Source organism: Micromonospora sp. NPDC047644, assembly GCF_040704315.1.
In the GTDB taxonomy this organism is placed as follows: domain Bacteria; phylum Actinomycetota; class Actinomycetes; order Mycobacteriales; family Micromonosporaceae; genus Micromonospora.
Genome location: NZ_JBEYSY010000012.1, coordinates 169440 through 217129 on the forward strand (window position 1 = coordinate 169440; position 47690 = coordinate 217129).

Annotated in this window: 40 protein-coding genes, 1 pseudogene and 1 riboswitch (1 of these 42 only partly in view); of the genes and pseudogenes, 20 read left to right on the top strand and 21 right to left on the bottom strand. The window is 72.6% G+C overall.

Features of this window, described 5'->3' with window-relative positions:
• Nucleotides 1-1104 carry the 5' portion of a phenylacetic acid degradation protein PaaN gene (gene paaN / locus AB0877_RS21125; protein WP_366610816.1) on the bottom strand. It extends 570 nt beyond the left edge of the window, so 1104 of the gene's 1674 nt are visible here — the first part of the coding sequence; the start codon lies at nucleotides 1102-1104; the stop codon falls past the left edge of the window.
• A gap of 113 nt (nucleotides 1105-1217) precedes the next feature.
• Here paaN and AB0877_RS21130 point away from each other — a divergent pair, with 113 nt between their 5' ends.
• Nucleotides 1218-3455: a hypothetical protein gene (locus AB0877_RS21130; protein WP_366610818.1), complete on the top strand. Its 2238-nt coding sequence runs from the start codon at nucleotides 1218-1220 to the stop codon at nucleotides 3453-3455.
• Here AB0877_RS21130 and AB0877_RS21135 read toward each other — a convergent pair.
• From AB0877_RS21135 to AB0877_RS21145, 3 genes are all read right to left on the bottom strand, one after another.
• The gene (locus AB0877_RS21135) at nucleotides 3445-4464 is read right to left on the bottom strand and encodes a GNAT family N-acetyltransferase (RefSeq protein ID WP_366610820.1); all 1020 of its coding nucleotides are present in this window, start codon (nucleotides 4462-4464) and stop codon (nucleotides 3445-3447) included. The two genes, AB0877_RS21130 and AB0877_RS21135, sit on opposite strands and share 11 nt — an antisense overlap.
• Nucleotides 4465-4729: 265 nt before the next feature.
• The gene (thrC, locus tag AB0877_RS21140) at nucleotides 4730-6016 is read right to left on the bottom strand and encodes a threonine synthase (RefSeq protein WP_366610821.1); all 1287 of its coding nucleotides are present in this window, start codon (nucleotides 6014-6016) and stop codon (nucleotides 4730-4732) included.
• Between the two features lie 10 nt (nucleotides 6017-6026).
• Nucleotides 6027-6162, bottom strand: a riboswitch (SAM riboswitch).
• A 68-nt stretch (nucleotides 6163-6230) separates the two neighbouring features.
• Nucleotides 6231-7190, bottom strand: coding sequence for a DMT family transporter (locus AB0877_RS21145; RefSeq protein ID WP_366610823.1), 960 nt, complete (start codon nucleotides 7188-7190; stop codon nucleotides 6231-6233).
• 91 nt (nucleotides 7191-7281) lie between these two features.
• Here AB0877_RS21145 and AB0877_RS21150 point away from each other — a divergent pair, with 91 nt between their 5' ends.
• The gene (locus AB0877_RS21150) at nucleotides 7282-7587 is read left to right on the top strand and encodes a metalloregulator ArsR/SmtB family transcription factor (protein ID WP_366610825.1); all 306 of its coding nucleotides are present in this window, start codon (nucleotides 7282-7284) and stop codon (nucleotides 7585-7587) included.
• A gap of 435 nt (nucleotides 7588-8022) precedes the next feature.
• On the opposite strand, the gene AB0877_RS21155 is transcribed toward AB0877_RS21150, so the two are convergent.
• Complete coding sequence (locus AB0877_RS21155; protein ID WP_366610826.1) at nucleotides 8023-8478, bottom strand: DoxX family protein; 456 nt, start codon at nucleotides 8476-8478, stop codon at nucleotides 8023-8025.
• Nucleotides 8479-8833: 355 nt separating this feature from the next.
• Between AB0877_RS21155 and AB0877_RS21160 the strand changes: the two genes are divergently transcribed.
• Nucleotides 8834-9439, top strand: a complete 606-nt coding sequence (locus AB0877_RS21160; RefSeq protein ID WP_366610828.1) for a DUF4232 domain-containing protein — start codon at nucleotides 8834-8836, stop codon at nucleotides 9437-9439.
• Here the strand turns inward: AB0877_RS21160 and AB0877_RS21165 are convergent.
• Both AB0877_RS21165 and AB0877_RS21170 read right to left on the bottom strand, forming a co-directional pair.
• A complete protein-coding gene (locus tag AB0877_RS21165; RefSeq protein ID WP_366610830.1) occupies nucleotides 9429-10295 on the bottom strand; it encodes an ABC transporter permease subunit in 867 nt (288 codons plus the stop codon). The genes AB0877_RS21160 and AB0877_RS21165 overlap by 11 nt on opposite strands.
• Nucleotides 10295-13159, bottom strand: a complete 2865-nt coding sequence (locus AB0877_RS21170; RefSeq protein ID WP_366610831.1) for an alpha/beta fold hydrolase — start codon at nucleotides 13157-13159, stop codon at nucleotides 10295-10297. Before AB0877_RS21170 ends, AB0877_RS21165 begins: the two co-directional genes overlap by 1 nt.
• A 372-nt stretch (nucleotides 13160-13531) precedes the next feature.
• On the opposite strand from AB0877_RS21170, the gene AB0877_RS21175 reads away from it, so the two are divergent.
• From AB0877_RS21175 to AB0877_RS21210, 8 genes are all read left to right on the top strand, one after another.
• A complete protein-coding gene (locus AB0877_RS21175) occupies nucleotides 13532-14710 on the top strand; it encodes a hypothetical protein (RefSeq protein WP_366610832.1) in 1179 nt (392 codons plus the stop codon).
• Nucleotides 14697-17312, top strand: coding sequence for a nitrate- and nitrite sensing domain-containing protein (locus tag AB0877_RS21180; protein ID WP_366610833.1), 2616 nt, complete (start codon nucleotides 14697-14699; stop codon nucleotides 17310-17312). The genes AB0877_RS21175 and AB0877_RS21180 overlap by 14 nt, the downstream gene beginning before the upstream one ends.
• Entirely contained in the window at nucleotides 17309-17782 is a 474-nt protein-coding gene (locus AB0877_RS21185; protein ID WP_091402960.1) for a roadblock/LC7 domain-containing protein, read from the top strand. Before AB0877_RS21180 ends, AB0877_RS21185 begins: the two co-directional genes overlap by 4 nt.
• Nucleotides 17779-18261 (top strand): DUF742 domain-containing protein, encoded by a 483-nt coding sequence (locus AB0877_RS21190; protein ID WP_366610835.1) that lies wholly within the window; start codon nucleotides 17779-17781, stop codon nucleotides 18259-18261. The genes AB0877_RS21185 and AB0877_RS21190 overlap by 4 nt, the downstream gene beginning before the upstream one ends.
• The gene (locus AB0877_RS21195; RefSeq protein ID WP_366610837.1) at nucleotides 18239-18994 is read left to right on the top strand and encodes an ATP/GTP-binding protein; all 756 of its coding nucleotides are present in this window, start codon (nucleotides 18239-18241) and stop codon (nucleotides 18992-18994) included. The genes AB0877_RS21190 and AB0877_RS21195 overlap by 23 nt, the downstream gene beginning before the upstream one ends.
• A gap of 37 nt (nucleotides 18995-19031) precedes the next feature.
• Nucleotides 19032-19544 (top strand): hypothetical protein, encoded by a 513-nt coding sequence (locus tag AB0877_RS21200; RefSeq protein WP_366610838.1) that lies wholly within the window; start codon nucleotides 19032-19034, stop codon nucleotides 19542-19544.
• A gap of 36 nt (nucleotides 19545-19580) precedes the next feature.
• On the top strand, nucleotides 19581-21794 hold the full coding sequence (locus AB0877_RS21205) for an AAA family ATPase (protein ID WP_366610840.1): 2214 nt from the start codon (nucleotides 19581-19583) through the stop codon (nucleotides 21792-21794).
• A gap of 93 nt (nucleotides 21795-21887) precedes the next feature.
• Entirely contained in the window at nucleotides 21888-22820 is a 933-nt protein-coding gene (locus AB0877_RS21210; RefSeq protein WP_366610841.1) for a superoxide dismutase, read from the top strand.
• 53 nt (nucleotides 22821-22873) lie between these two features.
• Here the strand turns inward: AB0877_RS21210 and AB0877_RS21215 are convergent, their stop codons facing one another.
• From AB0877_RS21215 to AB0877_RS21240, 6 genes are all read right to left on the bottom strand, one after another.
• Nucleotides 22874-23383, bottom strand: coding sequence for a GNAT family N-acetyltransferase (locus AB0877_RS21215; protein ID WP_366610842.1), 510 nt, complete (start codon nucleotides 23381-23383; stop codon nucleotides 22874-22876).
• Nucleotides 23384-23532: 149 nt separating this feature from the next.
• On the bottom strand, nucleotides 23533-24414 hold the full coding sequence (locus AB0877_RS21220) for a hypothetical protein (RefSeq protein ID WP_366610844.1): 882 nt from the start codon (nucleotides 24412-24414) through the stop codon (nucleotides 23533-23535).
• A 321-nt stretch (nucleotides 24415-24735) separates the two neighbouring features.
• Nucleotides 24736-25131, bottom strand: a complete 396-nt coding sequence (locus AB0877_RS21225; protein ID WP_366610846.1) for a DUF3263 domain-containing protein — start codon at nucleotides 25129-25131, stop codon at nucleotides 24736-24738.
• Nucleotides 25132-25241: 110 nt separating this feature from the next.
• Nucleotides 25242-26258, bottom strand: a complete 1017-nt coding sequence (locus tag AB0877_RS21230) for an ABC transporter permease subunit (RefSeq protein WP_366610847.1) — start codon at nucleotides 26256-26258, stop codon at nucleotides 25242-25244.
• Nucleotides 26255-27265, bottom strand: coding sequence for an ATP-binding cassette domain-containing protein (locus AB0877_RS21235; protein WP_366610849.1), 1011 nt, complete (start codon nucleotides 27263-27265; stop codon nucleotides 26255-26257). Before AB0877_RS21235 ends, AB0877_RS21230 begins: the two co-directional genes overlap by 4 nt.
• Before the next feature lie 120 nt (nucleotides 27266-27385).
• The gene (locus AB0877_RS21240; RefSeq protein WP_091403015.1) at nucleotides 27386-28171 is read right to left on the bottom strand and encodes a DeoR/GlpR family DNA-binding transcription regulator; all 786 of its coding nucleotides are present in this window, start codon (nucleotides 28169-28171) and stop codon (nucleotides 27386-27388) included.
• Between the two features lie 200 nt (nucleotides 28172-28371).
• Between AB0877_RS21240 and AB0877_RS21245 the strand changes: the two genes are divergently transcribed.
• From AB0877_RS21245 to nagA, 3 genes are read left to right on the top strand one after another with little or no spacing between them, the layout of a single operon-like run.
• Complete coding sequence (locus tag AB0877_RS21245) at nucleotides 28372-29301, top strand: SIS domain-containing protein (protein WP_366610851.1); 930 nt, start codon at nucleotides 28372-28374, stop codon at nucleotides 29299-29301.
• Between the two features lie 8 nt (nucleotides 29302-29309).
• Nucleotides 29310-30293, top strand: a complete 984-nt coding sequence (locus AB0877_RS21250; RefSeq protein WP_366610853.1) for an ROK family protein — start codon at nucleotides 29310-29312, stop codon at nucleotides 30291-30293.
• A complete protein-coding gene (nagA, locus tag AB0877_RS21255) occupies nucleotides 30290-31399 on the top strand; it encodes an N-acetylglucosamine-6-phosphate deacetylase (RefSeq protein WP_366610854.1) in 1110 nt (369 codons plus the stop codon). Before AB0877_RS21250 ends, nagA begins: the two co-directional genes overlap by 4 nt.
• Nucleotides 31400-31829: 430 nt before the next feature.
• Here the strand turns inward: nagA and AB0877_RS21260 are convergent, their stop codons facing one another.
• A complete protein-coding gene (locus AB0877_RS21260) occupies nucleotides 31830-33053 on the bottom strand; it encodes a DUF4032 domain-containing protein (protein WP_366610856.1) in 1224 nt (407 codons plus the stop codon).
• A gap of 120 nt (nucleotides 33054-33173) precedes the next feature.
• Here AB0877_RS21260 and AB0877_RS21265 point away from each other — a divergent pair, with 120 nt between their 5' ends.
• Together AB0877_RS21265 and AB0877_RS21270 are read left to right on the top strand one after the other, a co-directional pair.
• The gene (locus AB0877_RS21265) at nucleotides 33174-33911 is read left to right on the top strand and encodes a phosphatase PAP2 family protein (protein WP_366610985.1); all 738 of its coding nucleotides are present in this window, start codon (nucleotides 33174-33176) and stop codon (nucleotides 33909-33911) included.
• A gap of 10 nt (nucleotides 33912-33921) precedes the next feature.
• Nucleotides 33922-35157 (top strand): APC family permease, encoded by a 1236-nt coding sequence (locus tag AB0877_RS21270; RefSeq protein WP_366610858.1) that lies wholly within the window; start codon nucleotides 33922-33924, stop codon nucleotides 35155-35157.
• Nucleotides 35158-35176: 19 nt separating this feature from the next.
• On the opposite strand, the gene AB0877_RS21275 is transcribed toward AB0877_RS21270, so the two are convergent.
• From AB0877_RS21275 to AB0877_RS21300, 6 genes are all read right to left on the bottom strand, one after another.
• Entirely contained in the window at nucleotides 35177-35962 is a 786-nt protein-coding gene (locus AB0877_RS21275; RefSeq protein WP_366610859.1) for an ABC transporter permease, read from the bottom strand.
• Complete coding sequence (locus AB0877_RS21280) at nucleotides 35959-36948, bottom strand: ATP-binding cassette domain-containing protein (protein WP_366610861.1); 990 nt, start codon at nucleotides 36946-36948, stop codon at nucleotides 35959-35961. Before AB0877_RS21280 ends, AB0877_RS21275 begins: the two co-directional genes overlap by 4 nt.
• 31 nt (nucleotides 36949-36979) lie before the next feature.
• Nucleotides 36980-39832, bottom strand: a complete 2853-nt coding sequence (locus AB0877_RS21285; RefSeq protein ID WP_366610863.1) for a BTAD domain-containing putative transcriptional regulator — start codon at nucleotides 39830-39832, stop codon at nucleotides 36980-36982.
• 43 nt (nucleotides 39833-39875) lie between these two features.
• The gene (locus tag AB0877_RS21290) at nucleotides 39876-40397 is read right to left on the bottom strand and encodes a GNAT family N-acetyltransferase (RefSeq protein ID WP_366610865.1); all 522 of its coding nucleotides are present in this window, start codon (nucleotides 40395-40397) and stop codon (nucleotides 39876-39878) included.
• Nucleotides 40394-40684, bottom strand: coding sequence for a DUF1778 domain-containing protein (locus AB0877_RS21295; RefSeq protein WP_366610867.1), 291 nt, complete (start codon nucleotides 40682-40684; stop codon nucleotides 40394-40396). The genes AB0877_RS21290 and AB0877_RS21295 overlap by 4 nt, the downstream gene beginning before the upstream one ends.
• Nucleotides 40685-40793: 109 nt before the next feature.
• Complete coding sequence (locus AB0877_RS21300) at nucleotides 40794-42764, bottom strand: NAD-binding protein (protein WP_366610869.1); 1971 nt, start codon at nucleotides 42762-42764, stop codon at nucleotides 40794-40796.
• A gap of 95 nt (nucleotides 42765-42859) precedes the next feature.
• Between AB0877_RS21300 and AB0877_RS21305 the strand changes: the two genes are divergently transcribed.
• The 4 genes from AB0877_RS21305 to AB0877_RS21320 all read left to right on the top strand — a co-directional run bounded on the left by AB0877_RS21305 (nucleotide 42860) and on the right by AB0877_RS21320 (nucleotide 46859).
• Entirely contained in the window at nucleotides 42860-43348 is a 489-nt protein-coding gene (locus tag AB0877_RS21305) for an MSMEG_6728 family protein (RefSeq protein WP_366610870.1), read from the top strand.
• Between the two features lie 24 nt (nucleotides 43349-43372).
• Entirely contained in the window at nucleotides 43373-44926 is a 1554-nt protein-coding gene (locus tag AB0877_RS21310) for an FAD-dependent oxidoreductase (protein WP_366610872.1), read from the top strand.
• 67 nt (nucleotides 44927-44993) lie between these two features.
• The gene (locus tag AB0877_RS21315) at nucleotides 44994-46202 is read left to right on the top strand and encodes a hypothetical protein (protein ID WP_366610873.1); all 1209 of its coding nucleotides are present in this window, start codon (nucleotides 44994-44996) and stop codon (nucleotides 46200-46202) included.
• A 213-nt stretch (nucleotides 46203-46415) separates the two neighbouring features.
• Nucleotides 46416-46859, top strand: a complete 444-nt coding sequence (locus tag AB0877_RS21320; RefSeq protein ID WP_366610874.1) for an HNH endonuclease — start codon at nucleotides 46416-46418, stop codon at nucleotides 46857-46859.
• A gap of 70 nt (nucleotides 46860-46929) precedes the next feature.
• On the opposite strand, the pseudogene AB0877_RS21325 reads toward AB0877_RS21320, so the two are convergent.
• A pseudogene (locus tag AB0877_RS21325) lies at nucleotides 46930-47690 on the bottom strand (hypothetical protein); the annotation flags it as partial.

The window sequence follows — 47690 nt, forward strand, 5'->3', positions numbered from 1 at the left end:
GTCGAAGCTCTTGTGCCCCTGGTCGGTCTCGATGCCCCCGGCCGGGATGAGGATGTTCTGTGAGGTGGTGCACATCTGCCCGCTGTAGAGGGTCAGCGTGAACCCGAGGTTGCGGCACATGCCGGCGAAGTCGTCGGTGGAGTCGACGACGACGGTGTTCAGGCCGGCCTTCTCGGTGTAGACCGATGCCTGCCGGGCGTGCGTCTCCAGCCAGTCGCCGTACTCGGTGGAGCCGGTGAAGTCGACGATCCGGACGGCCCGGTGCAGGGCCAGGTCACTGGCGAGCTTCTCACCGGGCGCCTCGGCCGCCAGCATGATGAGGTTCGGGTCGAACCCGGCCTCGGCGAGCACCTCCCGGGCGTACTTCACGGTGATGGCCAGCGGCAGCACCGCGCGCGGGTGCGGCTTGACGATCACCGGGTTGCCGGTGACCAGCGAGGCGAACAGCCCGGGGTACGAGTTCCAGGTCGGGAAGGTGTTGCAGCCGATCACCAGCGCCACCCCACGCGGCACCACGTGGAACGTCTTGGTCATCCGCAGCGGGTCGCCCTTGCCGGCGGCCTTCTCCCAGCCCGCCGCGCCCGGGTGCCGGGTCATCTCGGCGTACGCGTACGCCAGCGCCTCCAGCGCCCGGTCCAGCGCGTGCGCGCCACCGGCCTGGAAGGCCATCACGAACGCCTGCCCGCTGGTGAACTGCACAGCGTTGGCCAGCTCGAAGATGTGCTTGTGCAGCCGGTCGAGGATCTCCAGGCAGACGCCCACCCGGGCCTGCGGGCCGGCGTCGCGCCACGCCGGCAGCGCGGCGGAGGCGGCGTCGACCAGCTCACCGGGCCGGGCGTGCGGGTACCGCACCGCCAACTCCACCCCGAACGGGCTCGTCTCGGTGGCGACCCGATCGCCCGTGCCGGGCTGGTCGAGCGGAAAATCACCGCCGAGGTACGCCTCGAAGGCGGCCTTACCGTCGGCGGCGGCGGTCTCGCCGTACACCCGAGGGCTGGGGGATTCGGGATAGGCGGACCAGTAGCCCCGCTCCGTGATCGCGGTCAGCGCACGGTTGAGGGTGTCGGCGTGCCTGTCGTACAGGGGATGCGGGGTCTCCGTCATGCCCGCCATCATGCAACAACCGGGCCCGCGAGCAGTAGGGCCGGTGCCGACCGGCGATTGGTCCGGCGGAGGGCGGGTAAGCGCCCGCCCTCGGGCCACGGAAGGACGGCGGGGTGGGGGTCACTGAGATCCGCGTGCACGGGGTCGCCGACAAGGGTCCGGAGGTGATTCTCGATCGACCGGCGGTGGTGCGGGTCGCTGGGGACGACGACGCCGGCTTCTTCCGGCCCCGGCCTGGTTTCGGCGACCCAGCCGAGGCGGACGGGGCGACGTTGGAGGCGTATCGCTGGAGCGGACTGACCGGCGGTACCGCGACCCGCACCTTCTCACTGGTGCTGTTGCTGCCCTTCATGCTCAGCAACATCGTGATCTGGATGCTCCCAGTCATCGGCGGCCGTTCGGGTACCGCCGGCCGGGCGGTGTGTCGACTGCTGGCGGCGTCCCTGACCGCCATGTACGTCCTCTCGACGGCCGGCGTCTCGCTGGACCTGATCGCCTGGCAGTGTGCGTCGTACCCACGATGCCTCGAGGACCGCCGGGAGCTCTCCTGGCTGGGCGGGGTGACGCCGGGGCTGCGGCTGGCCATCCTCGCCATCCTGCCGATCCTGGCGATCGCGCTGATCTGGCGGCTCGGGGCGCGAACCTGGCAACTTCCCGAGGACAGCGCGGCGACACCGCAGGGGGTGGGTGCCGACCGCCTGGACACCCCGGCGTTCTGGGACAACCGCGCGTTGCTGCGACGGCTGCGGTCGGTGCACGTCGCGGTGGCGCTCGGCACCCTGGACGCGACGCTGTTGCTGCCGCTGGCCAGCCACGATGCCACCCTGACCGGTTACGTGCTGCTCGGCTTCGACGTGGCCCTGCTGGTGGGGACCGCCGTTCTGCTCTGCCGGCCGGCCATCGAACGGCACGGCGGGCCGGGCACCGGCCGCTCCCCCACCCAGGCCGTGCGCCGCCTGGCCGTGGTGCTGACGGTGCTGACGGTGGCGTACGCGTCAGCACCCCGTCCACCGTGGGTGGCCACCGGAACGTTGCCCTGGTACGACGTGCTGGTCGCCGGGCTCTTCGCCGCGCAGTTGGTGCTGCTGCTGGCGCTGGGGATGCTGGTGCTCACCCGCCACCGGCGGACCGGACGGACCTTCGTCGCCTGCCTCGGCGCGCCGGTGCTGGCATCGGTGGCGATCGGACTGGCAGTGGCCTTCTCATCCGGCGTCACCTACGCGGTCGCCGAATACCTGGACCGCGGCTCCAGCCCCACCCCGGCCCGACCGTTGCCTCCGGGCGCGCCGCCGCTGTCCCCGCCGGTGGCGTACCGGTGGGCGGCGCTGGGCTTCTCGGTGGCGATCGTCGTGGTGTGGGTGGTGACGGTGGTCGGGGCACGGATCCGACGGGCCCGGCACCGCCGGCAGGCGGAGGAACTGGTCCGCCGGGACTTCCCGGAGGCGTCCCGGGTGCCGCCGGAGCGCGTCCAGGCGGTGCGGGACGCGATCGTCCGGGCTCAGGTCGCGGACCGGCTCGGCCCGCTCGCGCCAATCGCGTACGCGGTGCTGGCGCTGCTCACCCTCGGTGCCGCCGGGCTCTCCATCCTGCACCAGGGACCCGGCGCGCTCGCGCTGCGGCTGGGCGGGCAGACGCTGGCCCGGCCGGTGATCTTCGTGACCGACCTCGGTGGGGCGCTCACCGGCGTGTTCGCCCTGGTGCTGGCGGCGGCCGGACTCTTCGCCTACCGGTCGACAGGCGTCCGGTCGGTCGGGGTGCTCTGGGACCTGGCGACGTTCTGGCCGCGCGGGGCGCACCCACTCGCGCCGCCCTGCTACGCGGAGCGGGCGGTGCCCGAGCTCACCCGCCGGATCGGGCAACTCGTCGCGAGCGGCGAGCAGGTGGTCCTCTCCGGGCAGAGCCACGGCAGCGTACTGGCCGTGGCCACGGTGCTTCAGTTACCGACGACGTGCCAGCGGCAGATCGCGCTGCTGACCTACGCGAGCCCGCTGGGCAACCTCTACCGGCGGTTCTTCCCGGCGTACGTGAACGATTCGATGCTCAATGAGGTGGGCGAGTTACTCGACTGGCGATGGATCAACCTCTGGCGTTACACCGACCCGGTCGGCGGGTGGATCTTCACCGGTGACCCCTCGGCCCGGCCCGGCCACCCATCGGCCGAGTTCAGTGGTCAGGCGGCCGAGGTGGACCGCCGGGTCCGGGACCCGGCCGGGTTGACCGTCGCGCCGACCGACACCGTGCCGCCACCGGTGCGCGGGCACCACTTCACCTCCGACGAGGACTTCCACAGCGCGGTCCGTGAGCTGACCCGGCGGTTGGAGGAGGGTGAGCCGCCACCGGTCAGAAGGTGAGCTGCCAGTCGGTCCAGGCGTCCACCGGGCGGAAGCCGAGCTGCTCGTTGATCGCCACCATGTGGCTGTTGCTCGCCGCGTTGAAAGTGTCGATCACCTGTACCGCCGGCTCGTGGGTGAGCAGATGGTGCAGGTTCTCCGCCTTGGCGATGAGGCCGAGCCGGTGCCCACGGTGGGCGGGGTCGACGATGGTGATCTGCTGGAACGCGTGCCAGTCGGCGGCGGCACCCACGTCCAGCAACGTCCAGGCGACAATCCGGCCGGTCTCTTCGTGCCGCATCCCGAGGTGGTAGCGCCGCCGGCCCCGGGCGTCCAGCGCTCGTTCGTTGCCGCGGATCCGCTCAGCGTCCACCTGCTCCGGTTCCCACTGCACGTCGCCCATGGGGGCGTCCATCAACAACCGGCCGTCCAGGTAGGCGATGTCGGCGACGTACTCCTGCGGGGTGGAGCCCTGCCAGCAGACGGCGTGGTAGCCCTCGGCGTGCGGTCGGGCCTCGGCGAGCGCCGCCCGCAACGCGACCCGGTCGATCTCGCCGACATCGAGCCGGCGGCGTACCTCGGCGAGAGCGGGCTGGGCTCCGGTCGCGGCGGCGAACGCGTCGCCCGCCCCGCTCCGGGCCGGCCCGCCGGGCAGTGCGGAGACAGCCATCCCCACCACCCGCTTGCGGCCGTGCTCGCGGAGCAGGCGCAGCCCGTACTCGTGCAGGGCCCGGCCGACGCCCCGGCACCGCAGCCGCGGATGCACCAGCAGATCGACGGTGGCGTTGTCGGTGTTGTCGAGCTGCGGCAGGTCCAGTTGCAGGTAGCCGGCCGGCTCGCCGTCCAGACGGGCCAGCGCCCAGAGCGACCGGGTGCCGGGCATCGGCGTGCGGAACAACGCGTCGAAGCGACGCCGGCAGGAGGGCGGAAAGTCCGGCAGGTCGGCGTCGTTGGCCGCCGACCCGATCCGGTACGCCTCGTCGACCGACGTCCGGTCGGCGTCGTCGAACGACGCGATGGTGATGCTCATGCCGGTGAGCGTGCACCGCACAAAAGCGATCGGGCCAGCGAATTATCGCTGGCCCGATCGAACGTTGGTCGGGAGGGACACTCGCACAACGCCTCCGGCGTTGGGTCGCAAGAACTTCAAAAGTCTTCGGCGAAATGCCCTCCCGCACGGAGCATCTTGCGCCGTCCGGTTCCTGCCGTCAAGTCCGTAGGGGCGGGTTTTCCACACTCACAGCGAAAACCCAGTTACCGACTGATCCACTCGGCCCGGTGCCGGGCGGGGCCGTTCAGCCCAGGAGGCCGGCGTCGCGGGCGGCGCGCAGCGAGGGCTTGATGTGGTGGGTCGGCCCGACCTGGCCGGCCACCGCGTCGATGGTCTTCAGACCCTCGCCGGTGTTGAACACGACGGTCTCGGCCGTCGGGTCGAGCCGGCCGGACTCGACCAGCTTGCGCAGCACCGCCACGGTGACTCCGCCGGCGGTCTCCGCGAAGACCCCGGTGGTACGGGCCAGATCGCGGATGCCCGCGCGGATCTCGTCGTCGTCCACGTACTCCATCCAGCCGCCGGTGCGGCGGACCGCCTCCAGGGCGTAGAGACCGGCCGCCGGGTCGCCGATGTTGAGTGACTTGGCGATGCCGGTGGGCTTGACCGGGACGATCGTGTCGGTCTCACCGTGCAGCGCGACGGCGATCGGGTTGCAGCCGGCGGACTGCGCCCCGAAGACCTTCCAGCCGTCGGCGGGCGCCTCGACCAGGCCGATCTCCACCAGTTCGGAGAACGCCTTGTCAATCTTGGTGAGCAGCTCGCCGCTGGCCATCGGGATGACCACCTGCGCCGGGATCCGCCAGCCGAGCTGCTCGGCCACCTCGTAGCCGAGGGTCTTGGAGCCCTCCGCGTAGTACGGCCGGACGTTCACGTTGACGAACGCCGTGTCCTCGAACTCGTCGGTCTCCACCAGCTCACCGCAGAGCCGGTTGACGTCGTCGTACGAACCGTCGATGGCGACCAGTTCGCCGCCGTAGACCGCGGTGGTGATGACCTTGCCCTGCTCCAGGTCGCTCGGGATGAAGACCACCGAGGGCACCCCGGCGCGGGCCGCGTGGGCGGCCACCGAGTTGGCCAGGTTGCCGGTCGACGCGCAGGCGAACCGGCTGAAGCCGAGGGCCTTGGCGGCGGTGAGCGCCACCGAGACGACCCGGTCCTTGAACGAGTGGGTCGGGTTGGCACTGTCGTCCTTGACCCAGAGCGGCGCGGTGATGCCCAGCTCGGCGGCGAGGTGCGGGGCCGCCACCAGTGGGGTGAGGCCCGGGTCGAGGGTGACCCGGCTGGCCGGGTCCTGACCGGCGGGGAGCAGGGCGGCGTACCGCCAGATGTTGTTCGGGCCGGCCTCGATCTGCTCGCGGGTGACGGTGGCCAGCGCGGCGGTGTCGTAGTCGACCTCCAGCGGGCCGAAACACTCGTAACAGGCGTGCTGGGCGGCGAGCGGGTAGCGGGCCGAACAGGCACGGCAGACCAGGGCGCGGGCGGGGCTGGCAGCGGTGTCGATGCCGGAGGCGACGAGCGTCGACGTCATGTCGAGAGTCCTCTCATCTTTCCCCGCATCGCACGGTGCGGCGGGGACGGAATTGGCACCTGCCCCACGGGTCGCTCAGCGGTGAGCGCGCGGGGTGGTTGCCGGGGCGTCGTCGGGCCGTATCCCTCAGCCCCTCTGGATGAGGTATTCAGTTGTGCCGTCGAGTCTAGGACAACGCTGTCGGCCGCTGCTACCACTGATCCCAGGTATTGGGTCAGCGGGTGCTCACCGCAACGGGGTCGGTCACCGCGATCGGGTCCGTCACCGCGCTCGGTCCGGGTAGGGACGTGGCCCGGGGCCGGGCGGCGAGGTTCGCGGCGATCAGGGCGGCGATCGTGATGGCGGCCCCGACCAGTTCGACGGGCTCCGGGCGGTAGCCGCGGGCGATCTGCACCGCGAAGGTCGTCACCGGAACCAGGTTCATGAACAGCGCGGCGTTGGCGGCGCCGAGTCGCTGCACGCCGGTGTTCCAGGCCAGGACCGCGATCACGGCACCCACCAGCACGGCGTACGCCAGTTGGGGGGCGACCGCCACGAGGTCGGCGGCACCGGGCGCGTGCTGCCAGCCGACGGCGTCGGCGCCGATGCTCAGGACGAGCATGGCGGCCGTGCCGGCGAGCGCGGTCAGTGTGGTGAAGCGCAGCGGCGACCACTCGCCGAACCGGCTGGCACCGTGGGTGTAGATGCCCCAACCCAGCACCGCGCCGATCATCATGAGCCCACCCAGGCCGAACTGGCCGAGCCCGGCCAGGCTCCCGCGCGTGATCACCAGACCGACGCCGAGGAGCGCCACCAGGGAGAGGGCCAGCAGGAGCGGCTTCGGGCGTACGCCGTCGCGAGCCCAGCGGACCAGTTGGGTGATCACCGGGGTGGTCGCCACGAAGAGGGAGATCTGCTGCGGGGCGGCGTGTTCCAGCGCCAGGTTGGTGAGCAGGTTGAAGCCCGCGAAGCCGACCACTCCGAGCACCACCACCTCCAGCGCCCGGCCACCGTGGCGTAGCGCGCCGGCACCCTCGCGTAGCAGCAGGATGGCGACCAGGACGACGGCGGCCAGCAGGTAGCGCGCGGTGGTCAGGTTGAGCGGGTCGACCCGGTGAAGCGCGCTGGCCAGGATCGGGAACATCACGCCCCAACCGAGCACGGCGACCAGTGGGTACGCGGCGCGGGATCGCATCGGCAACTCCAATGTTCGAGTATCGTCGAACCAACGACACCGACCATAGGACGATGTTCGATAGTTGTCGAACAAGGGTTACACTGGTCACATGGAGCCGCACGAGCCCGACCTGACCGCCGTACCGGTCACCACCGTGTTGGCCGCACTCGCCGACGACGTGCGGCTACAGATCGTCCGGGCGCTCGCCGAGGGCGGCGAGTCCGCCTGCGGCAGTTTCGACTTCGGCGTCTCCAAGGCCACTCGCAGCCACCACCTCAAGGTGCTGCGCGAGGCGGGGCTGACCCGGACCCGGGCGGCCGGCACCAGCAGGCTGGTCCGACTCCGCCGCGACGAGGTGGACAAGCTCTACCCCGGCCTGCTGGACGCGGTCCTCAGCCAGCGTCCGCCGGCCTGACCCGCCCCGCCTCCGCTCGCCGGCCGCGTGCGGTCCGCGTGGCCGCAGCAACCGGTAGGCGGCGCCTGACCTCGGCAACCGGTAGGCGGCGGCCCGTGACCTCGGCAACCGGTAGGCGGCGGACCGTGACCTCGGCAGCCCGGGAGATGCCTCCGACGCTCGCTGTGGAGCTGAATCGTCTACGGCACCAGCGAGAAGTAGCACCACGACCGCGGAGTGTCGGCCGGTCCCGGGCGGGGCCCGTCGGCCAGTCCCGGCCCCGGGGCACATCGGCCGACCCTGACCGGGCGCGCCGGCCGGCCCCGGGCACATCGGCCAACCCCTGACCGGGCGCGCCGGCCGGCCCCGGCCCCCAGGCACATCGGCCAACCCCTGACCGGGCGCGCCGCCGAAGCCGCCTCGTCGAGGCTTCGGCGGCGCGCGGTTCGGGTCTGGTCAGACGGACACCGTGCCGGGCTCGGCCGCCGAAGCCGATGCCGAGGGGGCGTCGCCGCGACGCCGGGCGAGCAGCGAGTCGAGTGCCCAGGCACCCGGGCCGAGAGCCGCGACCAGCAGGAACGCCCAGCAGAAGAGCGCCGCCAGCTCGCCTCCGTTGTGCAGCGGGAGCAGGGCATCCGGCTGGTGCACCACGAAGTAGGCGTACGCCATCGAGCCAGAGGCGAGCAGCGCGGCGGGTCGGGCGAAGAGCCCGACCAGCACCAGTACGCCGCAGACCAACTGGATCAGGGCGGCCCACCAACCCGGCCAGGTGCCGAACGGTACCGCCTTGCCAGTCATCGGGTTGCCGCCGAACAACCCGAACACCGAGGACAGGCCGTGCAACGTGAACAGCAGACCGATCACGATGCGGAACAGGGACAGGATCGGCCCGCCGAGCCGAGAGACGTTCATCAGACCTCCATCGAGGAAATTGAATGGGTCTCCACGATCCTGAGGCACGCGGGCATCGAAAATCATAATTTCCTTGCTGGTGGGAAAATCCTCCCCGAAAATGGTCCGACGTTTCCTCACCCCGCCCCGCCCCTACTCCGCGATCTTGCGCTTTCTGTCCCGACAGAAGGGGCGCATCCCTTCATACCGACAGCGGAAACTGCAAGATCGACGCAGAAGCGCACTCGAGCGCGCGGGGGCATGCCTGCGGCCCGCCGACCACGACGGACCCTGCCTGGCCTCGTGACGCGGGCTGCGGGCGGGTCGGGGCGACGCCGGACGCCAGCGAGGCGCCTCCATGGGCGAGGATCAACGGATGATCTCCCGTGACACGGCAGCACTGCGACGCATCGCCGCGACAGTCGCGGCGACTCTCGTGCTCGGCGGCTGCACTCGTGACCATGAAGGCCAGGGTGGGGACCCGAGCGGACCGCCGCCCGCCGCGTCGAGGCCGGAAGCGGGCCCGACCGCCAGCACCGAGCCGCCGGCCGAGTGCCCGGCCAGCGGCGTCCGGATCCGGTCGACCGGTGGGGACGCCGCGATGGGCCTGCGCGCCCTCGGTCTGGAACTGGTCAACTGCGGCGAGCACCCCTACCAGCTCAACGGGTACCCGGTGCTGCACGTCTTCGACGAGGAGCGCGAGCCGGTCATGCTGCGCGTGGTCAACGGCGCCAAGGAGATCACCTCGGGCTTCGACCAACCACCCCGGCCGGTCACCCTCCTCGCCGGGGAGCGGGCCACCGCAGTGGTGCTCTGGCGCAACCTGGTCACCGACTCGACAGTGGTCGCCACCAACGGCGAGTTCCTGACGGTGGCGCCCGCCGCCGCGCAGCCGGCCGACGAGGTCGACCCGGACGGGCCGATCGACCTCGGCAACACCGGCCGGATCGGCGTCAGCGCCTGGAAGAAGGCTACGACGTGATGTCCTTGCGGGTGAAACGCCAGAACGCCAACCCCCAGAACAGCGTCGCGTAGCTGACCGCCGATATGCAGCCGCGCACCACGTCGTCGGTCTGCACCGGAGTCGACAGCAGCCCCAGCCAGGCGGTGCTGAAGTGGGTCGGCAGGAAGTCACGCAGCGCGCCCAGGGCGGTGATCTGGTCCAGGATGCTGGACAGGATCCAGAGCAGAACCGCACCACCCACCGCGCCCAGCGCCGCGTCCGTGATCACCGACAGCAGGAACGCCAGGCCGGCCACCACCAGCAGGACGACCGCCAGGTAACCCAGCACGGCCAGCAACCGGAGCAACCCCTCGGTGGGTTCCAGCTCGGCGGCGACGGTGCTGCGCAGCGGCGACCAGCCGTAGCGCAGGGTGCCGGCCAGCAACGCGGTGCCGGCCAACAGCAGCAGGGCCAGTCCCGAGTACGCGAGCGCGACCACCAGCTTCACCGTCAACAACCGCGCCCGGGGCACCGGGACCGCCAACAGATACCGCAGGCTGCCCCAGCTCGCCTCACTGGCCACCGTGTCGCCGCAGAACAGCGCGACGACCACCACCAACAGGAACGACGCCGACACGAAGATCGAGAACAGGGTGAAGTTGAGCCCACCCGAGGTGGCCAGCTCGACCAGGCTGGCGAACTCGTTGCGGCCGTTGTCGTCGTCACCGCCCGAGTCGAACTGGAACGCGATCAGGATGATCAGCGGCAGCACCACCATGAACCCCAGCGCCAACTGGGTCCGCCGCCGGGACGCCTGCCGACGGAACTCCGCCATCAACGGCAGGGTGGCCGACGGCCGGTAACCACGGGCCTCACCCGCGTCAGTAACAGCCATCACCGGTCACCGCTTCCCCGAGAGTTCTCGCCCACCAGGGCGAGGAACGCGTCCTCCAGGCGCCGCCGGGGCACCACCCGGTCCACCCCGATGCCGGCGCGCACCAGCTCCGCCACCACCTCGCTGCGGGCCGTGCCGTTGGTGTCGACCACCAGTTGGCCGTCGCTCTCCGGCAACACGCGGACCCCGTGCAGCCGGTCCAGCACCGCCCGCGCCGCCACCGGGTCGGTGACGTCGAAGAGCACGCTCGGCGACTCGCCCACGATCTCCTCCACCGGCCCGGACGCCACGATCCGACCCTTGTTCACCACCACCGCGTGCGTGCACGTCTGCTCCACCTCGGCCAGCAGGTGACTGGAGACCAGCACCGCCCGGCCGTCCGTGGCGTACCGCTGGAGCACCCGGCGCATCTCGGCGATCTGCGGCGGGTCGAGCCCGTCGGTCGGCTCGTCCAACACCAGCAGTTCGGGCAGACCGAGCATGGCCTGGGCGATGGCGAGCCGCTGACGCATACCGTGGCTGTAGTTCTTGATCCTCCGGTGCACCGAGTCACCCAACCCGGCGATCTCCAGCGCCGCGTCGAACTGCGCGTCCTCCCACGGCCGCCCGGTGGCCCGCCAGTACGCCTTCAGGTTGTCCAGGCCCGACAGGTACGGCAGGAAGCCCGGCCCCTCCACCAGCGCCCCGATCCGGGACAGCACCGGCGAGCCGGGCACCAGCCGACGACCGAAGACGTAGATCTCCCCGGCGGTCGGCTGGGTCAGCCCCATCAGCACCCGCAGGGTGGTGGTCTTACCGGCACCGTTCGGCCCGAGTAGACCGACGACCTGACCCGGGTGCACCTCGAAGTCCACGTTCGACACGGCGACGAAGCCGTCCGCGTACTCCTTGCGCAGCGCGCGCACGGCCAGCGGGGTGTCCGCGTACTCCGGGTGGACCGACCGGTCCTGGCGGCGGTGCCGGCGGCGGACCAGAGCGACGACCACGACGAGCCCGATCACGATGGCGGCGAGCAGGCCGGCCAGTACCCAGCGCCAGATGGTCGCCGCGGTGGGGATCGGCTCACCGCTGACCGTCGGCAGGCTGACCACGCCGTCCGCGGCCACCGTGTAGACGGTCGGCGCGGCCGGCGTGGTGTACGCCTGGTCGGAGGTGGCCACCACCAGCCGCAGCCGGTGCCCGGCCTCCACCCGGCGGACGATGCCGGGCAGCGTCACGGTGACCGGGCGGGCGTCCTGCACCTGCTGCGGCAGGCCGGTGAGCCGGATCGGGGCGACCAGGCCGTTCGGCAGGGTGGCCGCCCCGTCCTTGTCGACGTCGTAGAGCTTGACGAAGAGCACCGCCTCGCCGGTCGGCGACGCGGCCCGCAGGGTGACGGTGGGCGCACCGGCCACGTCCACGGCCTCGGTCAGCGGGGTGGACTCGAACTGGGCGTGCTGGCCGGGCACGTCACCGGCCACGCCGTCGAGCAGCGAGGCGAGCCCGCCCGCGAACGGAATCGAGGAGATGGCGGCCGGGTTGCCGTTCGGCGGGTTCGCGATCGGCTGCGCCGGGCCGGCGACCGTCACCTCCCGGCGGGCGTTGCCGGCGAGGCCCGGGTAGTCGGCGCGGCGGAAACCGGTGGCGACGAGACCCCGGTCGAGCGCGTCGAAGCCGGCGATCCGCGACCAGGTGAAGTCGTCGCCGGGCGCGTTCCCCTCGCCCTTGACGTAGTGGTCGAGCCACTGGACGGTCAGGAACTTCACCCGGTCGGAGTCCGAACGGGGCCCACTGCCACCGTCGTGCCCGCCGGTGAACCAGGCGACCCGTACCGGGGTGCCGGCGGCGGCGATGCCCCGCGCGTTGGCGTCCGCCTCACCGAGCGGGAAGAGGGTGTCCGCCTCGCCCTGCACCAGCAGGGTGGGGGCCTTGATCCGGTCCAGCACACCGGCCGGGCTGGAGCGCCGCAGCAGGTCCACGGCGGCCTGGTCGGCGCGGCCGGTGGTGGCGATCCGGAGGTACGCGGCGCAGACGTCGGCGGCGAACCGACCGCAGGACGGGTCGGCGGCAACCGCCGGGGCGCCACCGGGACCGGTGCCGGGGCCGGCACCCGGCCCGGGGCTGGGCGGGCCGGCCGACGCCGGTGCGCCCTGCGGCTGGGCGGCGACCGCTCCGGAGAGCCCGGCCGGGCCGGAGCCCACGTTGCCGCCGCCGCCGAAGAACAGGCCGGCCCAGCCCTTCTTGAACACGCCCTCGGTCGGCGCTGCGCCGGTGCTCTCCGGTAGGAACGCGCGGGACAGGTCGTTCCAAGTGATCATGGGCACGATCGCGTCGACCCGGCGGTCCTGGGCGGCCAACAGCAACGCCAACCCACCGCCGTACGACCCGCCGACCACACCGACCAACGGGTCGCCGGCCGCGTCGGTGCGCACCTCCGGCCGGGCGGCCAGCCAGTCCAGCAGCCGCTCGGCGTCGCGCACCTCGTAATCCGGGTTGTCCAGGTGGATCTCACCGCCGCTGCGGCCGAAACCCCGCGCGGTCCAGGTGAGCACCGCGTAGCCGCGTCCGGCGAACTCCTCGGCGTCGGAGCGCACCGACTCCTTCGTGCCGCCGAACCCGTGCGCCAGCAGCACCGCCGGCACCTTCCGGCCGGACGAGGCGTCGTCCGGCAGGTAGAGGGTGGTGTCGAGGTTCACCGGCTCGTCACCGGATGGTCCGGAGCGGACGGTGAGCATCGCGCTCTCGGTGCGTACGCCCGGTCCCTGTGGCCACACCGTCCAGGTCACGGCGGCGGCCAACAGCACGACGACGACTGCGGCGGCGATCGCCCGGCGGCGGGTGGGCAGGGCACGCCGGAACCACGCGGCCGGCGACGGCGATGTCATGCGGCACACGGTACGGCCCACAGCCTGAGCGTTGGCTGAGATCCGCCGTACGTCCGTCCGGTTGCCCCGATCGGTGCCCGGCGGGGTGCGAGCGCGCATCGTCCGACGCGGCACAGTGAGTTGAGTTCGGATCCCGTGAATTCCGATCTTAAGTAGATATCCACCTCGATCCCTCCATGTCACACCCACAGCGGACACGGAGCGTGGTGGTAACGCGGACAAATGGTGACATGACTCGAAGTGACGCGAACCTGACTCCCCGAGTGAGGTCTGACCTGGCGGCGGTTCGATTAGTTTTCCGGTCCGGTGCACGGGACTTGTCGGCCAGCCCGACGCCGCGCCGATCAGCGCCCCACGCCGGAGGAGACACACATGACAGTCCCCGCGCCGCGGGCCCGTCGACGGCCGTCCACGCTGGGCCGGCTGCTGCCCCTGCTGCTCATCGGAGCACTACTGGCACCGTTGGGCCTGCTCGTCACGTCGAACTGGCGGCAGATCACCGACGACCGGGACCTCGCCGCCCGGGAACGGCTCGGCGTGCAGTACCTCACCGCGCTGGCGGCGGTCACCGACGCCCTGGTGGAGGCCCAGTCCAACGCGGTGAACGGTCGCCCCGTCGCCCGCGAGGCGTTGAACGAGGCCGTCGAGAAGGCCGCCGCGGTGGACGCCCGCATCGGCGGCGAGCTGCTCAGCCAGGAACGCTGGGCCGGCGTACGGGCCAAGCTGGAGGCGTTGCGCGGTCGCAGCGCCACCGACCCCGAGGCGGCCTACACCGCGTACGGTGAGGTCTCCGACCTGCTGCTGGCCCTGCACCGGAAGGTCCGGGAGAGTTCCGGCTTGGTCCGCGACCCGGAGGCCGACTCGTTCTTCCTCCAGGACAGCGCCGGCCAGGAGCTTCCCGAGGCGGTGATCGGCGCCGGTCGGCTGGCCGACCTGTCCACGCTCGTCGCCCGCCGGCCCGCCGCCGAGCGACCGCGCGGCCTGCTGGAGCTGACCGGCCTGCGGGTGTCCGCCCTGACCCCCGCCGCGGACCTCGTCGACAACCTCCGCTCGGCAGTGGACGGTTCGGAGAGCACCGACCTCGGTGCCAACGTGCTGACCCCACTGGACACCTACCAGCGTTCGGTGGAGGCGCTCGCCGGGTACTCCCTGCCGGCCAAGGACACCGGCGTGGTCGACCCGGGCCAGTTGAGTGCCGCCGCGCTCAGCTCGCACCGCTCCGCCCGCCAGCTTCAACCGGTCATCCTCACCGAACTGGACTCCCTGCTGGCCGAGCGCATCGACCGGCTCGACCGGGACCGCTGGTTGACCGCCGGGGCGGGTGTCGTCGCCGTCCTGCTGCTGGGCTGGCTCGCCGCGTTGCTGGTCGCCGCCGCTCGTCGGGCGCAACGGCGGGCCGCCCTGGCCGCCACCCACTCGGAGAGTCCCGACACCCCGCCGCTGCGCGACCCGTGGCAACCGCCCGCCGACGAGGCCCATGCGCTGCAACCGGTCGGCGCGGCCCGTGACCCGGAGACCGCACAGTGGGGGGCGTTCGATGCTGCTCGGTAGGCTCCGGATCCGCGGCAAGCTCGCGCTGCTCGTGGTGATTCCGCTGCTCAGCATGGTCGGCCTGGCCGTGCCGGTGATGCTCGACCGGGTCGCCGCGGCTCAGCGGGCCGGCGACACCGCCGAACGGGTCCGGCTCGCCAGCCGGGTCGGGAGCCTGGTCCAGGACCTCCAGCAGGAACGCATCCTCTCCGTCGGCTTCCTGCTCGGCCGGGTCGAACGCAGTGAGCTGGTCCGTAAGTCCGCGGACGTGGACGACCGGGTGGCCGACCTGCGGGCGGCGCGGAGCGACGCGCTGACCGAGCAGGTCGACCGCGCCCTCGACGGCGTGTCCAGCCTCGTCGAGTTGCGCACGGCCGTCCTGGCCGGGGCCGCCAAGCCGACCCAGGTGATGGACGCGTTCGGCCCGGTCAACAAGGGCATCATCGAGTCGCTGCGGCTGGTGGTCGGGGTGGACACCGACACGTTGCCGGGCCGTCAGGTGCTCGCCCTCGACGGGCTGCTCCGCTCCGACGAGGGCCTGGGCACCTGCGCCACCCTGAGCCTGTTGGTCAAGGCGATCGGCACCCCGGACACCACTGCCGGGTACGTGGCGTGCATCGCCGCGCTCATGGTCGACAACTCGCGCTTCCGCAGCCTGATCACGCCCGAGCAGCTCAAGGTGGCCCAGCTCAACGACGCCGCCGTGGCCGCGCGTACCAGCCCCGACTTCCTGGTCAGGAGCGCCCGGGATCCGGCCGCCGCGGTCCGTCCCGTACCGATGGAGGCGCTCTTCCCGGCCGTCCGCACGATGATCCGGCTGGGCCAGTTCGTCGAGAAGAAGCTGATCGCCGACGTGCTCGCCGAGGTGACGGCCGAGCAGCGGCGCGCGCTGACCGCCGCGTACCTGGTCGGTGCCGCGGCGGCGTTGATCCTGACGCTGGTGGTGCTGCTCAGCGTGGCCGTGGCGCGGACCGTGGCCCGACCACTGACCCGACTCACCCGCTCGGCCGACCGGGTCGCCCGGGTCGCCGAGGCGGAACTGGTCCGGGTCACCGACGACGAGGTGGAGAGACACCAGGCGGTTCGGCTGGAGCCGGTGGACATCCGCGCCAACGACGAGATCGGCGACCTGGCGCGCGCCTTCGACCGGGTGCAGAACACCGCGGCGCAGCTGGTCGAGCGGCAGGTCGCCGGCCGACGCAACGTGGCGCAGATGTTCGGCCACGTCGGACGGCGTACCCAGAACCTGGTGGGTCGGCAGATCGCGCTGATCGACCGGCTGGAGCAGCAGGAGGCCGACCCGGGCCGCCTGGAGCACCTGTACCGGCTCGACCACATCTCCAGCCGGTTGCGGCGCAACGCCGGCAGCCTCGTGGTGCTCTCCGGCTCGGCCGGGGCCGACGCGCACACCGCGCCGGTGCCGCTGGCCGACGTGGTCCGGTTGGCGCTCGGCGAGATCGAGGACTACACCCGGGTGGAGGTGCAGGTCCCGGCGGGCGTCTCGGCCGCGCCGGCGGTGGTCGGTGACCTCGTCCTGACGCTGGCCGAGCTGATGGAGAACGCCACCGTCTTCTCCCCGCCGCACACCCGGGTGCTGGTGGCCGCCGAGACGTCCGGCCTCGGCGTACGTCTCACGGTGGTGGACCACGGCATCGGTATGAGCCAGCAACGCCTGGCCGAGGAGAACGCCCGGTTGACCCGCCGGGAACGTCTCGACCTGGCCCCGACCGAGGTGCTCGGCCTCTTCGTGGTGGGCCGGCTGGCCCGCCGGCACGGCTGGCAGGTCGCCCTGGCTGCCACCGGCGGCGGAGGCGTGACCGCACAACTGGAGATCCCGTCGACGTCGCTGGTGCGGCGCCGCGCCGACCGCGCCGGGGCCACTGTGGCCCGCGCCGCGGTGCCGGATCGGGACCGGCGTACGACGGCGACGCCCGAGCACGAAGCACGGCCCAGCTCGGTGGCCGTCGCCGCCGCGCCGGCCCGCTTCGACTCGGACCTGCTGAGCCGGGCCACCCTCAGCCTGGACGCCGGCCCGTCCTGGAACGCGTTCGGTCGGGGCGAGCCGGAGCAGGCCGCTCCGGAAACCCCGGAACCGGAGCCGGTGAGCAAGCCGGGCGGGCCACGGGTGCGGCAGCGGGTGCCCGGGGCCACGCTGCACGCCACCGCCCCGGCGACCCGGCCGGTGGACGCCACCGGCGCGGACCCCGCCGCCGCCCGCGCCCTGGTCGAGGCCTTCCAAGCCGGCGTACGCCGCGCCGAGCTGCACGGGGCACCGGGCCTCGACCGCGCCTCGGCGCGGACGGTCGGCGACCCGTCGGCCGCTGCCGGGGCGGCCGTGGTGGACTTGGGCTCGACCGTCGACCTGCCCAGCACCCCGGGAGGCGCCGGCCCCACGGTGCCGCGTGGTGGTGGCTCGACCGATGCCTCGCCGGAGCGGCCCCGGTTGAGCCGACGGGTGCCGGGAGCGAACCTCACCGCCATTCCGGTCTGCCAGCCGCCCAGCACCGACCTCGGTGACCCGGCCGAGGTCCGCGACCTCATCAGCGAGTTCGAGGCGGGCGTCGCCCGCGCTCTCCGCGAAGTCAGCCCCGACCACCGGAACGAAGAAGGATCATCACGGTGACCAGCCCCTTCCTGCACGACAACGTCGACCAGAGCCAGCCCAGCGCCAATGGGGACCTCAGCCCGGAGGCCCGTACGTTCAACTGGCTGCTGGACTCCTTCACCTCCAGCACCGCCGGAGTCCTGGAGGCGATCGCGGTCTCCTCGGACGGCCTGCTGATGGCCATGTCGGCGATCAAGGATCGGTCCAACGCGGAGCGGTTGGCCGCCGTCGTGTCCGGAATGACCAGCCTCGCCGGTGGGGCCGCCAGTTGGTACGCCCTCGGCGGCCTGAACCGGGTGATCGTCGACATGGCCGACGGCTACCTGCTGATCAGCGCGATCAGCAGTGGTTCCGTGCTCGGGGTGGTCGCCGACCGTTCGGCGAACCTGGGCACCGTCGCGTACGAGATGACGCTCTTCGCCGGGCGGGCCGGTGGCGCCCTGACCCCGCGACTGATCGTCGAGTTGAAGAACGCCGTTCAGCAGTGACCCCCGACGTCGCCGGTGAGGATCCGGATCCGAGAGTTCGGATCCGGCCGTACCTGCGCACGTCACCCCCGACCGGGGTGGGCGCGGCGGCGACACCGGCGCTGCCCGAGCCGGAGCCGGACGGGGACCAACCGAGCGGTCCCCGTCCGTTCGTGCTCACCTCCGGGCGGGTCGCGGGTGTCGACCCGGCGATCGGGTTGGAGACCCAGGTGACCGCCCGCATGGACAGCGGCTGGTGGGCCGGACCACCGGGCGCGCTGCTGGCACCGGAACTTCAGACCATCATCGGGCTCTGCGCCGAGCCGATCTCGGTGGCCGAGATCTCGGCCCGCGCCCGACTGCACTTCGGCGTGGTGCGGGTCCTCGTCGGCGATCTACGCGCCGCCGGGCACCTGGACGTGCATGTGACGAACACCGACGACGCTGTCGACCCCGATCTCATCCTGCGAGTGATTGATGGACTCCGTGCGATCTCCTGAATGGCCGGTCGCCCCGCTCGGCGGGGTCGCCGCGAACAGCGCCGCCGCCCGTTACGGCATGTCCCCGGGCACCGGGCCGATAGTCGGGCGGGCCGGCCCACCGCCGACCGCACCGCCGCCGTACCGGCCCCCGTCCGGTGCGGGGTCCGGCCCCCCGACAGGTAAGCCGGCCGCACCGCCGATCCCGGTCAAGATCCTGGTGGCCGGTGGGTTCGGGGTGGGCAAGACCACCACGGTGGGTGCCATCTCCGAGATCGCGCCCCTGACCACCGAGGCCGAGATGACCACCGCCGGGATCGGGGTGGACGACCCGGGTGCCCGGTCCACGAAGACCACCACCACTGTGGCGATGGATTTCGGCTGCGTGACGATCGACCGCAGCCTGAAGCTCTACCTGTTCGGCACGCCGGGGCAGACCCGGTTCGGCTTCATGTGGGACGACCTGGCCCGAGGGGCGCTCGGCGCGCTGGTGGTGGTGGACAGCGCCCGGCTGGACGACTGCTTCCCGGCCATCGACTTCTTCGAGCGGGCCGGGCTGCCGTTCGTCGTCGGGGTCAACGCCTTCGACGGGCGACTGGCCCTGGAACTCGGCGAGATCCGTTGGGCGCTGGCCATCGGTGATCATGTACCCCTGGTGCAGTTCGATGCCCGCGACCGGCTCTCGGTGCGGGACGCACTACTGGTCGTCCTGGACCGCGCGCTGGACCGCGCCACCCGGGACAGGAGGGCCTGAGCCGACCAGCTCCGGCCGTGGCGGGAAGAGGTGATCTGTGAGGGGCGACCTGGACGAGACGCTGGCCCGGCTGGCCCGACGTGAGGAGGCGTCGCGCCGTCGGGCCGCCGACCGTGACGACACCACCGCACCGTCGGGACCGCCCGGCCTCGGCGGCGACACCCGCAACGCCCGGCCGGGCCGGCACGATCCACGGCACGCGGGGGTGGAGACGCCGAGCGAGGTGGCCGGGTGGGGGCCGGTCGAGGAGGTGGCCGAGGCGGTCCGCCAGGTCGTCGGGGCCTACCCCGGGGTAGCGGTGACAGTGCAGGTGGAGCACGGCGGTCGGACGTACCCGATGCGGGTTTCCTGGGACGGCCCTGACGTCACCGTCGGGCCGGTCCCCCCGCCGACGCCGGTGGAACCCCCGCCGGCCTGGCCGCTCTCCGGCCGGACGGTGCCGGCCTGGGCGCCCGGTCCGGACGGGTTGACGCCGGACCCGGCGGCCCGGTTGGCCGAGCTGATCCGAAGCGACCCGACGCTGCTGGACGGGCTGGATCCGCGGCGCTGACCGGCGGGGCTGGCTGCCGGCGGCTACGGTCGGGCAGTGGCGCAACCCGACCTGACCTTGACGGCGAGCCTGCGGCCGGCGGCGCTGGACGCCCGACGGGGCATCGTGCGCCTGCACCCGGAGGCGATGACAGCGCTGGGGCTGCGCCCCGGCGACCCGGTCCGCCTCGTCGGCCGCCGGGAGACGGCCGGGATCGCGGTGGCGGCCGGGCCGGGCGCGAGCAGCGCCCTGCTGTACGCCGACGACCTGACGTTGGGCAACCTGGGTCTGCGTGACGGGGGTCAGGTGCGGGTGAGCCCGCTGCCGTTGGTCCCGGCGGGCCGGGTCGTCCTGGCCGGGCCGGTGGGGGTCGTCGCGGCGGTCAGCCCGGAGATGCTCCGCCTCGCCCTGCTGGGCAAGGTGCTCACCGCCGGGGACGACGTGTCGCTGCTGCCGCAGGACGTGCTGCCGGACGCCTCGGTCCGCAGTCTGGTCGAGGCGGCGCGACGCAGCCTCGCCAACACCGTCGGCTTCGCCTGGACCAGCACGCTGCTCCGCGTGGTCGAGGTGGAGCCGGCGGCCGGCACGCTGGTCACCATGGGCACAGCGGTCGCCTGGGAACACGGTGCGACGACCCACGGCGGGCCCGCCCCGGCCGGCGCCGCGACGACCCGGCCGGTTGCGAGCGCCGACGCCGTTGCGGCGGACGACGCGCCCGACGTCGACGAACTGCCCGGACTGCGGGCCCAGGCCGAGGAACTGACCGAGCTGCTGGACCTCGGCTTCCACCACCGGGAGGTGCTGGGCCGGCTCGGCACCACCATCTCGTTGGGGGTGTTGCTCGTGGGTCCGGCGGGCTCCGGGAAGTCGGCGCTGGTCCGGGCCGTGGCCGCCCGGGTCGGTGCCCGTGTCCACCCGCTCTGGGCGCCGGAGGTGGCGGCGTTGGCCGGTCAGGCCGCCGCCGAGCGGTTGCGCGCCGCGGCATCGGCGGCCCGAGCCGAAGGGCCGGCGGTGCTGTTGGTCACCGACGTCGAGGCGCTCGCGCCCGCCGACGATCCGGGTGCGGTGGCGACGGTGTTCCGGCAGGTGCTCGCGGAGAGCATCCGCGCCGGCGTCGCGGTGGTCTGCACCACCGGCCGACCGGAGGCGGTCGACCCCGCACTGCGCGCGCCCGACCTGCTGTCGCTGCGGATCAGCGTCCCGCTCCCGGATCAGGCGTTGCGCCGCGAACAGCTCACCGTGCTGACCCGGCAGGTGCCGCTGGCCGACGACGTCCGGCTGGACGAGGTGGCCGCGGGTACCCCCGGGTTCGTCGCGGCGGACCTGGCCGCGCTGGTCCGGGAGGCCGGGGTACGCGCGGCGCTGCGGCAGAAGTCCGCCGAGACGCCGACGGTGTCGATGGGCGACTTCACCGCCGCTCGGGAGGTGGTCCGGCCCACCACGATGGCGGCTTCCACACTGGATCTGGCCTCGGTGACCCTCGACGACGTGGGCGGCCTGGACGAGGTCAAGCAGACGCTGACCGAGTCGGTGCTGTGGCCGCTGACCTACCCGGACACCTTCGCCCGGCTCGGCGTTCAGCCACCGCGCGGTGTGCTGCTCTACGGGCCACCGGGCTGCGGCAAGACCTACCTCGTCACCGCGCTGGCCGGGTCGGGGCGGGCCAACGTGCTGTCGGTCAAGGGGGCCGAACTGCTCTCCAAGTGGGTCGGTGAGAGCGAACGCGCGGTCCGCGAGCTGTTCCGTCGGGCCCGGGAGGCGGCCCCCACGCTGATCTTCCTGGACGAGGTGGACGCGCTGGCCCCGGTACGCGGCCAGGCCACCGACGGGGGCACCACGGACCGGGTGGTCGCCGCCCTGCTCACCGAGTTGGACGGGGTGGAGGCGCTGCGCAACGTGGTGGTGGTCGGTGCGACGAACCGGCCGGACCTGGTCGACCCGGCGCTGCTGCGGCCGGGCCGGTTGGAGCGGCTGGTCTACGTGCCACCGCCGGACGGACCCGCCCGTGCGGAGATCCTGCGGGCCGCGTCCCGGCAGGTGCCACTGGCACCGGACGTCGACCTGCCGGCTCTCGGCGACGAGCTGACGGGCTTCTCCGCCGCGGACTGCGCGGCGCTGATCCGCGAGGCGGCGCTCGCCGCGATGCGGGAGTCGCTCGCCGCCGCCACGGTCACCGCCGAGCACGTGTCGAGAGCGCGGGCCCGGGTACGACCGTCGCTGGACCCGGGCCAGGTCACGTGGCTGGCCGACTACGCCGCCAACCGGGAGTGATCAGGCCGGCACAACCTTTTGCGGCGCGGGAGACGTTCCTAGTACGTCACATTCCTCAGTGGATTCTTCCACTGCGACGTCAGGTGGTGTTCCGTGCGCAAGCGGCTCTCTCTCCTCCTCGCTCCCCTCGTGGCGGCGGCGACCCTGGTCCCGGTCGGCGCACCAGCGGCGGCCCGTCCGGCGAAGCCGTTCCCGGCCCGGATCGCGCTGCCGAACGGGTTCACCCCGGAAGGACTGACGATCGGTCGGGGCACCACCGTGTACGTGGGCTCCGTGCTGAACGGTGCGGTGTGGCGGGGTGACTTACGCACCGGACGCGGCTCGGTGCTGATCCCCGGCACACCGGGAACCGCCAAGGCGGGCATGAAACTCGACCGGCAGGGCCGGCTCTGGACGGCCGACTTCTCCGGCGGCGGGGCCAGCGTGTACGACCCGGGCACCGGTGCCCTGCTGGCCCGCTACCAGTTCACCACCGACCCGAACACCCTGGTCAACGACATGGTGATCACCAAGCGGGCGATCTGGTTCACCGACTCCGTCCGTCCGGTGCTGTACGTGGTGCCGCTGGGCCCGGGTGGTCGTCTGCCGGCCTCCGACGCGTTCCGGGTGCTGCCGCTCACCGGCCCGGGCGCGACGCCGGACGCGTTCAACAACGGGATCGTGGTGCTGCCGGACGGTGATCTGCTGGTCGCGCAGATGCTCACCGGTCAGCTCGTGCGCGTCGACCCGCGTACCGGCGGCAGTCGCCTGTTCGACCTGGGCGGCTACTCGGTGGACCGGGCCGACGGGCTGGTCCTGCGCGGTCGCACCCTCCACGTGATCCGGAACCTGACCAACGTCGTCGCGGTGGTCCGGCTGAACGCCGGCTACACCGCCGGAGTGGTCCAGCGGGAGATCACCGGCCCGCAGCTCCGCTCGCCGGCCACCGGCGACCTGCTCGGTTCGGCGTTGTACGTGGTCAACGGCCGGTTCGACGTGGAGTCCACGCCGAGCACCGACTACGACATCGTTCGGCTGCCGGCCTGACCCAGGCGGTCGGCGGCGGCCCTGTCGTGGTCGTCGCCGACCCCACGGCCAGCTCAGAGGGCGGGCGGTGTCGAATCGAGGCAGATCTCGGCGCGTACCTTGCCGTCGTCCTCGCGTAGTTTCGCGCCGCACTTCCGCAGGACTGCGACCGCGCCGATGTTGTCCGGGGTCGTCTCGGCGACGACCGCCCGCATGCCAGCCCGGGCGGCGGCGTTCAGCAGCTCCCGCAGGGCGGCAGCGCCGATCCCCTGCCCCCGCGCCGAGCGCCCCAGCCACATCCCGGTCTCCACGGTGCCGGGCTCGTCACAGCGCGTCATCCGCACCATGCCCATCACCTCGCCGCCCACGAGGATTGCGTACATCTGCGAACCCGTCGGGCCGTCCAACCCACCGAAGCTCGCCCGGTGGAATTCGCGGAACGCCTCGCGACGGGCCAGCGACCAGCCGGCGGGCGCCTCCACCGGGGGCATCACGTCACCCGGCTCCGCCTCCGCAGCCGCTACGGAGAGCAACGGCTCCAGGTTGCTCTCGTCCACCGGCTCCAGCCGGACCGCACCCGCCACGTGCCGCAGTCTGCCGCCCTCATCGGCCGAAGTCCACCCCATTGGCCATCCACTGGCGGTCCGGACAGCGGTACCGGCCGGTCGGGCGGCCCCGGTGTTCCACATCACGCTCTGTTGTCACCCGACTGGGTGTCACCCGCCCGAACCGCCTACCCGAACTCGCAGAACACCACCGAGGCGTCGTCGCTGGGCTTGTGCCGGCGCAGTCGGTCGGGGTGGTCGCGCTCGGCGTTACGCACCCGGTCGATCAACACCCCCGGGCCGTCAGCGCTCAGCAGGTCGAGCAGACCGGCCCAGTCGGTCAGCGCGAACTGCTCCACCGCGCTGGACGCGCCGTCGCTGAGCAGCGCCGCCCGCCGCAGCGCCCCCGGACCGCTCCGAGGCGCGGTCCCGGTGACGGCGTGGAAGGCCGCGTCCGGGTCGGCCGCCGCCACCCAGTAGCCGTGGGTACGGTTCATCCGCTCCCGCTGGACGCTCACGGCGTGCCGGAACCGGGTGACCGGGTCCGCCGCACCGCCAGGCACGACGGCCACCGTCTCCCGCAGCTCCGCCATCGCCGCGTCCAATCTGTTGTCGGTGACCACACTGACCTGCCCGCCGACGTCGAGGACCAACGGGCTGTCGCAGAGCACCAGGTAGTCCACCTGGTCGCCACAGTCCCGCAGGAGACCCACCGTGCTGGACGGGGTGCCCGGGTGGTCGAGGTCGCACTGCCCGCCGTGGTCGGCGCGCACCGCGAGGATGGCCGCCGCCAGGTTGCTGGTCAGCCGGGCCGCCGGGCGCACCGCCTCTGCAACGCCGATCCGGGCCGCCAGGTGCCGGACGTACCACTCGGGCCCGTGCACGCAGCCGGTGTCGAAGCCGTCCGGCACCGTCGCGCCGTCCAGGACACCGACCAGCGGGCCGAACCGGAAGACCAGGTCCTCGTTGACCGGGCGGCCCGGGGCCGGCGCCGACGCGGAACGCACCCGCATCACCGGCGCCGGCCCACCGGTCGGGTCAACGCTGTCGAAGGTCGTCGACGGCCGCATGCGTCTCTCCCTGCACTCCTGTGCCGCTCTGATTCGTTGCCGTCATACCCCGCGCGCTCCCCCAGGGCCCAAGGCCACGAACGACCCCGGAACTCCTCCCGCGTACCCGCCGGGCCACCCCCCATGCAACCGCGACACCCCCACCCCACCCCCTGCCCCACCCTGCCCCGCCCCCACCCCCTGCCCCCGCGATCTTGCACTTTCTGCGCCGACAAAGACCCCAAAGGCCGCAAATCGACCGCAGGAAGTGCAAGATCGACGGGGCAGGGGGTGGGGTGGGGCAGGGGGTGGGGCAGGGGTGGGGTCAGGTGGGGATGGGGGTTAGCGGCGGCGGTTGCGGGCTCGGGAGGAGCGCAGGCGGCGGAGTCGGCTGATCAGCACCGGGTCGGCAGCGAGGGCTGCCGGATTGTCCAGTAGGCCGTTGAGCAGCTGGTAGTACCGGGTCGACGAGATTCCGAAGGTGTCCCGGACGGCCTGCTCCTTGGCACCGGCGTGCCGCCACCACTGCTGCTCGAAAGCGAGGATGGCCCGCTCCCGCTCGGTCAGCCCCGCCGCCGGGTCAGCCGGCTGCGCCGCCTCGGCGGAAGGCGCGTCGGCGGTCTCGATGGACGGCGCCGGTCGGGGGTTCGGGACGGTCGGCCCGGCAGCACCCGCAGGCTCACCCGGACGAGCGTCGGTGGACGGCTCGGGGGCGGCCGGGGAGGTGTCGGCGGACATGTCGTTCAGCCTAGTCAGCGACGACCAGGGACGCAGCAGGCGGCGCGGCCGGTCCGTACCGCCGGGAACCCCGACAGCCGAGCCGGCCGCGCCGCGTCACTTCGGTCCGGTCAGGTGATGTCGCGGCGACGCATCGTCCAGAGCGCCGCACCGAGGATCACCAGCACCGAGACCGAGAGCAGAACCGAGGACTGCTGCCAGGTGATGTCCATGGTGGCCGGCTTGCACTCCCCGAAGTAGGTCGCGTTGCAGGACCTCCAGTCCTCCAGGGTGACCGTCTTCGTCATCCAGGCCAGGATGTACGTGGGCAGCAGCCAGGCCTCGGCGAACCGCACGCCCGCCATTCCCAGCAGGATGCCCAGACCGAACTGCCCGACGACCATCACCGCCACCACGCCACCGAGGGCCATCGCGGTGTGCCGACCCAACGAGGCGAGGGCGAAGCCGATGGTGGTGAGCACCAGGACCAGCGCCACTCCGCGCAGGCTGGTCAGCAGGAACGACTGCCAGACCCCGGAGGTCATCTTCTCGGTGCTGCCCCGGAACGTGGCGACCGCCCAGAACCCGGCGAACCACAGCACCGCGGCCGGGAGCGTCACCGCCAGGATGCCGGTGAGCAGCGCGGCCAGCTTGGTGAGCAGTACGGTGAGCCGCTTCGGCCGCCAGAGCAGCAGGTTCATCATGCCGCCGGTGCTCCACTCGGCCCCGACGAAGGACGCGCCGATGACGAACCCGACCAGGGCGAGGATCGCCGCGAACGGGATCAGCGTCTCGTCGAACGTCTTCGCGAAGTCGAACGTCGAGGGCAGGAACCAGTCGGCCTGGATCTGGTCCCGGGGCGGGGGAGTGATCACCGAGCAGTCGTCCGGGAACGGGCGGTCGCTCGCCGTACCGGCCGTCTTGGCCTTCTCGCACTCCGCCCGCTCCTGCTCGCTCCAGCGCACCTGCTCCTGGTACTGCTGGTCGGCCTGACGCTCGGCCCGAGCGAGCTGACTGGCGTCGATCTTCTGGTTGGTGAAGAACACCCCGACCACCACCGCGACCAGCACCAGCAGGCCGAGCAGCGTCGAGTAGCGGGTGAAGCGCCGCTTGGTGAGCCGGCGCAGCTCCGTACGAAAGAGGCTCACGCGCCCCACCCTCCCCCGGCGGGACCGGGCTGACCCGCCCCGCCAACCTTCGTGGACTCGTCGACCTGCCGGTGCTGACCGGGTACCGGCGCGGTGGCGGTCAGTTCGAGGAAGACGCTCTCCAGGTCGACGGCGATCGGCGACAACTCGCTGACGTAGAGGTTCTTCTCGGCGAGCAGCCGCGTCACCGAAGCCGGCTTGTCGACGCCGGTCAGCATCAGGTGGTCCGGGTGACCGGTGACCCGGATTCCCGCCTGGGTCAGCGCCTCGGTGGCCACCGGCAGGTCGCTGACCGCCTCCAGCCGGATCCGGACCGCACCGGACGAGTGCTGCGCGAGCACCTCGTCGACGGGACCGAACGCGACCCGCCGGCCCAGCGAGATGATGGTGACCGAGTCGCAGATCAGCTGGATCTCACCGAGGATGTGGCTGGACAGCACCACTGTCATTCCGGACTCGGCGAGGGTGCGCATCAGCGTGCGCATCTCCCGGATGCCGCCCGGGTCGAGGCCGTTGGCCGGCTCGTCCAGAATGAGCAGCTTCGGGTTCTTGAGCAGGGCCGAGGCCACGGCGAGCCGCTGCTTCATGCCCAATGAGTACGTCTTGACCCGCTCGCCGGCCCGATCGCGCAGCCCGACGAGTTCCAGGACCTCGTCGACGCGGACGGCCGGCACCTCGCCCACACCGGCGAGCAGGGACAGCGTGTCCCGGGCCGTGAAGTGCGGGAAGAACTGGGGGCTTTCCACGATCGCGCCGACCTGGCCGGCGACGGTGGGCAGCGAATCGGGAACCTCGTGCCCGAGCAGCGCCATCCGGCCGCCGTCGGGTCGGATCAGGCCGAGCAGGGTACGCAGCGTAGTGGTCTTGCCGGACCCGTTGGGACCCAGGAAGCCGTGCACCTGCCCCGCGTCGACCCGCATGTCGAAGCCGTCGAGCGCGTTGCGGGTGCCGCGTCGACGACTCTTGTACGTCTTACGTAGACCTTCGATCTCCAGGACAGCTGGCAAGCTGCACCTCCCCCGATGGTGGGCGTGACAGCCGACACCATACGCGGTATGCAGAAGTGCGCAATACCCGGTATGCATCGACGCGCCGAATAGGCTGTTTCATCGACGGAGCGTGACCCCTCAGGCGCAGATGACCTGTACGCCGGCAGCGCGGAACGCGTCCACCACCTCCGGCGCGGCACCGGAGTCGGTCACCAGCGTCTCCACCCGCTCGACCGGGCAGATCCGGGCGAAGGCGTGACCGCCCAGCTTGGACGAGTCCGCGATGATCACCACGCGCTTGGCGCGGGCCACCATCAGGTTGTTCATCGCCGCCTCCCCCTCGTGGTGGGCGGCGGCACCGAGCTGCGGGTCGATGGCGTCCACGCCGAGCAGGGCGACGTCCAGGGTGACCTCGCGCAGCAGCGCCCCGCCCAGCGGGCCGACCAGCTCGAACGACTTCGGGCGCACCACACCGCCGGCCACCACGACCTTCATTCGGGACCGGACCAGCAGCTCGTTGGCGATGTTCAGCGCGTTCGTCACCACGGTGAGCTGAGCACCCTCGGCGCTGGTGTTCAGATCCGGTCGCACGGCGAGCGCCCTCGCCACCTCGGTGCTGGTGGTGCCGCCGTTCAGTCCGACCACGGTGCCCGGCGTGACGAGCGCGGCGGCGGCGGCCCCGATCCGCTGCTTCTCGGCCGAGTGCTTGGCCGTCTTGTAGCGAAGCGGCAGGTCGTACGACACGCCGTTGGCGACCGCGCCACCCCGGGTCCGGGTGATCATTTGTTGCTGCGCGAGCTGGTCGAAGTCACGCCGGATGGTGGCCTGGGAGACGTCCAGCCGCTCGGCTGCCGCCTCGACGCTGACCCGGCCGTTGTCGGTCAGCATTTCGAGCAGGGCGTTCCACCTGGCGTACCGGTCCACTGCGGGGGCCCTCCCAGCAACTGCACGGACGGTGATTGATTGCGTGCACACTAGTGCGCAAAACTAGGCTGGCGCAAAAGACTGACCTGCGCGATCGGCCGGCCGGTTGCCATGGTCACCCGCGTTCGCGCAGAATAACGCGCGAAATGCGGGTCTAACGAGCCGTATTGCGCACTGATCGGCCCTGCGAGGAGTTTCCCATGGCGTACGTGGACGCGGAGATCGCGAGCCAGCCCGATTGCTGGCGGGACGCGGCCAGGCTGGCCGAGGTCGTACGCGGGGACCTGCCGCGCCCCGGGGAGCGGGTCGCCGTCGTCGGTTGCGGCACGTCGTGGTTCATGGCGATGGCGTACGCGGCCCGCCGTGAGCAGGCCGGCCAGGGTGAGACCGACGCGTTCCAGGCGTCCGAGTTCCCCGCCGGCCGCCGCTACGACCGGCTGATCGCGATCACCCGTTCCGGCACCACCACCGAAGTGCTGGAGCTGCTCGCCGCGGTGCGCGGACAAACACCCACCACTGTGATCGTCGGCGACCCCGCGTCCCCGGCGGTCGAGCTGGCCACCGCCACCGTGGCCCTGCCGTTCGCCGACGAACGGTCGGTGGTGCAGACCCGCTTCGCGACCACGGCGCTGGCCCTGCTCCGGGCTCAACTCGGCGACCCGGTGGCAGCGCTCGCCGCCGACGCCGAGGTGGCGGTGCGATCCCCGTTGCCGATCGAGCCGGCCACCATCGAGCAGGTCACCTTCCTCGGTCGCGGGTGGACGGTCGGTCTGGCCCAGGAGGCGGCGCTGAAGTGCCGCGAGGCGGCCACCTTCTGGGCCGAGGCGTACCCGGCGATGGACTACCGGCACGGTCCCATCTCGGTCGCCGCGCCGGGCCGGCTGGTCTGGGCGTTCGGCGAGCTGCCCGAGGGGTTGCCCGAGGATGTGGCGGCCACCGGCGCGGCCTTCGTGCACAGCCGCACACACGGCTGGCGCACGGTGCTGGGCAGCTGGTCCGCTGGCCGTACCCCGGTCGACCCGATGGCCGACCTGATCCTGGCCCAGCGCTTCGCGGTCGCGCTGGCCACCAGCCGGGGCCTCGACCCGGACGCGCCCCGCCACCTGACCCGGTCCGTGGTGTTGGCGTGAGCGGTGCCGTGAGCGACGACCGCGTGGTCGTTGCGCTGGACGTCGGCGGCACCGGCATGAAGTGCGCCCTGGTCCGACCGGACGGCGTCGTGGTGCGTACCGAACGGCACGCCACCGACGCCGCACGCGGCCCGGCCGCCGTGGTCGGCACCATCCTGGACGTGGCCGGCGGGCTGGCCGACAAGGCCCGCGCAGACGGGCTCACCCCGATCGCGGTGGGCATCGCCGTGCCCGGAGTGGTGGACGAGGCACGCGGCGTCGCGGTCTGGTCGGCGAACGTGGGCTTCCGGGACGTACCCCTGCGGGACCTGGCCGTGCAGCGGCTCGGCCTGCCGACGGCGCTCGGCCACGACGTGCGTGTCGGTGGTCTCGCCGAGGCCCGGCTCGGCGCCGGACGCGGCACCGGGCACGTGCTGTTCGTGGCGATCGGCACCGGCATCGCCGCCGCGCACGTCGTCGACGGCACGGCAGCGGTGGGGGCCCACGGCGCTGCCGGGGAGATCGGCCACATCCTGGTCCGGCCCGACGGTCCGCGCTGCGGCTGCGGCCGCCCCGGCTGCCTGGAGGCGGTCGCGTCTGCCGCCGCGATCGGCCGCCGCTACGCCGAACTCGCCGGCGACACCGCCGACACCCCGGTGACCGCGGCCGAGGTGGCTGAACCGCCGGTAACGGCGGCCGAGGTGGCCCAGCGGGCAGCGGCCGGCGAACCGCTCGCCGGCCAGGTCTGGCAGGAGGCGATCGAGGCGCTCGCCGACGGCCTCGCCAGCGGGCAGGCGCTGTTCGACGTGGCGACGATCGTGCTCGGCGGCGGCCTGGCCCAGGCCGGGGACCGGCTGTTGACTCCGTTGCGGGCGGCGCTGCACGAACGGATGACCTTCCACCGGGAGCCGCAACTGGTCGCGGCAGCCCTCGGCGACGAGGCCGGTTGCCTCGGTGCCGCCCTGCTCGCCCTGGACGCCATGGGTGTCCGTGACCGTCAGGAGAAGCGATGACCGTACGGGTGAACGGCCGAGTGGTGACCCCGACCGGAGTCGTCCGTCAGGGCTGCGTCGAGTGGGACGGTGATCGGATCACAGCCGTGGCCGAGTATCCGTCGGTGCGCGACGGGCACTGGATCGTGCCCGGCTTCGTGGACATGCACACGCACGGCGGTGGCGGGCACACCTTCACCACCGGGGACGCCGACGAGGCCTGCGCGGCGGCCGACTTCCACCTCGCCCATGGCACCACCACGCTGCTGGCCAGCCTGGTCAGCTCACCATTTGCGCTGATGCGTACGGCCACCGAGGCGTTCGCCCCATTGGTCGAGGACGGCGTGCTGGCAGGAATCCACTTCGAGGGGCCCTACCTGTCGGCCACCCGCTGTGGCGCGCAGAACCCGGAGTACCTGCGCGACCCGTCGACCGACGAGCTGACCGAGCTGATCCAGCTGGGCCGGGGCGCGATCCGGATGGTCACCCTCGCCCCGGAGCGCGACGGCGCGCTGGAGGCGATCAAGCTGCTCACCGCGCAGCGGGTGGTGGCGGCGGTGGGCCACACCGACGCCACGTACGAGCAGACCCGCGCCGCGGTCGCCGCCGGCGCCAGCGTCGGCACGCACCTGTTCAACGGCATGCGGCCGGTGCACCACCGTGAGCCGGGGCCGGTGGTGGCCCTGCTCGACGCGCCCACCGTGATCTGCGAGCTGGTCGCCGACGGGATTCACCTGCACGATGGAATGCTGACCTTCGCCACCGCGACCGCCGGCCCGGACCGCGCCGCGCTGATCACCGACGCGATGGCCGCCGCCGGCATGCCCGACGGCGAGTACGAGCTGGGCGGCCAGGCCGTCACCGTCGCCGACGGGGTGGCCCGACTCGCCCGCGACGGCGCGATCGCCGGCAGCACGCTGACCATGGACGCCGCGCTGCGGCACGCCGTGAACGCCGGAATCCCGATCGCCGACGCCGCACGGATGGTGGCCACCACCCCGGCGCGGGCCATCGGCCTGGGCGATCGGGTCGGGTCCCTCCAGGTGGGCCTCCGCGCCGACCTGGTGGTGCTCGACGACGACCTCAACGTGGTGCGGGTGCTGCGCGCAGGCTCCTGGGTGGAGTGACGCGGCTGTTGCGGCTGTTGCGGCTGTTGCGCGGCTGACGCCGCTGTCGGGCGCCCCTGGAGAGGGCAGGCAGACGGGCTCGCGGGCGGACAGCGGGGTGGGGCGCGACTCCACACGCTCGGTGTCGGCACATGGCCGCACGCTGCCCGCCCAGGGCTAGCCCGACAGTGCACCTAGAGAGCCTTTGGAGCTGAATCGTCTACGACATCAGCCCCAGTCCAACCCAGCCCATCGGTTCAGCCCAGCCGAGCGAGGGTGAATCGTTTACGACATCAGCTCCAAAGGCAACGGCTTGGATACGTCCGGGTCGCTGAGCCGGCGAGCAACCGGATGCGGGCCAGACCCCGGCCTCGAAGAACCAGACCTCAAACCCACAGGCCACGAACAACCGGGCCACGAACAACCGGGCCACGGACAACCGGGCTGGGCCCTAGCTGAGGCTGGGGACGTCCACCCCGAGGACGGCCTGCTCGTCGGGGCGGTGCACCAGCACGTCGGCAAGGTACGACTGGACCGCGTGGCGCATCCCGACGTCCCGGCCGGCCTGCTCGGAGAGCAGCCACTTGTGCTCGATGATCTGGGCGAACAGTTCCTGCGGCTCCAGCTTGCGGCGCAGGTGCGCGGGAACGGCCCGGACCACCGGCTCGAAGACCTCGGTGAGCCAGCGGTGGGCCGCCTGCTGCTCGTCGATCAGGTCGCTCTCGGCGCGGTAGGCGTCCAGGTCGTTGAGCAGCTTGCGGGCCTGGTTCTCCTCGGCGTCCAGTCCGGTCAGCCGGAGCAGCCGCCGGGTGTGGTAGCCGGCGTCGACGACCTTCGGTCGAACCAGGAAACGCCCACCGTCGATGGACGACATGGCCACCTCGGCGACGTCGAAGCCCAGTTCGTTGAGGCGGCGGATCCGGCCCTCGATGTCGCGCCGGGCCTCGCGCTCGATCGCCTGCTCGTAGGTGATCTCGTGCCAGAGCCGCTCGTAGCGCTGCACGACCTCCTCGCACACCACCTCCGGGTCGATGGATTCGTGCAGCAGGCCGGCGGCCTGTAGATCCAGCGCCTCACCGAAGATGTTCACCCGGGCGATCTCCAGGTCCTCACCGCGCTGACCGTTGGAGAGCGAGTTGTGCAGGGCACCTGTCTCCGCGTCCACCAGGTAGGCGGCGAAGGCACCCGCGTCCCGCCGGAACAGCGTGTTCGACAGCGAGCAGTCGCCCCAGAAGAAGCCGGTCAGGTGCATCCGCACGATCAGGGCGGCGAGCGCGTCGAGCAGCCGGCTCATCGTCTCCGGGCGAAGGGTGTGCGAGAAGAGCGCCCGGTACGGCAGCGAGAACTGCAGGTGCCGGGTGATCAACACCGATTCGAGCGGCTCCCCGTCCTCGGTCTGCCGGTCTGCGACGACCGCGACCGCCTCGACGGAGGGGAAGTCGATCCGCTCCAGGGCCCGGAGCAGGTCGTACTCCCGCTCGGCGATCCGCTCGCGGGTCTCCTTGAAGGCGTACACGTAGTCGCCCAACCGGACGAAACGGACGATGTGCCGGGAGATGCCCTGCGGCAGCGCCACCAGGTGCTGGGCAGGCCACTCCTCCAGCGGTGTCGACCAGGGCAGGTCGAGCAGCGCCGGGTCCACGAGGGCAGACGTGATCCGCACGGGCACAAGCATGACTGGTCGCCCCCCGCATCCGCCTCTGATCGTGGTTGGGCCCACAGCGCCGCACACCCCGGCCTCGCGCCGGGCCGGTAGCGTGGTCGCGTGCTCAAACCCACAGTGGTACGACGTGACCTGCGGCTACGGCCCGTTCGCCCGGCCAGCTGGTGGTTCGACGCGCTCCTGCTGGTCGGTCTGGCCGGATTGACGGTGGCGCTCGCCGCCCACCAGCTCTTCGGATTGGACCGGGCGGTCGCCGACTGGGCCGACGGGCACCGGCCGGCGGCCGCGTACTGGGTCGCCCGGGTGCTGAACTTCCTCGGCCAGGGCACCCCGCTGACCCTGATCGGCGTCGGGCTGGGCGTGCTGCTGGCCGTCCGGCTGCGGTCGGTGCGGCCGATCCTGCTGCCGGTGGTCGGATTCGTGATCACCACCTTCACGATCGGTCCGCTGAAGGTCTGGACCGCGCGGGCGGCACCGAGCGCCAGCGTCAAGGAGCCGTTCCTGACACCCGAGCAGACTCTGCCGCTGTTCCACGACGACCTGCCGGTGCGGTTCGCCCAGTCCTACCCGTCAGGGCACGTCGCCAACGCGATCGTCTGGTACGGGGTCATCGCGCTGCTGCTCGCCCCACTGGCCCGCAGTTTCGGCCGGCAACTCCCGGGCCGTCTCGTCACCGTGATCCGCGTCGTACCGCCGCTGGTCGTCCTCACCACCACCACCTACCTCGGCTGGCACTGGTTGACCGACTCGGTCGCCGGGCTGCTGCTGGGCCTTCTCCTGGACCGGCTGCTGCACCGGGTGCCCTGGGACGATCTGCCGCTCCCCGGCCGGTTACGCGCGTGGGACCGGCCGTTCACCTCGTACCCCTAGGTTCTGATTCGTGGATCAACTGGCGCGGCGGCTGGGCGTACCCGATGCGGTTGTCATCGGGTTGGGCTCGATGCTGGGCGCGGGCGTCTTCGTGGTCTTCGGCCCGGCGGTGGCGGCGTCCGGCGGTGCCGGCCTGCTGCCCGCGCTGGCGCTCGCCGGCTTCGTGGCCTTCTGCAACGCGACCAGTTCGGCGCGGTTGGCGGCCCGGTACCCGGAGTCCGGCGGCACCTACGTCTACGGCCGGGAGCGCCTCGGGCCGTTCGCCGGCTTCCTGGCCGGTTGGGGCTTCGTGGTCGGCAAGACGGCGAGCTGCGCGGCGATGGCGTTGACCGTCGGGGCGTACCTCTGGCCGGGCCAGGCCCGACTGGTCGCCGTCGGCGCGGTGCTCGCGGTGACCGCCGTGAACCTGCGCGGCATCGGCAAGACCGCCGCCGTGACCAGGGCGCTGGTCGCCCTGGTGCTGGCGGTGTTGGCAGTGGTCACTGTCGTCGGCCTGGTCGGTGGGCCGGTGCATCTGGACCGGCTCGGCGAGCCCGGCGGCTCGGCGCGGGGCGTGCTCACCGCCGCCGGGTTGCTGTTCTTCGCCTTCGCCGGGTACGCCCGGATCGCCACGCTGGGCGAGGAGGTCCGCGACCCGCAACGGACCATTCCGCGCGCGGTGCCGCTGGCGCTCGGGGTGGTGCTCGTGATCTACCTGGTGCTGGCGACGGTCACCCTCGGCGTGCTCGGCGCCGACCGGCTGGCCGGATCCGCCGCGCCCCTGGTCGACGTGGTGACCGCCGCCGGGCTGCCCGGCCTGGCGTGGTTGGTCCGCGCCGGCGCCACCATCGCGGTCGTCGGGGTGCTGCTGTCCCTGGTGGCCGGGGTGGGCCGGACCACCCTCGCCATGGCCCGCCGCCGTGACCTGCCCGGTGCGCTGGCCGCCGTGCACCCGGTGCGCCAGGTGCCGCACCGCGCTGAACTGGCGGTGGCCGCCGTGGTGATCGTGGTGGTGCTGGTCGGCGACGTACGCGACGCGATCGGCTTCTCCAGCTGCACGGTGCTGGTCTACTACGCGATCACCAATGCGGCGGCGCTCACCCTGGGGCGGGACCCGGACCGGCGGTTGCCGGTCCGGGTGCTCGCCGTTCTCGGGCTGGTCGGGTGCCTGCTGCTCGCGGTCAACCTGCCGCTGAGCAGCGTGATCGCCGGCTTCGGTGTGCTCGCCGTCGGTGCCGCCTTCCACGCCCTGCGGGCCCGCCGCTGACCCTGCCGGACGGCCGGAGTCAGCGGCTCAACCGCTGGTAGCGGCGTACGGCCAGCGGGGCGAACGTCGCGATCAGCAGCACCGGCCACAGCACCGCCAACAGCATCGCGTGCTCCGCCGGCCAGGAGTCACCACCCAGGCCCGGGTTGCCGAACAGTTCGCGGATCGCCGCGACGGTGGCCGACAACGGGTTCCACTCCGAGATCGTCCCGATGACCGGGGGCATCAGTTCGGGCGACACGAAGACGTTGGAGATCGCGGTCAGCGGAAACGCCGCCGGAAAGACGATGACGCCGACGGTGTCCGGGTTGCGGACCAGAAGCGCCAGGTAGATCCCCATCCAGGTGATGGCGACTCGCAGCAGCAGGAGGAGTCCGACGGCCAGAAACGCCCTGCCCACACCCTCTCGCCACTGCCATCCGACGAGCAGGCCGCACACCAGGAGGGTGGACATCTCCAGCAGGGCGCGCAGCAGGTCGGCGGCGCTACGACCGGTCATCAGGGCGGACCGTGCCATCGGCATCGACCGGAACCGGTCGACCACACCTCGGCTGAGGTCCAGCGCCACGCCGGTCGCCGTGGCCCCCAGCCCGTAGAGCATCGTCATCACGAAGACCCCGGGCAGCAGGAACTCGCGGTAGTCGCCGCCACCCGGCACCTGCATGCCGCTGCCGAACACGTACCCGAAGACCAGCACGAACATGATCGGCAGCGAGAAGTAGAGGATCAGCTCCTCCGGCGCGCGGACCACGTGGGTCATGTTCCGCCTGGTCATCGTCCAACCGTCGACGATCGCCGCGGTCATGCCATCTCCACCTCTCGTCCGGCCCGGACCGGCTCGCGGGCCTCATCCGGCCGACGCCCGGTCAGGTGCAGGAATGCCTCGTCCAACGTCGCGCGCCGCAGGCCGACGTCCTCGACCGCGATCCCGGCGTCGTCCAGTGCGCGCACCACGTCGACCAGGCCGGCGACGCGATCGACCACCGGCACGCTGAGCCGTCGCACCTCCGGGTCGAGTTCGGGCTCCGCGCCGCAGATCCGTGCGACGAGGCGGGCCGCCTGGCTCAGCTCGGCCGCGTCGCGGACCACCACCTCGATCCGGTCGCCCCCGGTCATCGCCTTCAGCTGGTCCGGTGAGCCCTCGGCCACCACCCGACCGGCGTCGATCACCGAGATCCGGTCGGCGAGCTGATCGGCCTCCTCCAAATACTGCGTGGTGAGCAGCACCGTGGTCCCGTCCGCCACCAGACCGCGGACCAGATCCCAGACCTGGTTGCGGCTGCGCGGGTCCAGGCCGGTCGTCGGTTCGTCCAGGAACAGCACCCGCGGCGTACGGATCAGACTGGCGGCGAGGTCCAACCGGCGGCGCATCCCACCCGAGTACTCGCCGGCGGATCGGCTCGCCGCTTCGTCCAGCCCGAACCGTTCCAGCAGCTCATCGGCGCGTCGGCGGGCCTCCCGTCGGCCGAGCCGGAAGAGCCGGCCGAACAGCTCCAGGTTCTGCCGGCCACTGAGGATCTCGTCGACCGCGGCGTACTGCCCGGTCAGCCCGATCCGGGCGCGCACCTCGTCCGGCTGGCGCAGCACGTCGTACCCGGCCACCGTCGCCGTTCCCGTGTCGAGGCGCAGCAGCGTGGTGAGGATCCGTACGGCAGTCGTCTTGCCCGCGCCGTTCGGTCCCAGCAGTCCGTGGACCGTGCCGCTCGGCACGGTCAGGTCGAACTCGTCGAGCGCCCTGGTTGGGCCGTACCGCTTGCCCAGACCCTCGGCGACCACCTCGAATGTCGTCATGCCCCCCACGGTGCGGCCCGACGCTGACCGGTCACGCACCGCCCGCTGACGGCGGCGCACCGGCCTTCTCCGCCTCGGTGATCTCCTCCAGGACGCGAACGATCTCCGCGCGGGCGGCCTCGCCGACGTACCAGCCGGTGAGCCCGCCGGCCAACGCCTCCTCGCCGAACCGCCGCGCGGCGGCCAGGTCCCCTCGTACCCGGGCCACCTGGGCGAGCCCGAGCCGCGCGCTGGCCACGAACTCGGGCGCGCCGCTGCGCTGCGCGAGGAGCAGCGAACCGGCGAAGTCGTCGTGCGCCGCCGCGAGGTCACCGGCGCGCAGCCTGATCTCACCCCGGGTACGCAGCATGTCGGCCTGGTCGACGGCTGACCCGAGTGCCTCGACCAACCCCATGGCCTCGTCCATGTGGGCACCAGCAGTTCCCGCATCGCCCTGCCAGGCGGCCAGTTCGCCGAGCGCACCGAGCGTGATCATGGTGCCCCACCGGTCCCCGGTACTGCGGAAGCCGTCGAGCGCTGTGGTCAGCGCGATCCTGGCCCGGTCCCACTGGTCGCTCCACATCAGCGCCGAGCCGCTGCCCATCGCGCCGAGCGCGTTGATCCACGGGTCCGAACCGACCAGCCGCCGCAACTCCCCCATCAGCTCGTCGACATCCTCGGCGCCGCCGGACGGCGGCCCGGTCGAGATCCCCGACAGGTACAGCAGGAACGGTTGTCGGGGCGCCCGGTCCAGGCTGCGGATCACCGACGACTGCGTCCCGACGGTCGGCAGGTGGCCGACGCCCGCGAGCGAGGCGTTGTAGACGCAGAGGGCGAACTCCTCACCCATCCCCGGCGGCGCCTCATTGTCGAGCAGTTCGAGGACGTCCGCGGCGAGCCGCGCCCCTTCCCCACGCATACCGCGCAGCCACCAGTAGAACGACAGGGCCGCGACCATTCCGGCCGCGTCGGACGCGTCGCCGGCCGCGGTGGCTCGACGCAACGCCGCGTGCAGGTTGTCCCGCTCGGCGTCGAGCAGTCGCAGCCAGTGCAGTTGCTCCGCGCACCGGAGGTGGTCGCTGGCGGTCCAGGCGAACTCCAGGAAGTACGCGGTGTGCGCGCGACGCAGCTGGTCGGCCTCGCCGGCCTCGGCGAGACGCTCGGCGCAGAAGGCCCGCACCGTCTCGAGCATCCGGTACCGGCCACCCGTCAGCTCCACGAAGGACTTGTCGACCAGGCCGGTCAGCGCGTCGACGAACTCGGCGGTGGGCAGGCCACAGACCCGCTCGGCCGCCTCCAGCGTGGCCCCACCGGCGAAGACGGTCAGCCGTCGGGCCACTTTCCGTTCGGCGTCGTCGAGCAGATCCCAACTCCACCCGACCACGGCCCGCAGGGTGCGGTGTCGCGGCGACGCGGCCCGGTTGCCCGTCGACAACAGCCGGAACCGGTCGTCGAGGCGGGCGGCCACCTCGGTTACCGGCAACGCCCGCAGCCGCGCGGCGGCCAACTCGATCGCCAGCGGCAGGCCGTCCAGGCTGCGGCAGATCCGCAGCACCATCTCGACGTTGGCCGGCGTGACGGTGAAGTCGGGCGAGACGTCGGCGGCCCGTTGGGCGAAGAGGCCAACCGCCGCGTAGTCGTCGACGTCCGGCGCGGACGCGCCGAGCGGTGGCAGGCTGAGCCCGGACAGCGGGCACAGCGCCTCACCGGGCAACCCCAGCGGCTCCCGACTGGTGGCCAGGACGCGCAACGCCGGGCACGCGCTCAGCAACCGGGCCGCCAGCCGGGCCGCGTCGACGAGAACGTGCTCACAGTTGTCGAGCACCAGCAGCAGTCGCCGTTCGGCCAGCGCCTCGACCAGCCGGTCGGTGGTCTGCCAGCCCGGCTCGGCCGGGGCGCGCAGGCCCGCGCCGCGCAGGCCGAGCGCGCTCAGCACCGCCTGCGGAACGTCCGAGCCATCGGCCAGGCCGGCCAGCTCGACGAAACGGACCTCCCCGTCGACACGGCCGGCGGCCTCGATCGCCAGGCGCGTCTTGCCCGCGCCGCCGGGGCCGGTGAAGGTGACGAGCCGCCGCTCTCCGAGCAGCTCACCGACGCGCCTCAGCTCCTCCTCGCGCCCGACGAAGGTGGTGAGTTGACTCGGCAGCACCGGTTCGGCAGGCCCGCGTTCCGCACCACGCAGCACCGCCAGGTGAACGGCGGCAAGCTCCGCCGACGGGTCGACGCCGAGCTGCTCGGCCAGCGTGTGTCGGGCGTCCTCGAACTCGGCCAGCGCCTCCGCCGGCCGACCCAGTGCCGCCAGGGCACGCATGAGCTGGCCCCGCGCGCGCTCGCGCAGGGGATGCGCGACGACCATCTCCCGCAACTCCGCGATCAGGGCGCTCTGTGCGCCCAAGGCCAGGTCGGCCTCGACCCGATCCTCGATGGCGGCCAACCGCAGCTCGTCCAGCCGGGCCGCCTGGGCGGGCGTGCCGGCTGCGCCGACGGCATCGGCGAGGGCGGGCCCACGCCACAGCTCCAGCGCCTCGCGCAACACCGCCGCCGCCCGGGTCCAGTCGCCGTTGACGAGTGCGCGTCGTCCCTCCCCGGCGAGCCGTTCGAAGCGGTACGCGTCGACGTCGTCGGGGTCCACCGCCAGTCGGTAACCGGCCGGGTGGAACTCGACCGGGTCGTGCTCGGCGGACAGGGCCTGGCGCAGCCTCGACACCTGGGACTGGAGCGCGTTGGCCGCGCCTCGGGGCGGGTGCTCCCCGTACAGGCCGTCGATGAGTCGGCCGGCGGAGACGACCCGACCCGCGTCGAGCAGGAGCAGCGCCAGCAACGCGCGCAGCCGCGGACCGCCCACGGGAATCTCTCGCCCGTCGGCCAGCACCACCTGGGTCGGCCCCAGGATGCGGAAGCGCATGTGATCGATTGTCGCTCAGTGCCGACCGGTTCCGGCTGACCGATCAGCCGCTGAGCGCGCGGCGAAGATCCTTCATCAGCAGCAACAGGTGCATGGGGTCGGTAGGGCTGGCCTCGAACTTCGCCAGACCCTGGTAGAAGTCGCGGGCGGCTTCCGTTTCGCAGTGAATGAGCACCGCGCGTACGCCGATGACTTCCGAGGCGGAGGCTATCCGCCGTAGTGCGTCGACCACCAGGGCTCGGCCCAGCCCGACGCCCTGGGCGCTGCGGTCGACCCCGAGCCGAGTGAGGATCACGACCGGTTGGTGGTAGCGGCCCGCCCCCTGCTGTAGGCGGGGCGAGGCATCGGCGGGGGCGACGCTGCCGGCAGCCAGGGCGTAGTAGCCGGCCACTCGCTGATCGGGGTGCTCGTTGTCCCGCACCACGTACACCCGGGACGAACCCGCCCGGTGGGCTTGTAGGGCATGCTCGGTCAGCCACACCGATTGCGCGCGGGAGCCGCAGTCGAACCCGGTCACCGCGCACTCGGCCGACAGCGGCTCGACCGCGGAGAAGCGGGAACTCACCGTGGCGCACCATCAGTCGGCGGGTCGAGCACCGTCGAACCGGTCAACAGTTCCCGCAGCCCGCCAACGTCCTGTGCCGGCCCCTGCAACGCCTCGTCGAAAACCCGCCAGGCGTCCTCGTCCAGCAGGAACGCCCGCCGGTCGGCGAGCACATCCGCCGCGGCCTCGGTCGCCGCCTTCAACACGAACGTCGAGACGCTGTCCCCGGCGGCTTGACTGGCCGCTTCCAGCAACGCCTTCTGCTGCTCATCTATCCGCAGGTGCAGCCGCTCTGCCTTCGCACTCACCCCCCAAGTGTACGCACAACGTACGCCACCGCAACTACAACCGCGCAGCTGCGGAGACCGCTCTCCCTGGCGGCGGCACCTCGCCGACGGCGAGGATCACCTCAGCAGCTCAGCCCACCTCGGAGATCCCGTCGTGCCGGCGGGTCGGCTCATGTTCGTCAGCTTGACTGCCGTTGGTCGCCGAGGGCGCATCTCCGCCGGGAGAAGCGGGATGCGCCGCGCCGGCCCCCGAGCCCGTCTGGCCCGGCACCGAGGGGGACGCCGCCGCTGGGGTGGGCAGCCCGCCGTGCACCACCCCGCCCGGCCTGGGCACCTGGACCGGGTGGGCGGGCGGGGCGCACTGCCGGGTCAGCCAGTCCAGCCCGCGCCGCCGGGCGACGACGGTCAGCCGGTCACCGGCGAAGATCACCTGACGGGGGTCGAGGTCCTTCCACCAGATGGTCCTGGCACCGCCCGCCGGGGTACGGGCGATCAACCGGACCTGCCCGTCCCGGTTGACCGCGTCCAGCGGTCGACCGTCCAACTCGGAGCCGGCCGCGACCGGCACCTCGGCGACCGGGAGCGCGTGCCGGTCGACCGGGATGGTGCTGATCACGGCGCGTTCGGTGAGCGCCCCGATGAAGGCCGGGGCGGCCAGGTAGGAGACCGAGCGGGACACCCCGAGCGCGAAGGTCTCCTCCACCCGTTCGGCGAAGTCACCGTCGAAGAGCCGCAGCACCACGCGCAGGTCGGCGCGGAGGTCGCGGGCGGCGAGGGCCGCCTCCAGGTTGGCCACGTCGTCGGTGGACGCCACCACCAGCGCCTGACAGTCGGCCACCGAGGCGGCGACGAGTGTCTCCGGCAACGCGGCGTCGCCGACGATCAGCGGCACCTCCAGTTGGCGGGCCAGGGCGGCACCGCGCGGCTCCGGATCCTTGTCGATCGCCACCACCTCGACGTCGTACTCACGGAGCTGCGCCATCACCCGGGTGCCGACGTTGCCCAGGCCGATCACCACCACGTGCCCCACCCGCGCGGGTTGCAGGCGGCCGGTGTGCAGGGCCAGCCGGGCGTTGACGATGCCGTCCACCACTACGGCGGTGATCAGTGGGATCAGCGCCAACCCGGCCAGGTTGAGCACCACCTGCATGATCTGGGCGTCCGCCGCCTTGGTGGTGTCCGGGTCGGCGCCACTGAGCGTGGTGACCAGCGTCAGATACAGCGCCTCCAGCGGAGAGACGTCCTCGGCCCGGGAGATCAGCGCACCCAGCACCGCGATCAGCGCGAGCACCACCATCACCGCGATGCCGATCTTGCGGGTGGCGAAGCCGCGTACCGCTCCCACCACCACCGCGACCGGACGACGCCGCCGACGTGCCCGGACCAACCGGCGGGCGGCGACCTCGGTGCCCGGCGGCTGCCCGGTCGCCTCGGCGAGCACCAGGTCGGCGCCGGCCTGCTCGGCCGGTAGCAGCTCCACCCCCTGCGCCTCGCTGAGGTGCGCCAACGCACAGACCACGTCCTGCGGTCGAACGTCGGCCCGCCGCGCCACCCGCAGCGTCTTGTCCCGGTGCTGGAAGGAACTCGGGTCGACCTCGTTGAGCGCGGCGGCCACGAAGGCCGGCGCGGCCATCTCGGCGTCGGAGAGCACCTCGACCGGGGCCTTGAGCAGCTTGCGTACGCCGCCGGCGAGGGTGCCGTTGAACATCCGCAGCACCTGGCGGACCCGCTGGTCGACAGCCTGGGCGCAGAGCGCGGCGTGCAGGTTGCCCACGTCGTCCTGGTGCAACAGGGCCAGCCCGGTCGCGCCGGCCAGACCGGCGGTCTCGAAGGTGGCCACGTCCAGCCGGTCCGAGCGGACCACCCGGACCCCGCGCAGCCCGGCCACGTCCGGCCCGTTGCTGCGGTAGCGCTCCGGCACCACGACTGTCACCCGGGCCCCACCGACCGGCAGCTCGGATTCGAGCATCGCCCGGGCCACGTAGTAGGCGAGCGCGTCCCTGCCACAGATCACGTAGTGCGGGCGCGGATCACCGACGGACCGCAGTCGCCAGTTCCACTCGACCGCCCGTCGCGCCCGGTCCCGCCACGGCTCCGCCATGCCCGGATCGTAATCAGCACGGCCACGGTGGGCGACCCCGTCCGGATCATCCCCGGCCCAGGTATGTCCGTCCCGGCGACGGGTAGAGCAGCGACATGCAGACGTTCCTCCCGTACCCGGGCTTCCTGGCCAGCGCCCGCACGCTGGACCAGAAGCGGCTCGGCAAGCAGCGGGTGGAGGCCATCCAGGTGCTGCGCGGGCTCACCCGACCCGGGTACGGCTGGCGCAACCACCCGGCCGTGAAGATGTGGGCCGGGTACGAGGAGGCGCTCGTCCGCTACGGGCTGGACATGTGCGCGGTCTGGACCGAACCGGGGCGGGCCGACACCTGCGCCACCACGATGACCGTCGACCTCGCTGACGCCTGCGGGTCCGGCGTCGTACGCACCCAGGACGAGCTGGCCCGAGCGGGTGAGCTGCCACCGTGGCTGGGCCGCGACGACCTGCACCTCAGTCACCGCTCGTCGCTGCTGCGCAAGGACCCGGCGCACTACCGCCCGCTGTTCGGCGACGCCGTGCCGGAGGACCTGGAGTACGTCTGGCCGGCCTCCGACCGCCCCCGCCGCTGCTTACCAGCCGACTGAGCCGAGGTGGGGCAGACTGGGCCCATGGCGCTGTCGCAAGTGGTAGGTCGGCTGATCGGCGTACGGCAGCACCAGGTGGACCCGGGCGGTGGTGGCGCCGACCGGGTGCCGCGGCCGACCACGGCGCTCGTGGTGGGTGGCGGTATCGCCGGGATGTCGGCGGCGGTGGTGTTGGCCGAGCGGGGTGTGGCGGTCACGGTGCTGGAGGCGGCACCGACGCTCGGCGGTCGACTGGGTGCCTGGCCGGAGGCGCTCGCCGACGGCAGCCAGCAGAACGAGCACGGCTTCCACGCGTTCTTCCGGCAGTACTACAACTGGCGGTCCATCCTCCGCCGGATCGACAGTGACCTGGGTTTTCTCAAGCCCATTCCGGGCTATCCAATTCTCAGCGAGCAGTGGCCGACCGAGGAGTTCGGCAGGTTGCCGCCCGCGCCACCGGCGAACCTGCTGGCGCTGCTGCTGCGCAGCCCCAGCCTGCGCCTGGCCGACCTGCGGGTGATGGACCGCGACGCGGCGCTGCCGCTGCTCAGCTACGACCCGGTGCGCACCTACGCCGACCTGGACGACACCACGGCCGACGAGTTGCTGGCGTCGCTGCGGCTGCCGGACCGGGCGCGGGCGATGCTGTTCGAGGTCTTCTCGCACTCGTTCTTCAACCACGAGGCGGAGATGTCGGCCGCCGAGATGGTCGCCCAGTTCCACTTCTATCTGCTCGGCAACCCGGAGGGGCTGGCCTTCGACTGCCCCGACGAGGACTACGCCACGGCGATCTGGGAGCCGCTGACCCGGCACGTGGAGAAGCACGGTGGCCGGGTGCTGACCGGCTGCGCCGCCACCGGGGTGCACCGCGACGCCGAGGGGTGGCGGGTATCGACCACCGACGGCGGCAGCCATCCGGCGGGTCACGTCGTGCTCGCCGTCGACCCGCCGGCGCTCGCCGCGCTGGTGGCGGCCTCCCCGGACCTGGCCGAGCAGGCACCCGAGCTGGCGGCACGGATGCCGGCCTTCGGCACCCCCGGCCCGCCGTACGCGGTGGCGCGGTACTGGTGTGACGGGGACGTGGCCGCCGAGCGGGCGGTGTTCAGCGGGGTCTCCCGCCAGCCCACTCTGGACTCGGTGACGCTCTACCACCGGCTGGAGAACGAGTCGCGGCGCTGGGCGCAGCAGACCGGCGGCTCGGTCGTCGAGCTGCACGCGTACGCCTGCGAGCCCGGCGTGCCGGCTGAGGAGCTGGCCGAGCGGATGCGCCGCGAGCTGGTCGCGCTCTGGCCGGAGGCCGGCGACCTGCGGGTCCGCGAGCTGCGGGCCCGGGTGGAGGCGCAGGCGCCGGCTTTCACGCCGGGCAGCCACGCCTGGCGACCGGGGGTACGCACCGAGGCGACCGGCCTCTACCTGGCCGGCGACGGCATCGCCACGGACTTCCCGAGCGCGTTGATGGAACGCTCGGCCGCGACCGGGATCATCGCCGCGAACCACATCCTGCGGGCCGAGGGGGGTGCGACCGAGCCGGTGCGTTCGATCCGACCGCGCGGGCTGTTGGCCGGTCGCGCCGGGCCAAATCGACAAAACCCCACATAAGCCACAGTACGCTGCCGTACGCTCGAAAGATCAACCGTCGATCGGCCGGGCGGGAGGGCAGCGGGAGATGTCACCACTGCACCGCGCCGACGCGGGGTCCGGCTCGTCGACGGACGAGATTGGCCCTGACGACGCGTACCCGCTGATCCGCGATGAGCGCGCCTGCATCGTCACCGCGCTCCGGCTGGGCTGGTGGATGGCGGACGCCTACCACCACGGCCAGCACGCGGAGCCCAGCGCCTTCGCCGAGACCCGCCCCGCCGTACCGCCGGCCAAACTCTCCAACCTCACCGAGATGTCCGCCCACCGTCGGATGCGGATGTACCTCGACGGGGTGGACGTCGCTCTGGCCCAGATCGCCGACCTCACCCGGCACACCGGGCCGGCGCCCGACACGTCGGCCGCCCGGGCCCTGCTCCCCGACCCGGGCCAGCCCGACCTCGCCGACCCGGTGCCGCTGCTGCTCGCCCTCGACGACCTCAACGTGGAGGTGCTGCGCTGGGCGATGGCCGCCAACCACCGGGTCGGGCTGGCCTACCGACTGGGCCGGTCAGTGGCCGACACCGTCCGAGCTGGCGACGTCACGCAGTTGCTACGGCAGTTCGGCGGCCGGCAGGTCCAGATCAGCCGGTGGCTGGACGAGTTGGCCAGCGTGCTGCCGCCGTACTCGGCCGCTGTGGTGCGCCGCTCGCTGGCCGCCTGGGCGAGCGCTGTCGACCGCGCCGGTCACGGGGACCCGACCGAGCCGACGCCGGCCACCCTGAGTCGGGCGCTGCGCGGCCAGGGCGACCTCTGGCGCGACGTGCTCACCGGCGGCCTGCACCCGCGCGACCTGCTCGACGAGGAGGACTACGCGGTCATCGCCCGGAACCTGATCATCCGGGACCGGCGACTGGTGGCGCAGGCGGCCCGAGGCATCTTCTGGCCGGTGCTCGTACCCCTGCTGCTCGTGCTCTTCGCGGTCGTCGGGGTGAGTGCCGCAGCGGCGGCCGGCTCACCGACCACCCGGGCCACCGTCGCGCTGGTGGGCCTCGGCGCCGGGCTGGCCGCGATCTGGCGGTCGGTCTCCGGGCCCGCGCTGTCCGTCGCCGCTGAGGTCAACCGGCCGCTGCTGGACAGTGAACTCACCGCACGGATGGCGCTGCGGCTGAACCGACCGCTGACCACCGCCCAGGTCTCCGCCAGAGCAGTTCCCCGCACCCGCCGCCAGCGGCGTCCCGACGGGGCCGGCCGATCGAAATACGTTGCCCGTGTCTCCCGGGTCGACCTACCGTGAGCGCGCAAGGTCAACCACCACCGCGGGAGCAGCTCATGACGATGTGGCACATCAGCATCGTGCTGCCGACGCTGCCCGGCGACGGTTGCCGAGCGGAAGGTCCCTGGGCGGACCGGCCCGACTGACGCGTGTCCTTACGCGCTGAGCCGCCCCGCCCCCACAGCCGGACCGGGCGGCTTCTTGCTGTCCGCCACCAATTGGAAAGGAGTCCCGGTGGATGCCGTCCTCGTCATCAACGCCGACCTCGGCCCGCTGCACCGGGTCACCGTCCAACATGCCGTCCGCATGCTCTGCCGTCGGGTGGCCGAGATCCACGAGGCCGAGCCGGACCGGGTGATCGGGGTCTTCCCGATGCCCCGGGTGGTGCGGCTGGTCCGCTTCGTCGTCACCCGGTGGAGGTTCACCTCCGGGCCGGCCTGGTCGCGGGCCGGTGTGCTGCGCCGCGACGACAGGTGCTGCGCATACTGCGGCGGCCCGGCCTCCACCATCGACCACATCCTGCCCCGCTCGCGCGGCGGCCGGAACACCTGGCGAAACACCACCGCCGCCTGCTACGCCTGCAACCAGCGCAAGGGGGGCCGCACGCCGGCCGAGGCGGGCATGCCGCTGCGCCGGGAGCCGGTGAAACCGGGCTGGGCGGTGCTGGCCGGGCGGTGACGGACCGGCCGGCGGGAACGGGGGGCCGCGTTCCGGGTACGACCCGGGCGCGGCACCCGCCGGCCCCCGATCAGGCGGCGCGTTCCTTGACCTTCGGCTTCAACTGGCCGCTGGGGCACTGAACCCGGATCTCGCTGCGGTGCTCCGGGGAGACCAGCTCGACCACGATCTGCTTGGCCGGCCCCGGGTCGTACCCCTCGGCCCGGAAACCGGGTGCGACCACCACGGTGAGCACCTCGACCGACTTCCCCACGCAACGCGCGGTGACCGTCCCGCCGCGCGCGTCGACCGGTACGCCGACGCCAGGTGTCGGGGTCGGCGCGGGCGGGGTCGGGGGCGGTCCCGCGGTGGTGGCCGTCGGGCCCGGGACCGCTGGCACGCCCGGACCGACCGGAGGGCTGGTCCGGGTAGCGGACGCGCTTCTCCTGGCCGGCGGTACGACGGACGGTTCGGCATGGGCCGCTTCGGTCGGGTCCTCGGCGCGGGGCATCCCCACCGTGGTGGTGCCGGGGCCGCTGCCGGTCGGCGCGGCGATCTGTCCCTGTCGATTACTGAAGTCACCGAGCGACCCGGCGAGCGCCACGGCGGCGATCACAGCTCCGCCGACCGTCAGAATGGCTCGCCGCCGACGCCACGGCCCGCGCCTCATCCGCCCCGCCGAATCGCCCGTCGTTCCGGCACCCGCCGGCCTGGCGCTGGCCGACCCGGTGCCGGCCGGCTCGGGAGTGCCGGCCTGCTCGGGAGTGCCGGCCTGCTCGGGAGTGCCGGCCTGCTCGGGAGTGCCGGCCTGCTCGGGAGTGCCGGCCTGCTCGGGAGTGCCGGCCTGCTCGG

Coding starts and splice junctions, on each gene's coding strand:
- AB0877_RS21135 (WP_366610820.1), bottom strand. CDS start 4,464: ATGAGCATCACCATCGCGTCGTTCGACGACGCCGACCGGACGTCGGTC.
- thrC (WP_366610821.1), bottom strand. CDS start 6,016: ATGACGTCGACGCTCGTCGCCTCCGGCATCGACACCGCTGCCAGCCCC.
- AB0877_RS21145 (WP_366610823.1), bottom strand. CDS start 7,190: ATGCGATCCCGCGCCGCGTACCCACTGGTCGCCGTGCTCGGTTGGGGC.
- AB0877_RS21150 (WP_366610825.1), top strand. CDS start 7,282: ATGGAGCCGCACGAGCCCGACCTGACCGCCGTACCGGTCACCACCGTG.
- AB0877_RS21155 (WP_366610826.1), bottom strand. CDS start 8,478: ATGAACGTCTCTCGGCTCGGCGGGCCGATCCTGTCCCTGTTCCGCATC.
- AB0877_RS21160 (WP_366610828.1), top strand. CDS start 8,834: ATGATCTCCCGTGACACGGCAGCACTGCGACGCATCGCCGCGACAGTC.
- AB0877_RS21165 (WP_366610830.1), bottom strand. CDS start 10,295: ATGGCTGTTACTGACGCGGGTGAGGCCCGTGGTTACCGGCCGTCGGCC.
- AB0877_RS21170 (WP_366610831.1), bottom strand. CDS start 13,159: ATGACATCGCCGTCGCCGGCCGCGTGGTTCCGGCGTGCCCTGCCCACC.
- AB0877_RS21175 (WP_366610832.1), top strand. CDS start 13,532: ATGACAGTCCCCGCGCCGCGGGCCCGTCGACGGCCGTCCACGCTGGGC.
- AB0877_RS21180 (WP_366610833.1), top strand. CDS start 14,697: ATGCTGCTCGGTAGGCTCCGGATCCGCGGCAAGCTCGCGCTGCTCGTG.
- AB0877_RS21195 (WP_366610837.1), top strand. CDS start 18,239: ATGGACTCCGTGCGATCTCCTGAATGGCCGGTCGCCCCGCTCGGCGGG.
- AB0877_RS21220 (WP_366610844.1), bottom strand. CDS start 24,414: ATGCGGCCGTCGACGACCTTCGACAGCGTTGACCCGACCGGTGGGCCG.
- AB0877_RS21225 (WP_366610846.1), bottom strand. CDS start 25,131: ATGTCCGCCGACACCTCCCCGGCCGCCCCCGAGCCGTCCACCGACGCT.
- AB0877_RS21245 (WP_366610851.1), top strand. CDS start 28,372: ATGGCGTACGTGGACGCGGAGATCGCGAGCCAGCCCGATTGCTGGCGG.
- nagA (WP_366610854.1), top strand. CDS start 30,290: ATGACCGTACGGGTGAACGGCCGAGTGGTGACCCCGACCGGAGTCGTC.
- AB0877_RS21260 (WP_366610856.1), bottom strand. CDS start 33,053: ATGCTTGTGCCCGTGCGGATCACGTCTGCCCTCGTGGACCCGGCGCTG.
- AB0877_RS21275 (WP_366610859.1), bottom strand. CDS start 35,962: ATGACCGCGGCGATCGTCGACGGTTGGACGATGACCAGGCGGAACATG.
- AB0877_RS21280 (WP_366610861.1), bottom strand. CDS start 36,948: ATGACGACATTCGAGGTGGTCGCCGAGGGTCTGGGCAAGCGGTACGGC.
- AB0877_RS21285 (WP_366610863.1), bottom strand. CDS start 39,832: ATGCGCTTCCGCATCCTGGGGCCGACCCAGGTGGTGCTGGCCGACGGG.
- AB0877_RS21300 (WP_366610869.1), bottom strand. CDS start 42,764: ATGGCGGAGCCGTGGCGGGACCGGGCGCGACGGGCGGTCGAGTGGAAC.
- AB0877_RS21305 (WP_366610870.1), top strand. CDS start 42,860: ATGCAGACGTTCCTCCCGTACCCGGGCTTCCTGGCCAGCGCCCGCACG.
- AB0877_RS21310 (WP_366610872.1), top strand. CDS start 43,373: ATGGCGCTGTCGCAAGTGGTAGGTCGGCTGATCGGCGTACGGCAGCAC.
- AB0877_RS21315 (WP_366610873.1), top strand. CDS start 44,994: ATGTCACCACTGCACCGCGCCGACGCGGGGTCCGGCTCGTCGACGGAC.